This is a genomic window from Mycobacterium sp. E2699, from assembly GCF_001666745.1.
Classification (GTDB): domain Bacteria; phylum Actinomycetota; class Actinomycetes; order Mycobacteriales; family Mycobacteriaceae; genus Mycobacterium.
In genome coordinates, this window is record NZ_LZJH01000108.1 from 1 (window position 1) to 57,671 (window position 57,671).

Here is a 57,671-nt window from a genome sequence, read left to right on the forward strand (position 1 = left end):
GGTGGTGGCGCTCAGCAGGGTGGCGGTCAGCAGCAGGGTGGTGGCGCTCAGCAGGGTGGCGGTCAGCAGCAGGGTGGTGGCGCTCAGCAGGGTGGCGGTCAGCAGCAGGGTGGCGGCGCTCACGGCCCGATCCCGTGCCTTGCATGCCAGCCGCATCCGATCCAGCAGCAGCCGGTCCAGCCGCATCCGATCCAGCAGCAGCCGGTCCACCCGCAACAGCCGGTCCACCCGCAACAGCCCATCCAGCAGCAGCCGATCCAGCAGCACCACTGAATTAGCGGAGCATTAGGCGAGGCCGGACTTCGAGCCGGCCTCGCCGCTATTGGTTCGCGAGCGTAACCCCACTGCGAGAGTCAGGACGAGATTTCGCAGTGGGGTTACGCTCGCGGTCCCCGAGAGCCGGGCGTTACACGCCCGAGCGCAGCGCGCGGCGCGCGTGCGGCCAAAACGGCATGCCCGCCACGACGGTCGCGCCGGTGGCGATGACGCCGACCGCCACGTCGACGCTCTCACGGCCGTCCTGCGCCCAGTAGACGTCCTTGAGGTCCAGCAGCAGGGCCAGCTCGTCGACGATCATCGCGTTCGCGGCACCGAAGGCGACCGCCGCCGCGGGGTGCCGGCGCTGCCTCTCCGATCCGCGCAGCCCCACGCCCGCGACGGTGGCCAGCATCCCGATGCCGATGTTGTAGTGATGAAAGTGCCTGCCGCCCAACGATATACCGCCACCCGATGGTCCGTGGCCGGCGCGGATCCAGTGGGTGAGCCCGCGCAGCCCGGCGAACGTGAGCGTGAACGACGCCCAGGCCAGCACGGTGGCCTGCTCACCGGGTTGCAGGCGCTGCTCCCACTGGTGGCGCAACCGCCCCCAGCGGGACACCGGTTCGGCCTGCGCGTCCATACCCCTGGACGTTAGACCAATAGCATCTGCAGTTGTGGAGTCCCGCTGGGTGCTGCACCTGGACATGGACGCGTTCTTCGCCTCCGTCGAGCAGCTCACCCGACCGACCCTGCGGGGACGGCCGGTGCTGGTCGGCGGGCTGGGCGGCCGCGGCGTGGTGGCCGGCGCCAGCTACGAAGCCCGGGTGTTCGGCGCCCGCTCGGCCATGCCGATGCATCAGGCCCGCCGGCTGATCGGCGTCACCGCGGTGGTGTTGCCGCCCCGCGGCGTGGTCTACGGGGTGGCCAGCCGCCGGGTGTTCGACGCGGTGCGCAGCCTGGTGCCCGTCGTCGAGCAGCTGTCCGTCGACGAGGGCTTCGGCGAGCCGCCGCAGCTGGCCGGGGCGCCGGCCGAGGAGGTCGAGGCGTTCTGCGAGGGTTTGCGGCGGCGCATTCGCGACCAGACCGGCCTGATCGCCTCCGTCGGCGCGGGCTCGGGCAAGCAGATCGCCAAGATCGCCTCGGGGCTGGCGAAACCCGATGGCGTGCGGGTGGTTCGGCGCGCCGAAGAACGACCGCTGCTCGGCGGGTTGCCGGTGCGGCGGCTGTGGGGCATCGGCCCCGTCGCCGAGGAGAAGCTCAACCGGCTCGGCATCGAGACGATCGGCCAGCTGGCCGCGCTGAGCGACGCCGAGGTGGCCAACATCCTGGGCGCGACGGTCGGGCCGGCGTTGCACCGCCTGGCCCGCGGCATCGACGACCGCCCGGTCGCCGAGCGCGCCGAGGCCAAGCAGATCAGCGCCGAGTCGACCTTCGCCGTCGACCTGACCAGCCTCGAGCAGCTGCGCGACGCGATCGACCCGATCGCCGAGCACGCGCACCGGCGCCTGCTGCGCGACGGCCGCGGCGCCCGCACCGTCACGGTGAAGCTGAAGAAGTCCGACATGAGCACGCTGACCCGCTCGGCGACGTTGCCCTACGCGACGGCCGAGGCGGGCGCGCTGGTCGCGGTGGCCCGGCGGTTGCTGCTCGATCCGCGCGAAATCGGGCCGATTCGCCTACTGGGCGTGGGGTTTTCGGGGTTGAGCGACGTCCGGCAGGAGTCGTTGTTCCCGGACCTGGAGCTGGCGGGGGAGACGCCAGAGGAGCAAACCGCGGTGACCGCGACCGAGGCGATGTTCGCCCCGGCCCCCGAGGAGGCGTCGCCGTGGCGGGTGGGAGATGACGCGGGGTGGCGGGTGGGAGATGACATCGCCCACCGCGAACTCGGTCACGGCTGGGTGCAGGGCGCCGGCCACGGAGTGGTGACGGTGCGGTTCGAGACCCGCGGTTCCGGCCCGGGCCAGGCGCGCACGTTTCCGGCCGACACGGGCGACCTGCGCGCCGCCAACCCCGTCGACTCCCTGGACTGGCCGGACTATCTCGGTGGTCTGCAGGCCGACGCGCTGCTAACCCCAGCGGTCGATGACGTCGGCGACGGGTAGCCGCGCGGCCAACGCGGCCATCAGCAGCACCCGGGCCTGCGGCGGGCGTAGCCGCGGCACCATCACCGCGCCGGCGGCCGCCATGTCGTGGCCGGGGCCGTAACTCGCGCCGACCCGCCCGCCGGGGACGCGGGTGGACACCGCGATGACCACGCCGGCGCCGCAGTGCCGGCGCACCCCCTCGACGACCGCGGTCCCGGCGTTGCCGGACCCCAGCGCCTCCAGCACGACCCCTCGCGCGCCGGCGGCCACGCAGGCGTCCAGCGCCACCGAGTCACTGCCGAGGTAGGCCGCGACGATGTCGACCCGCGGCGCGCCGGCGGCGCCGAGCTCGCCGAGGTACGGCCGGGTCTTGGCGCCCGTCAGCGTCACCCCGCCGCGCACCGTGCCGATCAGTTCGCCGGCGAAGCCGCTCAGGTCGTCGGTGGCCACCTTGTGCATGCCCAGCGGCTGCAGCACCCGGCCGGCGAAGCACACCAGCACGCCCAGGCCGCGGGCGGCCGGGCTGGCCGCGACCGCCAGCGCATCGCGCAGGTTGCCCGGACCGTCGGCGTCGGGGGCGTCGGCGCTGCGCATGGCCCCCGTGAGGACGACCGAGACGTCGCCCGCGTGGGTGAGGTCGAGCCACAGCGCGCTCTCCTCCATGGTGTCGGTGCCGTGGGTGATGACCACCCCGTCGGCGCCGTCGTCGATCGCGGCGCGCACGGCGCCACGGATGCGGTCCCAGTCGGCCGGCGTCAGCTCCGAACTGTCGAGGGACAGCAGGTCGACGACGCTGACGTCGAACGTTCCGCTGAGGGGCGCCGTGAGGTCCGCGCCGGTGTAGGCCGGTCGGCGCACCCCGTCGGCGCCTGTGCCGGTCGATATCGTGCCCCCGGTGGCGATGACGGTGAGGCGGGCCCTCGAATTGGGCTCCTTCGAATTGGGCACAGTGGCATCATCGCGCACGTTCGGGTTGGGGGATGATGGTGACGTGCCCGACGAATTGACCGGACCGGCCCCGGAGGTGGCCGAACCCGAACCCGCACCGGCCAGGGCGCCGCGGCGGCTGCGCCTGCTGCTGTCCGTCGCCGCGGTGGTGCTGACGCTGGACATCGTCACGAAGGTGCTCGCCGTCAAGCTGCTGCCACCGGGCCAGCCGGTGTCGATCATCGGCGACACGGTGACCTGGACGCTCGTGCGCAACTCGGGCGCGGCGTTCTCGATGGCCACCGGCTACACCTGGGTCCTGACCCTGATTGCGACGGGCGTGGTGGTCGGCATCTTCTGGATGGGACGACGGCTGGTGTCGCCGTGGTGGGCGGTCGGGCTCGGGATGATCCTCGGCGGCGCCATGGGCAACCTCGTCGATCGCTTCTTCCGGTCGCCCGGCCCGCTGCGCGGCCACGTCGTGGACTTCTTGTCGGTCGGCTGGTGGCCGGTGTTCAATGTCGCCGACCCGTCCGTGGTCGGCGGGGCGATTCTGCTGGTGGTTCTGTCGATCTTCGGCTACGACTTCGACACCGTGGGCCGGCGTAAACCCGACTCCGATAACCCCCGCAAGGCCGACCAGCGTTGACCGAACGTTCGATGCCCGTCCCGGAGGGACTGGCGGGCATGCGTGTCGACGCCGGGTTGGCGCGCCTGCTGGGGCTGTCGCGCAGCGCCGCGGCGGCGCTGGCCGAAGGCGGCGGCGTCGAACTCGACGGGGTGCGGGCGGGCAAGTCCGACCGCCTGGCCGGCGGCGCCTTCCTGCACGTGCGCCTGCCCGAGGCGCCTGCCCCGCCGGAGAACACGCCCGTCGACATCGAGGGCATGACGATCCTGTATTCCGACGACGACATCGTCGCGGTGGACAAGCCCGCCGCGGTGGCCGCCCACGCGTCGGTGGGCTGGACCGGTCCGACGGTGCTCGGCGGTTTGGCCGCCGCTGGTTACCGGATCACCACCTCCGGCGTGCCCGAGCGGCAGGGGATCGTGCACCGCCTCGACGTCGGCACCTCCGGGGTGATGGTGGTGGCGTTGTCCGAGCGCGCCTACACCGTGCTCAAGCGGGCGTTCAAACAGCGCACCGTCGACAAGCGCTATCACGCGCTGGTGCAGGGACATCCGGATCCGTCCAGCGGGACGATCGACGCCCCGATCGGGCGGCACCGCGGCGGTGAGTGGAAGTTCGCCGTCACCAGGGAGGGGCGGCACAGCCTCACCCATTACGACACCATCGAAGCCTTCGCCGCCGCCAGCCTGCTCGACGTGCACCTGGAAACCGGTCGCACCCACCAGATCCGGGTGCACTTCTCCGCGCTGCATCACCCGTGCTGCGGCGACCTCGTCTACGGGGCGGATCCGGTGCTGGCGAAAAGGCTTGGGCTGGAACGGCAATGGCTGCACGCGCGCTCGTTGTCCTTCACCCACCCGGCCGACGGCAGGCGGATGGAGATCGTCAGCCCCTATCCGCCCGACCTGCAGCACGCGCTGGACGTGCTGCGCGCGGAGGGCTGATTCACCCGGCCTTGCGCGCCTCGACCAGGACCCGCGTCGGGTGCGCGACGAACATGCCGTCTTTTTGGATGTGCTCGTGCAGTTCCCGCAGCCGGTCCCGGTAGCCCTCGACGGTGAAGTCCGGCACCGTCCACACCACCTTGCGCAGGAAGTAGACGACGGCGCCGATGTCGAAGAACTCTGCCCGCAGCCGCTCCGCACGCAAATCCACCACCTGCAGGCCCGCGCCTTCCACCTGCGCGCGCACGGCGTCCGGATGAAACTCGGCCCACTTCTCCGGCTGCGGACCGATGAAGTACTCGACCAGCTCGCCCATCGTGGCGGGCCCGATGTGCTGGGCGAAGTAGGTGCCGCCGGGCCGCAGCACGCGACGGATCTCGTTCCACCACACGGAGATCGGATGACGGGTGGTCACCAGGTCGAACGCCTCATCGGCGAACGGCAGCGGCGGCTCGTCCCGGATCGCCACCAGCACCACGCCGAGCGGATGCAGGCGCTTCGTCGCCAGGGCCGCGTTCGGGGGCCACGTCTCGATGGCCGCCATGGTGGGTGGGAAGGGACCCGCGCCCGACAGCACCTCGCCGCCCCCGGTGTGGATGTCCAGCGCGGCGGACGCCTTCGCCAATCGGCTGCTCAGCTGCCGCTGGAAACCCCAGGACGGCCGTTCCTCGGTCGCGCGGCCGTCGAGCCAGGAGAAGTCCCAGCCGTCGACGGATACGGAATCGGCTTCGGCGACCAGATCTTCGAATGTGCGGGACATGCATTGCATTGTCACCGAAGCGCCGAGATTGCCGCCATGGCCGCGGTCGGGGGCTGTTAAACCTTGGTGGTTTCCGGCGACGCGATCTCGGGAGCCAGCGGCGCGATGGCACTGAGTATGTCGGTGACCGTTGCCGAGGGCACCCCGGCGGCGGCAAGCGCGTCGGCCAGGTGGCCCGCCACCAGGTTGAAGTGATGCATGGTGATGCCGCGGCCCTGGTGCACCTGCTTCATCGGCGCGCCGGTGTAGGGCTCGGGCCCGCCGAGCGCGGCCGCGAAGAACTCGACCTGCCTGCCCTTGAGGCGGTTCATGTTGGTGCCGCTGAAGAAGCCCGACAGTTGCTCATCGGCAAGCACGCGGGCGTAGAAGTCCTCGACGACGACCTCGATGGCCTCCTGTCCGCCGATCCGGTCGTAGATCGTGGTCGGCTCGGGTTTGCGGAAACGTGCCAGAATTTTCATAAATTCGATTGGAACATCGCGGGGTTGCCCACCAGTAAGTGCGCGATCACGCCCGGATTACCCGCTGTAACAAGGGGATTGCTCCTCGATGGCCGCGCCTTGGGTCCCTGTGTGAGCGGTGGCGTCGCGGTGCGCAGGGCGGCAATCCGGCATCCGCCGGCCTGTCGATGCCCTAGGTTGGTGCTATGACCCACGTCACACCGCCCGTCAGGAGCGAATGCCGATGAATCTCCTCGGTGACTTGACGCATCTGGTGGAAAAGCCGTTCGCGGCGGTTTCCAACATCATCAACACCCCCAACTCGGCCGGGCGATATCGACCGTTCTATGTGCGCAATCTGCTGGATGTGGTGCAGGGCCGCACGCTTCGCGACGCGGTGAAGGGTAAGACCGTGCTCATCACCGGCGGGTCGTCGGGCATCGGGGAGGCCGCCGCCAAGCAGATCGCGGAAGCGGGCGGGGTGGTGGTGCTGGTCGCCCGCACCCGGGAGAACCTCGAGAAGGTCGCCGCAGAGATCGAAGGCAACGGCGGAACCGCCCACGTCTACCCGTGCGACCTGTCCGACGTGGACGCTATCGCCGCGATGGCAGATCAGGTGATTGACGACCTCGGGGGAGTCGACATCCTGATCAACAACGCCGGACGGTCGATCCGGCGCTCACTGGAGCTGTCCTACGACCGCATCCACGACTACCAGCGGACGATGCAACTGAACTACCTCGGCGCGGTCCAGCTGATCCTCAAGTTCATCCCCGGGATGCGGGAACGCGGCTTCGGGCAGATCATCAACGTCTCCTCGGTCGGCGTGCAGACCCGTGCGCCGCGCTTCGGCGCCTACATCGCCAGCAAGGCCGCCCTCGACAGCCTGTGCGACGCGCTGCAGGCCGAGGTGGTGAACGACGACGTCAAGTTCACCACCGTGCACATGGCGCTGGTGCGCACCCCGATGATCAGCCCCACCACGATGTACGACAAGTTCCCGGCGCTGACGCCGGAGCAGGCGGCCGGCGTGATCGCGGATGCGATCGTGCACCGGCCCAGGCGCGCCAGCTCGCCGTTCGGGCAATTCGCCGCCGTCGCCGACGCCGTCAACCCTGCGGTGATGGACCGGGTGCGCAACCGCGCCTTCGCCATGTTCAAAGACTCCGATGCCGCCAAGGGCGGCGAATCAGCCGGGGATGCAGAGCATTTCGACAAACGCAGCGAAACGTTTGTCCGCGCGACCCGCGGGATACATTGGTGACATCATGAGCCTTCCGAAACCCGACACCGACACCACCGTCGTCATCACCGGCGCCTCCTCCGGCATCGGCGCCGAACTGGCCCGCGGCCTGGCCCGCCGCGGGTTCCCGCTGCTGCTGGTCGCCCGGCGCCGCGACCGCCTCGACGAACTCGCCAACGAGGTGGGCCAGGAATACTCGGTGGCGGTGGAGGTGCTGCCGCTGGATCTCAGCGATCCCAAGGGCCGCGCCAAGCTGGCGGACCGGCTGCGCACCGAACCCATCGCGGGGCTGTGCAACAGCGCGGGTTTCGGCACCAGCGGTGTCTTCTACGAGTTGCCGCTGGAGCGGGAAAGCGAAGAGGTCACCCTCAACGCGCTAGCCCTGATGGAGCTCACCCACGCGGTCCTGCCCGGCATGGTCGAGCGCGGCTCCGGTGCCGTGATGAACATCGCCTCGATCGCCGGTTTTCAACCGTTGCCCTACATGGCGGTGTATTCGGCCACCAAGGCGTTCGTGCAGACGTTCTCCGAGGCGATCCACGAGGAGCTGCACGGAACGGGCGTGTCGGTCACGGTGCTGTGTCCGGGCCCGGTGCCCACGGAGTGGGCCGAGATCGCCCACGCCGAACGGTTCAGCATCCCCGTCGCGCAGGTCTCGCCGCAGGACGTGGCCGAAGCGGCCATCGGCGGGATGCTGGTCGGCAAGCGCAGCGTGGTGCCGGGCATCGTGCCCAAGGTGGTCAGCACCGGCGGCCGGTTCGTGCCGCGCACCCTGCTGCTGCCGGGGCTGCGGATCGGCAACCGATTCCGCGGCGGGCCCAGCCGCTGATGCTGTCGGCTTCCCCCACTGCGGCCGCGCTGACGGGTGTGAGTCCTGGGCGTTGCGTGTGAATCCACGGCGGAAAAATCCCTGTTTCAGCGCCCTGAGCTCACGCGCAAAGCCCTGTGCTCACACACAAAGCCCTGTGCTCACACGCAACGCCCTGAGCTCACGCGCAAAGCCCTGTGCTCACACGCAACGCCCTCAGTTCACACGCCCAAGTCGTGGGCTCACACCGGCAGCTAGGCTCGGGCGATGGCCGCCGTTGACATGACCGCCGACATGCCGATGACCCCGCAGGACATGTGGGATCACGTGTCGGACCTGTCGGATCTGGGCGAATGGCTGGTGATGCACGAGGGCTGGCGCAGCGAGCTGCCCGACGAGATCACCGAGGGCACCGAGATCGTCGGCGTGGCGCGGTCCAAGGGCCTGCGCAACCGGGTGACGTGGACGGTGACGACCTGGGACCCGCCGCACCAGGTGGCGATGAAGGGATCAGGCAAGGGCGGCACGAAATACGCCGTCACCCTGAGCGTGCGGGCCACCGAAGACGGGTCCACCCTCGGCCTGCGGCTGGAGCTGGGCGGGCGCCCGCTGTTCGGCCCGGTCGGCTCGGCCGCGGCCCGCGCCGTCAGGGGAGACGTCGAGAAGTCGCTGCAGCAGTTTGTGGAGCGGTACGGCTAGGAATCTCATCGCCGTCAACCTCGTTGGAGTTGTCCCCGCAGACGGCGTTTCAAGGTTGCAATCCTGAGTAGCTGAATGGTCAGGTTTATGGCTCCCAACATAGGGAACAACCCGATATAGATCCGAAGGGATCTGATTCCGTGCAATTCAATAGTGCTGAATACGATGAAGCACCCGATGGTAAAAACCGCGGCCGGAATCGAGAAGGCCATCAAGGATCCACGGTCAGCGATCGCTTGGGCCGCGCAATCTAATTCGTCCTTCGTCATCGGTTCGCCCTGGCGCAATTTACCTAACACTCTTTTGACGCCACCGATCTCCTCGCCGACCGGTGTGGGCGCGCGGTCCAGCAGCCGCTTCACGAAAGCAAAGACAAAAGCGGCGAATACCAATTCGGCCACGCCTGCTAGCACCGCCAGATAACCAAATAGGCCCAAATTTATTCACTCCTTTGTCGAACACGATCCTGTTGGGCAGCCGAGGAACCGGGCGCGAGCGACCGCGAAGACGATGGCCGCCGCCGGGCCGGGGTTCGGTCAGGCTCTCGTTGAGGCGCGGGATTGCGTTGCATCTGAAGGTGATTGGTACGTCACGGCCGGGTCTCCGTCTTCCCACAGCAGAAGTTGACGAACCGCGGGACGCGGTCCGTACGGACGAAGCATCGTGCTGGCTGGGCGGGGGCGCACGCGTTGGGGCCACCAGAACCAGCGCCCGAGCAGCGCAGCCACGGACGGTGTCATGAATGACCGCACGATCAAAGTGTCGAACAGCAGACCCAAGGCGATCGTCGTCCCAATTTGACCCAGCACCAACAAGGAGGCGGAAACAAATGACGCCATGGTGAAGGCGAACACCAGGCCGGCAGACGTCACCACCGCCCCGCTGCCTGCCATGGCGCGGATGATGCCCGTATTCAACCCGGCGTGAATTTCTTCCCTGAACCGCGAGATCAGTAGCAGGTTGTAGTCGGATCCCACCGCCAGCAGGATGATGACTGACAGTGCCAGGCAGATCCAATAGAGCTTGATACCCAGGATGTCCTGCCAGACCAGGACGGAAAGCCCGAAAGATGCGCCCAACGAGAGCGCCACGGTGCCCACGATGACGATGGCTGCGACCAGACTTCGGGTAATGATCACCATGATGAGCAGAATCAGGCTCAGCGCGGCTATTCCGGCGATCAGGAGGTCGTATTTGGCGCCGTCTGCGATGTCTTTGTACGTGGCGGCCGTGCCGGCGAGATAAATGTTGGAGTCTCCCAACGGGGTATTCTTCACGGCCTGTTTGGCCGCCTCCCTGATCGGGTCGATATGCGAGATGCCTTCGGGCGTTGCGGGATCACCTTCATGGGAGATGATCATGCGGGCGGCCTTGCCGTCCGGCGAGAGGAATAGTTTTAGACCCCTTTTGAACTCCGGGTTGCCGAAAGCCTCGGGCGGCAGGTAGAAGGAATCATCGTTCTTGGCGGCGTCATAAGCCTGCCCCAGGGCGGTCGCAGTGTCGGTATTCGCCCGCGTCTGAGCATTGATCCCCAAGTTCGTGGCGTAGTTCGACAGCGTCAGGCCGAGGTTCTTCTCCTGATCGGCGATCTGAGGCGGCAACAAAGTCACCAACTTCTGCTGGCCCGCATCCAACTTGTCCAAGCTGCCGGTGAGCTTTTCGAACTGCGCACTCAGCTGATCAATCCCGTCGAGTGCGTCGAAAACGGATCGCAGGGCAAAGCAGGCGGGAATGTCGTAGCAGTGCCTTTCCCAATAGAAATAACTGCGAATGGGCCGGAAGAAGTCGTCGAAATTCGCGATCTTATCCCGCAGCTCGTTGATGGTGGCGATCGTCTCGTGAAAGCTTTGGGTCTCGTCGTGCGTGGAAGCGGCGAGCTGTTTCTGCAGGCCGTACTGTTGGTTCAAGATGCTGATTGTGTCTCTGAGATTGTCGGCCTGCTTGAGCAGATCCTCCGCACGCTCTTTCTGATACTGCAGGTTCTCGATGCTGCCGATGCTGCCCGCGCTGATCTGGAAAGCCAGCGAGGTGTGTTCGATCGGGGTTCCCAACGGCCTGGTCATGGACTGCACCTGGGCGATTCCGGGAAGGTGCGCGATCGCTTTCGCGACCCGCTCCAGGTTGATCATGTCGGCAGGATTGCGCATGTCGTGATCGGTTTCGATCATCAGCAGTTCGGGATTGAGCCGGGCTTGAGAAAAGTGCCGCTCCGCGGCCGCGTAACCGACATTCGCCGGGGCGCTGGCCGGCATGTAGGGGCGCGCGTCGTAGTTCGTTTTGTATCCGGGCAAAGCGAGCAGACCGATCAGGGCGACACCGGTCGCCACGACCAGGATGGGGCCGGGCCAGCGCACGATCGCGGTGCCGATGCGCCGCCAGCCGCGAGTCGCCAGCCGGCGCTTTGGGTCGAACAATCCGAAAAGGCTGCCCACGGTGATCACCGCCGGGGCCAGGCTGAGCGCGGCCACCAGTGCGACCCCGATACCTATCGCGGCGGGAATGCCCAGGCTCTGAAAGTAATTCAGCCTGGTGAAGCGCAAACAGAGCACAGCACCGGCGACAGTCAGACCGGAGCCCAAGACCACATGGGTGGTCCCACGGTACATGGTGTAGAAGGCGGTTTCACGGTTCTGCCCGTCGTGCCGCGCCTCGTGGTAGCGGCCGACAAAAAAGATCGCGTAGTCGGTGCCGGCGGCGATGACGAGCAGCGTGAGCAGATTCGTCGCATACGTCGAGAGCCCGATCAACCCGACGCTGCCGAGAAAGGCGACAATGCCCCTGGCGGCGGCCATTTCAACGATGACAGTGACCAGCACGAAGATTGCCGTGACAGAGCGGTAAACCCAAAACAACATGGCCAGGATCACCAGTACCGTGATCACGGTGACCTTGAAGATGCCCTTGCTGCCGACTTCGAACTGGTCCGTGACCAGCGGCGCCGCGCCGGTCACATACGCCTTGACCCCAGGCGGTGCGGGCGTATGCGCCACGATTTCGCGGATAGCGTCGACGGACTCGTTGGCCATCGCATCGCCCTGGTTGCCGGCAAGGTAGACCTGTACGTAGGCGGCCTTGCCGTCTTTGCTTTGCGAGCCCGCCGCCGTCAGCGGATCTCCCCAGAAATCCTGGACGTGCTCCACATGCTTGGGGTCGTGCTCGAGCTTGCGGACCAGAGCGTCGTAAAACCGGTGGGCATCGTCGCCCAGCGGCTTGTCGCCTTCCAGGACGATCATGGCCGCACTGTCGGAATCGAATTCGTGAAACACTTTGCCGATGTGTTGCATCGCCTGAAACGACGGCGCGCTCGGGGTATTCAGGGATACGTTGTGGGCTCTGGCCACATCCTCCAGATTCGGGACGGCAATATTCGAGATGGCGGCCACGGCCACCCAGAGCAGCAGGATCGGCACCGAAAGACGACGAATCGCTTGCGCCAGAGCGGGTTTCGGAGCGGGATCCTCGCTCATGCGGACTTCACCAGGCAAAAGGTATAGGCGTTCACTTGGTTGACGATCCTTTCGTCCTTGACCTCACCGTCCACCGTGATGCGACAGCCAAGCGAATCGCTGTTGCCCTGCGCCACGAGGTTGCTGAAGGCTCCGGGCTGTGTCGTCACCATGGTCAACGACCAGGGCAGGGCCGCGTTCAACACCTGCTTCGGCTGTACGTTGATGTCCACGTAGTTGATAGTCGCCACCGCGCCGGAGTCGCCGAAGACCTCGAGGGTGATGTGCTTGGGACTGAAGGGTTCGGTCTGTTCTGAGATGCCACCGGCCGCCGACGTGTTGTTGTGAGATCCGAAGATCCCGTGCAGTCGATAGACGCAGAATCCCGCGACGGCCACGACCACGACGACGACGAGCACCATCCACCCCCGCCTGACGAGGGACGTAACCCGAATCCCCATCACCCGTTGGCCTTCCGATGCTCGGGCGACACGGTCACGCTGACGCTGTGACCGTGGCCGTTGCTATGACCCTACGGTACTGATTAGTACTGCACAAGAGACGGAATCGTACACTTTACGAAGTCGGGTGCCGGGTTCCGTTATCCATGGGGCCGGGTGAGTCCGGGAAGGATGAAGTCGTCGACGAGGGCGCGCACGGTGCGACGGGTGGGCGCCCGGCCCGGGATGATGGAGCGGAAGATCAGGTATCCGGGCAACAAATCCCAGAGCTCGTCGGCGACCGCGGCCTCGTCGATCTCGCCCCGTTCGACGGCCTGCCGCAGGATGTGCTGGATCATGGCCTTGCGCTGGTCGAGGAACTGGTGCTGCATGGCTTCCCTGAGGGCGCGGTGGCGCGACACCTCGACGAGCACCGCGCGGATGGTGCCGGCGTTCTGCTGGCCCTGCTGGCAGATCTTCTCGCCGACCTGCAGCAGATCGCCCCTCAGCGTGCCCGTTTCCGGCGGGACCGCCACCTGTCGGATGCCCTCGATGAAGGCGGCCAGCACCAATTCGGCTTTGGAGGGCCAGCTCCGGTACACGGTGGCCTTGCTGGCGCGGGCCTCGCTGGCCACGGCGTCGACCGTCAACCCGTCGTACCCGTGCTCCTGCAGCAGCCGCAACGTCACCGCGAGCAGCTCGGCCTCGCGCGGCGACCACGGTGTCGGCCCCGCGAACCGGTCGGCAGTCTGGGTCATCCGCCCACTTTAGATCCGCGGCGCGCGAGTGTGTGAGTTGAAGACACACTCGCGACACGCCGGGGATGCGTCGGTGGTCGGTCATAGACTGGCGTCCCTATGACGGGTTCGACTGCTCCGAGCGCGAGCGCTCCTCGCGGGTCCTCCTTCGTGCACCTGCACAACCACACCGAGTACTCGATGCTGGACGGTGCCGCGAAGATCACGCCGATGCTCGACGAGGTGGCGCGGCTGGGCATGCCGGCGGTCGGAATGACCGACCACGGGAACATGTTCGGCGCCAGCGAGTTCTACAACGCGGCGACGAAGGTCGGGATCAAGCCGATCATCGGGGTGGAGGCCTACATCGCCCCGGGGTCGCGCTTCGACACCCGGCGCGTCACCTGGGGCGATCCCAGCCAGAAGGCCGACGACGTCTCCGGCAGCGGCTCCTACACGCACCTGACGATGGTGGCCGAGAACGCCGCCGGGCTGCGCAACCTGTTCAAGCTGTCCTCGCTGGCCTCCTTCGAGGGCCAGCTGAGCAAGTGGTCGCGGATGGACGCCGAGCTCATCGCCGAGCACGCCGAGGGCATCATCATCACCACCGGCTGCCCGTCCGGTGAGGTGCAGACCCGGCTGCGGCTGGGTCACGACCGGGAGGCGCTGGAATCGGCCGCCAAGTGGCGCGAGATCGTCGGGCCGGACAACTACTTCCTCGAGTTGATGGACCACGGGCTGTCCATCGAGCGACGGGTCCGCGAGGGCCTGCTCGAGATCGGCCGCAAGCTCGGGATCCCGCCGCTGGCCACCAACGACTGCCACTACGTCACCCGCGACGCCGCCCACAACCACGAGGCGCTGCTGTGCGTGCAGACCGGCAAGACGCTCTCGGACCCCAACCGGTTCAAGTTCGACGGCGACGGCTACTACCTCAAGTCGGCCGCCGAGATGCGCCAGATCTGGGACGGCGAGGTCCCCGGCGCCTGCGACTCCACGCTGCTGATCGCCGAGCGGGTCCAGCCCTACGACGAGGTGTGGGCGCCGCGCGACCGGATGCCGGTGTTCCCGGTGCCCGAGGGGCACGACCAGGCGTCCTGGCTGCGGCACGAGGTGGACGCCGGGCTGCGCCGGCGGTTCCCGGACGGGGCGCCGGACGGCTACGCCGCGCGGGCGGCCTACGAGATCGACGTCATCTGCGCCAAGGGCTTCCCGTCGTACTTCCTCATCGTCGCCGACCTGATCAATTACGCGCGCTCGGTGGGCATCCGGGTGGGCCCCGGCCGCGGATCGGCCGCCGGGTCGCTGGTCGCCTACGCCCTGGGCATCACCGACATCGACCCGATCCCGCACGGCCTGCTGTTCGAGCGGTTCCTCAACCCCGAGCGCACCTCGATGCCCGACATCGACATCGACTTCGACGACCGGCGCCGCGGTGAGATGGTGCGGTATGCCGCCGACAAGTGGGGCCACGACCGGGTGGCCCAGGTGATCACCTTCGGCACGATCAAAACCAAGGCGGCGCTGAAGGATTCGGCGCGGATCCACTACGGCCAGCCGGGCTTCGCCATCGCGGACCGGATCACCAAGGCGCTGCCGCCGCCGATCATGGCCAAGGACATCCCGCTGTCGGGCATCACCGACCCGAATCACGAGCGCTACAAGGAAGCCGCCGAGGTCCGCGGCCTGATCGAGACCGACCCGGACGTGCGCACCATCTACCAGACGGCGCGCGGCCTGGAGGGCCTGATCCGCAACGCCGGCGTGCACGCCTGCGCGGTGATCATGAGCAGCGAGCCGCTGACCGAGGCGATCCCGCTGTGGAAGCGCCCGCAGGACGGCGCCATCATCACCGGTTGGGACTACCCGTCGTGCGAGGCCATCGGCCTGCTGAAGATGGACTTCCTGGGCCTGCGCAACCTCACGATCATCGGCGACGCGATCGAGAACATCAAGGCCAACAGGGGAATTGACCTCGACCTCGAGTCTGTGCCGCTGGACGACAAGGCCACCTATGAACTGCTCGGCCGCGGCGACACGCTCGGGGTGTTCCAGCTCGACGGCGGCCCCATGCGGGACCTGCTGCGCCGCATGCAGCCGACCGGCTTCGAGGACATCGTCGCGGTGCTCGCGCTGTACCGGCCCGGCCCGATGGGCATGAACGCCCACAACGACTACGCCGACCGCAAGAACAACCGGCAGGCGATCAAACCGATCCACCCCGAGCTCGCCGAGCCGCTGCGCGAGATCCTCGCCGAGACATACGGTTTGATCGTCTACCAAGAGCAGATCATGCGCATCGCGCAGAAGGTGGCCAGCTACTCGCTGGCCCGAGCAGACATTCTGCGCAAGGCGATGGGCAAGAAGAAGCGCGAGGTCCTGGAGAAGGAATTCGAGGGCTTCTCCGAGGGGATGAAGGCCAACGGGTTTTCGGCCGGCGCGATCAAGGCGTTGTGGGACACCATCCTTCCGTTCGCCGACTACGCGTTCAACAAGTCGCACGCCGCGGGCTACGGCCTGGTGTCGTACTGGACCGCCTACCTCAAGGCGAACTACGCCAGCGAGTACATGGCCGGCCTGCTGACGTCGGTCGGCGACGACAAGGACAAGGCCGCGGTGTACCTGGCCGACTGCCGCAAGCTGGGCATCACGGTCCTGCCGCCCGACGTCAACGAGTCCGGCCTGAACTTCGCGTCGGTGGGCGCCGACATCCGCTACGGGCTGGGCGCGGTGCGCAACGTCGGCGCCAACGTCGTCGGGTCCCTGATCCAAACCCGCAGCGACAAGGGCAAATTCACCGATTTCTCGGACTACCTGAACAAGATCGACATCTCGGCCTGCAACAAGAAGGTCACCGAGTCGCTGATCAAGGCGGGCGCCTTCGATTCGCTCGGGCACGCCCGCAAGGGCCTCTTCCTGGTCCACACCGACGCCGTCGACTCGGTGCTGGGCACCAAGAAGGCCGAGGCGATGGGGCAGTTCGACCTGTTCGGCGGGGGAGACGCCGGCACCACCGACGCGGTGTTCACCATCAAGGTGCCCGACGACGAGTGGGAGGACAAGCACAAGCTCGCCCTGGAACGAGAGATGCTGGGCCTGTACGTGTCCGGGCATCCGCTCAACCGGGTGGCCCACCTGCTGACCGCCCAGGTCGACACCGCGATCCCGGCAATCCTGGACGGCGACGTCCCCAATGACACCCAGGTGCGGGTGGGTGGCATCCTGGCCTCGGTCAACCGGCGCGTGAACAAGAACGGGATGCCATGGGCCTCGGCACAATTGGAGGATCTCACCGGCGGCATCGAGGTGATGTTCTTCCCGCACGCGTACTCGACGTTCGGCGCCGACATCGTCGACGACGCGGTGGTGCTGATCAACGCCAAGGTGGCGATCCGCGACGACCGGATCACGCTGATCGCCAACGAGCTTGTGGTGCCGGACTTTTCCAGCGCCCAGGCCGACCGGCCGCTGGCGGTCAGCCTGCCGACGCGGCAGTGCACCTTCGACAAGGTCAGCGCGCTCAAGCAGGTGCTGGCGCGGCACCCCGGCACGTCGCAGGTGCACCTGCGGCTGATCAGCGGTGATCGGATCACCACCCTCGAACTGGACGCCTCGCTGCGGGTGACGCCTTCGCCCGCGCTGATGGGCGACCTCAAGGAGCTGCTCGGCCCCGGCTGCCTCGGCGTCTAGCTCACCCCGACCGTGCGGTCAGCCGCACAGTCGCGGTGCGGTCGCCGCCAACTGGAGCGCGGCCCGATGGTCGTGGGTGGGGACGACCGTCACCGCGTGCCGCGCCAGGTGCAATCGGTGCAGTGTCCTGAACGCTTCGTCCCGGTCCTCGTCCACCAAAGCCCCGGGGTAGCTTGACTTTTGCCGGATCTTTTCGATTTGCAGCGCGTGCCAGGCCGCGTCGCCGGCGATCAGGAGCCGGCCCCTCGACGTGTGCAGCAGCACGCCGACGCTGCCGGGCGTGTGCCCGGCCAGGTCCAGCAGGATGACGGAGCCGTCGCCGAAGAGGTCGTGGCTCCTGGTGAAGGTCAGCACCGGCGGGCCGTCCAGGTCGTATTCGACGACGGGCCGGCCGCGCAGCGAATCGCGAACGCCGCCGACCGGCGCGACTGCCCCGGACCCGATCCACTCGTTCTCGGTGCGGTGCAGGCGAACCGGAAGTTCGGGCAGGTCCAGCAGCCCGGACACGTGATCCCAGTGCGCGTGGGTGGGCAGCGCGAAATCCAACCGCGGCGGCTCGGGCAGCCGGGCCAGTGCCGTGATCGTCGGGATGGTCTCGGCGGGCGGGCGGACCGCGGGGCGCAGCACCGCGGGCAGCTGGGCGATCGCGCGCTCCTCGACGCCGGTACACACCGCGGGATCGACGATGAACGTGGCCTCCGGATGCGTGACCACGAACGACGTCAGCGAGTTCTCGATGCGCGCGGGCGCGAACGCGCCCTCGACGATCGCGGCGGTCGGCACCGGGCGCGGCACCTGGGGCAGCGCCGTCACCGCGACGGTGCGGCCGGAATCGGGCAATCCGGCGTCGACGATGGTGCGGAGGAACCGTCGATCGGGCCGCCTCGGCAGCACCAGGCCCCGGACGAGTCCCGCTGCGGCGGTGCAGCATTGGCGGAGGGAGGGCGAGCGGACGGGATCGGGCTTCGGATCGGGCTTCGTGGTCCGGGTCATGGCAGGTCCACCCGCACGATCACGCTGTCGGACCAGACGTGACGGTCGCGCGCGCGCCGCAGCTTCTCGCGGACGCACAGGTCCCGGTGGACATTGGTCACGCCCGGGACCTTGATCAGGGGCACGACGTTCCACTGCCAGCCGTAGCGCCGGTGCAGCACGCGGTTGGCCCGCTCGGCGTCGGCGCCGGACAGGATCGTGGCCCGGCCCGCCACGGTCGCGGCCCCCGCGCGAACCCGGCCCCGATAGTCACAGGCGGCGAGCTCGACGTCGCGGCGCATGACCAGCCGCTTGGTCTTCGGGCCGACCTTGGTCCGGAACAGCAACGCGTCGCCGTCCAGGCCGAACCAGATCGGCGTGTCGACGGGGGTGCCGTCGCGGCGGAAGGAGCGGAGTCGGGCGTATCGCGCGCGGCTCAGTTCGTCCAGAGGGTGATTGTGCATGGACAGAGTCAACGCCTTAGAGTTAGCTCTAAGTCAAGCATCGAATCCTGGGAGGCCCCATGGCTGCGCGGCTGACGATCGGGGAGGTGGCGCGCCAGGCCGGGGTCGCGGCCACGACACTGCGCTACTACGAACAGATCGGGCTGGTGTCCCCGCCGGCGCGCCTCGGCGGCCAGCGCCGCTACGACGATTCGGTGCTCGCCCGGCTGGAGGTCATCCGGCTGTGCAAATCCGCCGGCTTCGCGCTGGAGGAGATCCAGGTGCTGTTCGCCGACGACGCGCCGGGGCGGCCCACCAGTCGCGCCCTGGCCGAGGCCAAACTCGCCGAGATCGACGCCCAGATGGAGGCGCTGGCCCGGGCGCGGGCCGTCATCGAGTGGGGGATGCGCTGCACGTGTCCCTCGATTGACGCCTGCACGTGTGGGATTCATGCCGCGGTGCCCGCCTGACCGAAGGAGCAGCAATGGCCCAGCCGGATTCGATTGCGGTGCAGAACTTTTCGCACGTCTGCATCGGCGTCTCCGACATCGAGGCGTCGCGCGCGTTCTACACCGGGGTGCTGGGCATGGACGTCGTGTTCGACGTCGAGCTCGAAGGTGCCGGCCTGCGGTCCGTGACCGGCGGGGCGGCGCGACAGGGCCGCATGATCGGCGGGCTGATCGGCGCGGCGATGGTGGAGCTGCTGTCGCTGGGCGCGGTGCCCGAATGCCCGAGCGGGCCGCACCTGGGCTACACCAACATCTCGTTCCGGGTCGACGATCTCGACGCCACCTACGACACCGTTCGGCGCCATCACCCCGACGTCCGGGCCGACCCGCCGGTCGACATCGGCGGGGTGCGGATGTTTTTCATCTACGACCCCGACGGCACCCCCATCGAACTTCTGGAGTTGCCCGGCGGCGCGTCCACCACCGTGCAGCTCTGGCGCCCCCAGGGCTGAACGAGCCGGGTGATGTGTTCCGCGCCCCCGGTCACGGACGTACGCTCACGAGGGGCAATGCTGACCCGGCGTCGAGGAGGACGTAAATGACGACACCCGACCGTCCGGCCACCTTGTGCGAGGCGTTCCAGCGCACGGCGGCGATCGAGCCGGACGCCGTCGCGCTCCGTACTCCCGGCGGCACCCAGACGGTGACGTGGCGAGAGCTCGCCGAGCAGGTGCGCAAGGCCGCCGCGGGCCTCGCGGGGCTAGGCGTGGGGCGGGGCGACACGGTGTCGCTGATGATGGCCAACCGGATCGAGTTCTACCCGTTCGAGATCGGCGCCCAACACCTCGGCGCCACTTCGTTTTCGGTCTACAACACCCTGCCCGCCGAGCAGCTGACCTACCTCTTCGACAACGCCGGCACCAAGGTGGCGATCTGCGAGGAGCAGTACGTGGACCGCATCCGCGCCAGCGGTGCGCCGATCGAGCACATCGTCTGCATCGACGGCTCGCCGCCCGGAACCATCTCGGTGGACGACCTGTACGCCGCCGCGCCAGCCGATTTCGACTTCGAGTCCACGTGGCGGGCGGTGCGGCCCGACGACGTCGTCACGCTCATCTACACCTCTGGGACCACCGGCAACCCCAAGGGGGTGGAGATGACGCATGCCAACCTGCTGTTCGAGGCGTTCGCCCTCGACGCCGTCCTACCGATGCAGTTCGGTGACCGCGTGACGTCCTTCCTGCCGACGGCACACATCGCCGACCGGGTGATGGGCTTGTACGGCCTGGAGGTGTTCGGCACCCAGGTCACGGTCGTCTCCGACGCGCGTGCCATCGCCGCCGCGCTGCCGGACGTGCGGCCCACGGTGTGGGGTGCGGTGCCTCGGGTGTGGGAGAAGCTCAAGGCCGCAATCGAATTCGCCGTCGGCCACGAGCCGGACGAGGTCAAGCGGCAGGCGTTGCAGTGGGCGATGTCGGTGGCCGGCAAGAAAGCCGCCGCCCTGGTGGCCGGTGAGCCGATGCCCGACGACCTGGCCGCCGAATGGGCGCAGGCCGACGAGTTGGTGTTGTCCAAGCTGCGCGAGCGGCTGGGGTTCGGCGAACTGCGCTGGGCGGTGTCCGGTGCGGCCCCGATCCCCCGGGAGACGCTGGCGTTTTTCCTCGGGATCGGCATTCCGATCGCCGAGGTGTGGGGGATGTCGGAGCTGAGTTGCGTGGCCAGCGTGAGCCATCCCCGCGACGCGCGGCTGGGCACCGTCGGGAAATTGCTGCCCGGGTTGGAGGGCAAGGTCGCCGAGGACGGCGAGTTCCTGGTGCGCGGTCCGCTGGTGATGAAGGGCTACCGCAGGGAACCGGCCAAGACCGCGGAGGCGATCGATGCCGACGGCTGGTTGCACACCGGCGACACCCTCGAGGTCGACGCCGACGGCTACCTGAAGGTGGTCGACCGCAAGAAGGAGCTGATCATCAACGCGGCCGGAAAGAACATGTCGCCCGCCAACATCGAGAACACCATCCTGGCCGCCTGCCCGATGGTCGGCGTCATGATGACGATCGGCGACGGGCGGCCGTACAACGCGGCGCTGATGGTCTTCGACGCCGAATCGGTCGGCCCGTACGCGGCCCAGCACGGCCTGTCCGAGGCGTCCCCCGCGGCGCTGGCGAACCACCCCGAGGTGATCGCCAAGATCGCCGCCGGGGTTGCCGAGGGCAACGCGAAACTGTCGCGGGTGGAACAGATCAAGCGGTTCCGGGTGCTACCGACGGTATGGGAACCCGGTGGGGACGAGATCACGCTGACGATGAAGCTGAAGCGCAAGCCGATCATGGCGAAGTACGCCGGCGAGATCGAGGAACTCTATTCCGGCGATCGCCATCCCGAGGTGCACGAGCCGTCCGCGGCCGCAACGGTGCAGCCGGCATGAGCGGGGGACCGGGGGGAGCGGCGCGCGAAATCGGTCGCGCCGGAGTGCGAAAGTTGCTGCAGCGCACGGGAATCGTCGACGAAGCCAGGACGCCGTTGCCGACCGACCCGGACGAGGTCGTCGAGCTCTTGGCGGCTCCGTGGTACGACGAGCGGCTGGCCACGTTGGCCCACGAGCTCGGCCGCGACCCCGACGACGTGCGCGCCGAGGCCGCGGGCTACCTGCGGGAGATGGCGCCGTCGCTCGACGAGCGGGCGGTCAAGGCGTGGCGCAGCTTTTCGTGTTGGCTGATGCGGGCCTACGACATCCTCGTCGACGAGGACCAGATCGCCCAGCTGCGTCGGCTGGATCGCAAAGCCACGCTGGCGTTTGCCTTCTCACACCGCTCCTACCTGGACGGGCTGCTGCTGCCCGAGGCCATTCAGGCCAATCGGCTCTCGCCGGCGCTCACGTTCGGCGGCGCCAACCTGAACTTCTTCCCGATGGGCGCCTGGGCCAAGCGCACCGGGACCATCTTCATCCGGCGCCAGACCAAGGACATTCCCGTCTACCGCTTCGTGCTGCGCGCCTACGCCGCCCAGCTGGTGCAAAACCACGCCAACCTCACCTGGTCGATCGAGGGAGGCCGGACCCGCACCGGCAAGCTGCGCCCCCCGGTGTACGGGATCCTGCGCTACATCAGCGACGCGGTCGACGAAATCGACGGTCCCGAGGTCTATTTGGTGCCGACCTCCATCGTGTACGACCAGCTGCACGAGGTGGAGGCGATGACCACCGAGGCCTACGGCGCCGCCAAGCGGCCCGAGGACTTCCGGTTCCTGATCCGGCTGGCGCGACAACAGGGCGAGCGGCTGGGCCGCGCCTACCTGGACTTCGGCGAACCGCTGCCGCTGCGCAAGCGCCTCGAGGAACTGCGCACCTCGGATACATCGGCGCCCGGAACCGGCACCGAGATCGAACGCATCGCGCTGGACGTCGAGCACCGGATCAACCGCGCAACGCCCGTCACCCCGACCGCGGTGGTGAGCCTCGCGCTGCTGGGCGCCGACCGCTCGCTCTCGATCAGCGAGGTGCTGGCCACGGTGCGTCCGCTGGCGAGCTACATCGCGGCGCGCAACTGGACCGTGGCCGGCGCCGCCGACCTGACGAACCGCTCGACGATCCGCTGGACGCTGCATCAGCTCGTCGCGTCGGGCGTGGTCAACGTCTATGACGCCGGCACCGAACCGGTTTGGGGGATCGGCGTCGACCAGCACCTGGTCGCGGCGTTCTACCGCAACACCGCGATCCACATCCTGGTGGATCGCGCCATCGCCGAGACCGCGCTGCTGGCCGCCATCGAAGACGCCGAAAATTCCGTGGACCGCCTGGTGTTACCGACGACCGTGCGCGACGAGGCGCTGAGCCTGCGCGAGCTGCTGAAGTTCGAGTTCTTGTTCTCGGCGCGCGCGCAGTTCGAGAAGGAACTCGCCGACGAGGTGCGCCTGATCGGGCGGGTGGAAGACACCACCCGGGCCGTCCCGGCGGCCGATGTGCGCGGGCTGCTGGAAAAGACCGACCTGCTGCTGGCGCACCTCGTGTTGCGGCCGTTCCTGGACGCCTACCACGTCGTCGCCGACCGGCTGGCCGCCCTCGAGGACGAATCGTTCGACGAGGACGAGTTTCTCGCCGAGTGCCTCGAGGTGGGCAAGCAATGGGAGCTGCAGCGCCGGATCGCCAACGCCGAGTCGAGGTCGTTGGAACTGTTCAAAACCGCGCTGCGCCTGGCGCGGCACCGCGAGCTGGTGGACGCGTTCGAGCGTCCGGACGTCGCCCAGCGGCGACGCGACTTTGCCGACGAGATCGCCACCGCCATCAGGCGCGTCAACACCATCGCGGAGCTCGCCCGGCGGGTCGTGCTGTCCAGCTGCGACCCGTCCGCGGCCCGCCGCGGCACGCCTTAAGGTGGGAAGCATGCCGCTGACAGGTGAATACGCGCCCAGCCCCTGGGAATTTTCCCGCGAACAGGCCGACAAGTACGCCGAGTCCGGGGGAACCGAGGCCGCCGACATGAAGGGGAAGCCCATCATCGTGCTGACCACCGTCGGCGCCAAGACCGGAAAGCTCCGCAAAACCCCGCTCATGCGCGTCGAGCACAACGGCGAATACGCGATCGTCGCGTCGCTCGGCGGCGCCCCGAAGCACCCGGTCTGGTACCACAACGTCAAGAAGAACCCGCGCGTCGAGCTGCAGGACGGGAGCGTCACCCGCGAATACGATGCCCGCGAGGTGTTCGGCGACGAGAAGGCCGCCTGGTGGGAGCGCGCCGTCGAGGCCTTTCCCGACTACGCCGACTACCAGACGAAGACCGACCGTCAGATCCCGGTGTTCGTCCTGACGCCGGTCGGCTGACTTTTCCAGCCGGCCGGCATGGGACCATTGATCGGTGTCCGCTGAACTGAGCCAGAGCCCGAGCCGGTCGCCGCTGTCCGCGGCCGACATCGAAGCCGCGGCGCAGCGGATCGCCCCGGTGGTCGCGCCCACCCCGCTGCAGCCGAGCGATCGGCTGTCGGCGATCACCGGCGCGCAGGTCTACCTCAAGCGCGAAGACCTGCAGGTGGTGCGCTCCTACAAGCTGCGCGGCGCCTACAACCTGCTGGTGCAGCTGTCCGGCGACGAGCTGGCCGCCGGCGTGGTGTGCTCGTCGGCCGGCAACCACGCGCAGGGCTTCGCGTTCGCCTGCCGGGCGCTGGGAGTGCACGGCCGGGTCTACGTGCCGGCCAAGACGCCCAAGCAGAAGCGCGACCGGATCCGCTACCACGGCGGGGAGTTCATCGAGCTGATCGTGGGAGGGTCGACCTACGACCTCGCCGCCGAGGCCGCGCTCGCCGACGTCGAACGCACCGGCGCCACGCTGGTCCCGCCGTACGACGACCTGCGCACCATGGCCGGCCAGGGCACCATCGCCGTCGAGCTGCTCGACCAGCTCGAGGCCGAGCCGGACCTGGTCGTCGTCCCGGTGGGCGGCGGCGGTTGCATCGCCGGCATCACCACCTACCTGGCCGAGCGCACGACCGGCACCGCCGTGCTGGGCATCGAGCCGGCCGGCGCGGCGGCGATGATGGCGGCGCTGGCGGCCGGCGAGCCGGTCACGCTGGACTACGTCGACCAGTTCGTCGACGGCGCCGCAGTGCGCCGGGCGGGAACCCTGACCTACGCCGCGCTCGCCGCCGCCGGCGACATGGTGTCGATCACCACGGTCGACGAGGGGGCGGTGTGCACCGCGATGCTCGACCTGTACCAGAACGAGGGCATCATCGCCGAGCCGGCGGGGGCGCTGTCGGTCGCGGGCCTGCTGGAGGCCAACGTCGAGCCCGGATCGACCGTGGTGTGCCTGATCTCGGGCGGGAACAACGACGTGTCGCGCTACGGCGAGGTGCTGGAGCGCTCGCTCGTGCACCTCGGGCTCAAGCACTACTTCCTGGTGGACTTCCCGCAGGAGCCGGGCGCGCTGCGCCGCTTCCTCGACGAGGTGCTCGGGCCCAACGACGACATCACCCTGTTCGAGTACGTCAAGCGCAACAACCGCGAGACCGGCGAGGCGCTGGTCGGCATCGAGCTGGGCTCGGCGGCGGGCCTGGACGGGCTGATGGCGCGGATGCGGGCGACGGAGATCCACGTCGAGGCCCTCGAGCCGGGTTCGCCGGCCTACCGCTACCTGCTCTAGGCGCGGCGTTTGGCCCGCGAGGGTGCGCAGTTGTACAGGTTTTACGGCGTGTCGCCGTACCGACACGCACGCTCGCGGCTACTGCAGGTAGGCGGGCAGCGGGGTGGCGGACTCCAGGTCGTCGGCCGGCACCGGCGTCCCGGCCGTCAGGCTCAGTGGCACCACGCCGGCCCAGTGCGGCAATGCGGTGTCCTCCGGATCGTCGACGGGGCCGCCGGTGCGCAGCTTGGCCGAGGCCTCGACGAGGTCGACGGCGAGCACCCCGGTCGCGGCCAGTTCGCGGGCGTCGGGCGCCCGGCAGTCGTCGGCTCGGCCGGGCCTGATGTGGTCGAGCAGGCCACGCAGCGCGGTGAGCTTCTCGGCGGGATCGTCGACCACGCGCGCGTCGCCCAGCACGACCACCGAGCGGAAGTTCACCGAGTGATGCATGGCCGAGCGGGCCAGCACCAGCCCGTCGACGAGGGTCGCGGTGACGCAGACCGACAGGCCCTCCGGCGCGGCCCGGGCGGCAAGCATCGGGCCGCCCCCGGTCGATCCGTGCAGATAGAGTGTCTCGCCGAGGCGGACGTGCGTGGTGGGCAACACGACGGGTCGGCCGTCGCTCAGGTAGCCCAGGTGGCAGATCAGGGCCTCGTCCAGGATGCCGTGCACCGTGTCGCGGTCGTAGCGCGCACGCTCCCGGTAGCGGGTCGGCGTCGTGCGATGTGTGGGTTGGTATCCGGTGTCCACTCGATTGCCTCTAGCCGGTTGGTGTCGGGGCGGGGTCACCGCGATCACTCCGGATTTTACAACTGAGACCGCTCACCACGAGCCGAGCGGGGGCCGGCATACGGGGAGAGCGTTAGGCTGCCCGTGGCCAGAACACTCATCCATCTCGACGCGCGAACGCCTTCACACGACGGGGAAATCCATGAGCGGATTTAATCCTTGGCTCCTGCTGTGTTCGATCGTCGCCGTCGCAATTGCCCTGGCGCTCAGCTGCGGGTCGATAACGGACCGCCTCATGCCGGGAATCGGCGCGGAACACAACTCGACGATCTCGCCGTATCTCTCGGTCATCGGGCTTGTGTACGGCGCTTTGCTCGGCTTCACCGTCGTGGTTTCCTGGCAGCAGTACTCCGCCGCCAGGGCCGTCGTCGTCGCCGAAGCAACTTCGCTCACCACGCTCTACCGGCAGACCGCCGCCATGCCCGAGCCGCAGCAGCGGCAGCTGAGGGCGTTGCTGCGCACCTACACGACGGACGAAGGCGCGGAGTGGGACCAGCAGCCCCGCAACGCCGCCCACACCACGCTCGTCCAGATATACCGCGTGGTGGGCGATCAGCCACCGGGCGTCGCGTCGAACCCCGTCAACGGCGCATTTCTCAGCGAGCTGACCGAGCTGGCATCGCACCGCACCATGCGCCGCATCGAAACCCAGCCCCACATACCGGCGCCGCTATGGGCAGGATTGATCGCGGGCGCGATCGTCCTCACCACCCTGACCGCGATTCTGCGCATCGGCAGCAGGGCCGCTCACGCGGCCCTGATGAGTACCATCGCGACCCTGCTCGGCCTGCTGCTCTGGATCGTCTTCACCCTCGACCACCCGTCCGGTGGCGACGTCACGTCCGCGTCGTTTCGACACGCGCTCAAGGTGTTCGACGTCATCGACCACGCCACCTGATCGATGAGATCAGAAATCGAAGATCGTCGTTCCGACACCGTTGGGGCTGTTGGAGATGTAGATCGGGCCCAAGGAGAACGGATAATTGCCGCTGTTGAACGAGCTGGTGGGCTCCCCGACTTCGGGGGTGTAGGCCCCACCAACCGTTTCCGTGTACAGCTCCTGACCGGTGCTGGTGTAGACCGTGAGGGTGGTTCCCGCCGGCAGGGTGTCGCCGGCCTGGAGGTTCGGCACCAAAGATTGCGGGACGGAGCCGCCCTTGCCGCCGGAGTCGATGAACGAGAGGGACATCGCTTGCGGTTGCCCGTTGCCGATTTGTACCTGGAGGCCGGCGGTCCCCGGCGCTCCGGAAAGCGTAACGACGGGCGGCAGCGGGTTGGCGCCGAACTCCACCAGGCCTGCCGGTTGGTTGATGAGCTCGCCCTGACTGAGGTTGCCCGGCAGCGCCTCGGTGACAGGTTGGGGGAAGGGAAAGCCATTGTTCGGCCCGACGCCCAGCACGCCAGGCAGGGACGAGAGCGGGAGGGATGTCGTCATGCCGTTCGTCGTCTGGGTGGCGGAAGTCATCACGCCGATGGTGATCGGCGAGGTCGCGATGCCATTGCCGAAGTCCACCGTTGCTTGATATTTGTTGAAGTAGACCGTCTTGAAGTCAGTGTGGTTGTCGCCGTATGTCATGTAACCTGGCGGCCCCGTGATCGGGCCGAGTTTCGATAAGTCGACGTCTTGAGGCGGTAGCAGCAGACCGGTCGATCCGGCATCGAACACCACCGGCGCCGTCGGTCCACCGTTGACGGAGACATTCACCAGCGGGCGCCCCAGTGAATCTACCTGCAGCACAATATCGTTCGGCGGTAACGGGGTGCTTGCACCGCCAGTGCCGGGGGTGCCCGACAGCCACCCGCCGCGTCCTCCCGCCCCGCCCACCCCGCCGGGTCCGCTGGTGCCGCCGTTGCCGCCGTTGCCGACCAGACCCGCGGGGCCGCCGGCACCGCCGGCCGCGCCGCCGAAGGTGCTGTTGCCGCCGTTGCCGCCGTTGCCGGACAACCACCCGCCGGGGCCGCCGGGCGTCCCCACACCGTTCGAGTTGGTGTACCCGTTTGCGCCGTTGCCGGTCAGCGGACGCCCGGTGAGCGCCTGGCTGGTTCCGTTGAGCGCGTTGAGAAGATCTTGCTCGATGGTCTGCAACGACGAGGCGTTCGCGGCCTCCGCGCCGCCATACGACTCCGCGGCCCCGGTCAACGCCTGGACAAACTTCTGGTTAATATCCGCCGCCCGCGCGCTGAGGGCCTGAAACCACTGTCCATGCGCGGAAAATCGCGCCGCGATCGCCGCCGACACCTCGTCCTCGGCCGCGGCCACCACGCCCGTCGTGCGTGCCGCCGCGGCCGCGTTCGCCGCGCCCACCGCCGAACCCACCTGGTCCACATCGGCTGCGGCCAGCGCCAACTCCGCCGGCGCCACGATCGCTAACGACATCAGACCTCCCAACCGTCATGACCTTCGTCATGCCGATTCGGGAGCCCCTCGTCACATCGACGAATCGGCAAGGCCAACTCTAGCCGGGTCACGGCCACACGGCCAATAGGTTTTCGCCTCTGCCACAAGGGCTTCGACAGCATCGTGCGACTCGCCGATCTGGGACCGGCGGGTGACCGCTCGTCAAACGCCGAGTAACCGCTCGACGAACTCGCGGTACTGCATCGGCGCCGCGCTGGCTACCGGCCGTCCAAGCGGGTAGGGATGCCGGCGGCGCGGGCGACTTCGCCGTAGACGGCGGCGAGGCCGGACAACGAAGCGTGGGCGTTGCGGCCGCTCGGGTTGGGAACCACCCACAGCTCCGTTGCGGGATAGGGCGATACCTGTTTGCCCGAGTTTGCCCGGCGCTCGCCGAAGGCGTCGCGAAAGGCGGTGATCCCCAGGACGGCCACCACCTTCGGCGAGTACTTCCGGACCGTCCGGTCCAGCTTCCGTCGGCCCTCGACCAATTCGGCGACCGTGAGTTCGTCGGCACCCGCGCTCGCCCGCTCGACCAGGTTTGTGATGCCGATTCCACGACGCAGCAGGTAATCCCGGTCGGCCGGAACAAAGCCGGACGAGGCGTCGATCAGATGATCGGTGATGCCGGCGCGGTAGAGCGCCGGCCAGAACCGATTGCCGCGGGGAGCGAAATGCGCCTGCACCGCAACGGTTCTCAGCCCGGGATTGATCCCCACGAACAGCAGCCTGACCCCATCGGATATCAAATCCGGCAGCGTGTTGCCGGCGAAACGTTTCAGCCCGTCGCGGGTGAATCGAACTTCGTCCGGTGCGGCGTTGTCCACAACGCAGTATTGCAAATGCGCGTCACCGCTACCGATTGAGCGGGCCCGAGATCGATCCGCTCAATCGGTGATCGCCGACGCGATCAGTACCAGTGCCTGCGGCCCGCGACGGCGCGCCCGGTGGAGCCGAGGATCCACAGGATGGCACCGATGACTAGCAGGATGATCCCGATGGTCCACAGGATGGAGATCTTGAGCAGGAATCCCGCGACCAGCAGGATGATGCCGAGAATGATCATGATGAGCCTCCCTATCAGTGCTGACTGACCTACCAAGTCGAACACCCTTAAGGGGGGTAGCAATACACCCCTAGGTAGGTAATCTGGCCGACATGCCGCCGCCAACTTCTCGCGCGCCGATCACGGTCGCGCTGGTCGACGACTACGACGTCGTCGTGAAGGGTGTGGCCAACATGCTCGATCCCTACCGCGACCGCATCGTGATCGCGGAACTCGACTCCACAATGCCCGTCGAGGACACCGTCGACATCGTCCTGTACGACTCGTTCGCGCAACCCGAATCCGACCATGAGGAGATCGCGGTCTTGGTTGCCAATCCCCGAGCGCACCGAGTTGTGGTCTATACCTGGAACTTTCATCCCGACCTCGTCGACAGCGCGCGGCGCCAGGGCGCTCACGGGTACCTGTCCAAGACCTTGCCCGCGCGCGAGCTGGTCGCCGCGCTGGAGGCCGTGCACTCGGGGCAGCAGGTCATCAGTGACGTCGCCGCCCGCGCCCGCAGCGCGCCCGGACTGGACTGGCCCGGACGCGGCGAGGGGCTCAGCGACCGCGAGGCCGAGATCCTGGCGTTGATCACCCAGGGCAAGAGCAACGCCGACGTGGCGCGGCTGACGTACCTGAGCCCCAACACGGTGAAGTCCTACATCCGCACGATCTATCGCAAGCTGGGCGTCGCCAGCCGCACCCAGGCCGTGTTGTGGGGCGTGAACCACGGGTTCACTCCGGACCATCACCGCATCGAACACTGGCGCGGCGGGCCCTAGCCGGCCTTAGTCCAGGGTCGCCGTCAGGTAGCCGGAGTCGCCACCGAAGGCGGCCAGCTCGTCGTCGGGCAACTGGAATCCGTTGGCGGCGTAGGCCTGCTCGGTGGTGCGGATGTCCACCCGCCAGCCGTGCCCGATGAGGTACTCGGCGGCGGTGTTGCGCTCGCCGGTGTAGAACAACTCGGCGAGGTTGATGTTGGAGCCGATGCGGCGGGACCGCTCGGTCAGCCGTTGCGCCCAGTCCGACGGGACGTTGCGCAGGTCCAGGTGTTCGGTCGCGATCCTGCTGCCGGGCGCCGAGAGTGCGGCGATGTTGTCGAACAGGCGGTCCTGCGCCTCGGGCGGCAGATACGGGAGGAGGCCCTCGGCGCTCCACGCCGTCGGTTGTCCGGTGTCGAACCCGGCCGCCACCAACGCCGATTGCCAGTCGTCGCGCAGGTCGATCGCGACCGTTCGGCGCTGCGCGGTCGGCTCCGCGCCCAGGCCCGCCAGCGTCCGCGTCTTGAAGTCGATGACCGCCGGTTGATCGATCTCGTACACCACCGTGCCGGCCGGCCACGCCAGCCGGTAGGCCCGCGTGTCCAGCCCGGACGCCACGATGACGGCCTGCCTGATGCCCGAGCCGGTCGCCTGCGTGAAGAAATCGTCGAAGAAGCGGGTGCGCACGGTGATCTGCTCGTTCATGGTCCGGCGGTTCAGCACCGGATCGTCGTCGCCGGGCCCGATCTCGCCGTCGATCAGCTTGACGAACGTGTCGATGCCCACCGCCCGCACGAGCGGATCCGCCCAGGGGTCGTCAAGCAGGGGATCGGGGCCCTGGGAGGCCATCGCGCGCGACGAGGCGACGGCCGTGGCGGTCGCGCCGACGCTGGACGCCAGGTCCCAGGTGTCGTTCTCGGTGCGGGTCATCCGCGAGTTCCTTTCGACGCAACGGTGTACTAGTTAGCGCATTTAAGTGATGGCTCCACTGTACGCGCGCCCTCGGCCGGGCCCCTCTCGAACGGGCCCCTCTCGAACGGCGCCCTCTCGAACGGCGAGCAGACGCAAAAGCCCCCGAAATAGGCGGTTTTTGGGGGCTTTTATGTCTGCTCGCGCACCGAGAGGACGGCGAACGAATGCCCTTCCAGCACGGTGCTGTCGGCCGCGACCTTCGGCTCCCCCCAGGCGACGACGACGTCGCCCGCGACGGGCACCGTCACCGGCTCCGCCGCCAGGTTGCACGCGATCCGCAACGCCCCGCGGTGCAGGACGATCCAGCGCTGCTCTTCGTCGTAGTCGACGGCGAGGTGCTCCAGCCACGGGTCGGCCAGGTCGGCGTCGTTGTGCCGCAGGGCGATCAGCTCCCGATACACGCGCAGCAGTCGGGCGTGCTCGCCGGAGTCGACCTCGTCCCAGTTCAGTTTGGACCGCAGAAACGTCTGTGCATCCTGGGGATCGGGGATCTCGTCGGCGTCCCAGCCGTGTTCGGCGAATTCTGCCTTGCGCCCCTCCGCGGTGGCCCGCGCCAGCTCCGGTTCGGGATGCGAGCTGAAGAATTGGAACGGGGTCGACGCGCCCCACTCCTCGCCCATGAAAAGCATTGCGGTGTAGGGCGACCCGAGCGCGAGGGCGGCCTTGACCGCGAGCTGGCCGCCGGTCAGGTTCTGCGACGGCCGATCCCCGAGCGCCCGGTTGCCCACCTGGTCGTGAGTGCAGGTGTAGGCGACCAGCCGGGTGGCCGGAATCGTCGACACGTCCAGCGGTCGCCCGTGGCGGCGGCGCCGGAACGACGAATAGGTGGCGGCGTGAAGGTAGCCGCGCCGCAGCGTCTGCGCCAGCGCCGACAGCGAGCCGAAGTCGGCGTAGTAGCCCTGGCGTTCGCCGGACACCGCGGTGTGGATGGAGTGGTGGATGTCGTCCGACCACTGCGCGGTCAGCCCGTAACCGTTGCGCTCGCGCGCGGTGATCAGCCGCGGGTCGTTGAGGTCGCTCTCGGCGACCAGCGACAGCGGGCGGCCGAGGCGGCTTGCGAGCGAGTCGGTTTCACCGGCGAGTTCCTCGAGGACGTGGATGGCCGTGGTGTCCACCAGCGCGTGCACGGCGTCCAGCCGCAGGCCGTCGGCGTGGAAGTCGCGCATCCAGCGCAGCGCGCAGCCGATGATGTAGCGCCGCACCTCGTCGGAGTCGGCGTCGGCGATGTTGATGCCCTCGCCCCAGGGGTTGCTCGCCGACGACAGGTAGGGACCGAACCGCGGCAGGTAGTTGCCCGACGGCCCGAGGTGGTTGAACACCGCGTCGATCAACACGCCCAGGCCGCGCGCGTGGCAGGCGTCGACGAGCCGGACCAGGCCGTCGGGGCCGCCGTAGGGTTCGTGCACGCTGAACCACAGCACTCCGTCGTAGCCCCAGCCGTGCGTGCCGGCGAAGGAATTGACCGGCATCAGCTCGACGAAGTCGACGCCGAGGTCAACCAGGTAGTCCAGCTTCTCGATGGTGGCATCGAAAGTGCCTGCGGGCGTGAAGGTTCCGACGTGCAACTCGTAGATCACCGCGCCCTCCACCGACCGGCCCGGCCAGCCGCCGTCGGTCCAGCTCGCGGCGGCAGGATCCCACAGCTGCGAGCGGGCGTGCACGCCGTCGGGCTGGCGGGGCGAGCGGGGGTCGGGCAGCACGGTGGGATCGTCGTCGAGCAGGTAGCCGTACCGGGCGTCCGGGGCGGTCTCGACGTCGGTGTGCCACCAGCCGTCGTCGGAGCGGGTCATCGGGTGCACGGTGCCGTTGACGTCGAGCCGCACCCGCGCGGGCTTGGGCGCCCACACCCGGAACTCAGTCATGCCGGCGTTCCAGCAGCACCACGGGCAGGTCCGAGAACAGCTGGGCGGCCGACGTCGCCCCGCTGGCCACGGCGCCGTTGAGCGCGTCGGTCCAGGTGCCCTCGGGCAGCGGCAGCACGGTGTTGCCCCAACCCCGTTCGGCCAGCCGCACGGTCCAGCGGGTCACCGCGACCAGGACGTCGTCGCCGCGGCGAAACGCCACGACGTGGTCACCGGCCTCGCCGTCGGCGAGCACCGGAATGTGGTCGCCGCGCAGGAACGTCTCGGGCCGGGACCGCCGCACCCGCAGCGCCGTGGTGACGACGCGGATCTTGGGATGGTGCAAATCCTTCAGCGCGGCCCGGCGGGCGGCGTAGTCGACGGCGCGGCGGTTGTCGGGGTCGACGAGGCTGTCGTCCCACAGCTCGGTGCCCTGATAGATGTCCGGGATGCCCGGCACCGTCAGCGCGAGCAGCTTCTGGCCCAGCGCGTCGCTCGCCGCGTGGGAATTGAGTTGGCCCACCAGCTCGGTCAGCTGGCCGGCCACCGGGCCGTCCAGCACGTTGTCCAGCCAGCGGTGCACGGCGTCCTCGAAGGCGGCGTCGGGGTCGTTCCACGAGGTGTGCCAGGCCGCCTCGCGGATGGCCTTCTCGGCGTACGCGTGCAGCCGCCCCCGCAGCTCGTCGGTGATCTGGCCGCTCACCGGCCAGACGCCGAAGATGTTCTGCCACAGGAACTGTCCGGTTGCGGGATCGGGCGAGGGGGCCGCGACCTCCCAGCGGGCGAGGAACTCGGTCCACAGCGACGGCACCTGCGACAGCACGCCGATCCGGGCCCGCACGTCCTCGCCGCGTTTGGTGTCGTGGGTGGTCAGCGCCGTCATCGTGTGCGGCCACAACCCGGCACGAGTGGCGGCACTGTGGTGAAATTCGGCCAGGCCGACGCCGAAACGATGCGGCTCGCCGCCCACCTCGTTGAGCGACACCAGGCGGGCGTCACGGTAGAACAGGCAGTCCTCGACGGCCTTGGCCGTGACCGCGCCGCAGAGCTGTTGCAGCCGGGTGGCCGGTTCGCCGCCGCGGGCCAGTGCGGCCGCGAGCACCTGCAGCGCGGGCCCCAATTCCGGTGACTCCGCTTGTGTTTCGGCCATAGCGGTGGGCAGCAGCGCGACCAGGCCCGGGTAGTCGCTGCGGTACACGCCGATGTGGGTGAGCAGGGCGGTGACCGCCTCGGGCAGCAGCGGGTGATCGGTGCCGGCGGCGGCCGCGATTGATCGGCGCAGCCTGGCCAGCTCGCTGGCCAGCGTCACCGTGGCGGTGCGGGTCTTGAGCTCGGCGAGCAACTGCGGCATGGCGCCGTAGTCGAGCCCCGCCGAGTCGACGAGCTCGGTCAGGGCCTCCTCGCCGGCCGGGTCGACGAAAACGCCGCCGACCTGGCGGAGCACGTCGTAGCCGGTGGTGCCGCCCACCGGCAGCGTCGGTTCGAGCGCCTCGTCGACGGCCAGGATCTTCTCGATGACGATCCAGGCTTCCGGCCCGACCAACTCCCGCAAGCGGGTCAAATAGCCGCAGGGATCGGACAATCCGTCGGGGTGGTCGATGCGCACGCCGTCGACGAGCCCCTCGGCGAACCAGCGCGCGACCTCGGCGTGGCTGGCGACGAACACCGCGGGATCTTCCTGCCGCAGGCCGGCCAGCGAGGTGATCGAGAAGAAGCGCCGATAGCCGCATACCCCGTTTCGCCAGCCCACCATCCGGTAGTGCTGACGGTCGTGCACTTCCGGGCCGGTGCCCTCGCCGGTGCCGGGCGCGACGGGCAGCGCCAGGTCACCCAGTCGCAGCAGGTCCCCGTCGACCTTCAGGTCGGCCGCGTCGTCGTCAGAACCCAAGATCGGCAACACGATTCGGCCGTCCTCGTCGAGGTCCCAGTCGATGTCGAAGAACGACGCGTACCGCGAGCCCCGGCCGTGCCTCAGCACGTCCCACCACCACGCGTTCTGCCGCGGGTCGTCGATGCCGACGTGGTTGGGGACGATGTCGATGATCAGGCCCATGCCGCGCTCGCGGGCCGCCGCGGACAACCGCGCCAGACCGTCGGGGCCGCCCAGCTCTTCCGAGACCGTGGTGGGGTCGGTGACGTCGTAGCCGTGATTGGACCCGCGCGCCGCCGTCAGGACCGGGGACAGGTACAGGTGGCTCACCCCGAGGTCGTCGAGGTAGTCGAGCAGGTTTTCGGCGTCGGCGAAGGTGAACGCGAATCCGCTGGACTCACCACGCAGCTGGAGCCGGTAGGTGGAGAGGACTGGTAAGGCCATGCGTCACAAGGTCTTACGAAGTACCAGCAGCGCGCGCGAGGGCAGCGAGACCTTCTCCTCGGCCTTCACCACCGCCTCGGCGTCACCGACGGGGTCAATGGTGTCGAGCTCCACGGTCCACTCCTGGGCATAGTCGGCTTTGGGCATCACAAACTGGATCGGCTCTTCGCCGGCGTTGAAGCACAACAGGAATGAGTCGTCGACGACCCGCTCCCCGCGGGCGTTCGGCGCGGTGATGGCGTCGCCGTTGAGAAACACCGCCACGCACTTGTGGATGCTTTCACCCCAGTCCTCATGCGTCATCTCGCGGCTACTGGGGTTCAGCCAGGCGATGTCGCGGACCTCGTCGCCGCTGCGGATCGGTTCGCCCTCGAAGAAGCGGCGTCGGCGAAACACCGGGTGGTTCTTGCGCAGGGCGGTCACCTTTCGCGCGAACGCCAGCAGGTCCGCGTTCTTGTCGACCAAAGACCAGTCCATCCAGGACAATTCGGAGTCCTGGCAGTAGACGTTGTTGTTGCCGTTCTGGGTGCGCCCGAACTCGTCGCCGTGGGCGATCATCGGCGTGCCCTGGCTGAGCATCAGGGTGGCCCAGAAGTTGCGCATCTGGCGCCGACGCAGTTCCAGGATCTCGGGGTCGTCGGTCGGCCCCTCGACGCCGCAGTTCCACGACCGGTTGTGGCTTTCCCCGTCCCGGTTGTCCTCGCCGTTGGCCAGGTTGTGTTTCTCGTTGTACGAGACCAGGTCGCCCAGCGTGAACCCGTCGTGGGCGGTGACGAAGTTGATGCTGGCGCTGGGTCGCCGGCCCGTCGCCTCATAAAGGTCCGACGACCCGGTCAGCCGGGACGCGAACTCGCCCAGGGTTGCGGGCTCCCCCCGCCAGTAGTCACGCACAGTATCGCGATACTTCCCGTTCCACTCGGTCCACAAACCCGGGAAATTTCCGACCTGGTAGCCGCCCTCGCCGACGTCCCACGGCTCGGCGATCAATTTCACCTGGCTGATCACCGGATCCTGCTGCACCAGATCGAAGAACGCGCTCAGCCGGTCGACGTCGTGCAGCTCGCGGGCCAGCGTTGCCGCCAGGTCGAAGCGGAACCCGTCCACATGCATCTCGATCACCCAGTAGCGCAGCGAGTCCATGATCAGCTGCAGCACGTGGGGATGGCGGGCGTTGAGGCTGTTGCCGGTGCCGGTGTAATCCTTGTACAGGCGCAGATCGTCGTCGACGAGCCGGTAGTAGGCGGCGTTGTCGATGCCGCGGAAGTTGATCGTCGGGCCGAGGTGGTTGCCCTCGGCGGTGTGGTTGTAGACCACGTCGAGGATGACCTCGATGCCGGCCTCGTGAAAGGTGCGGACCATCCATTTGAACTCGGCGACGCTGGAATTGCGGTTGGCCGCGTACTGGTTGTGCGGCGCGAAGAAGCCAAAGGTGTTGTAGCCCCAGTAGTTTCGCAGCCCCAGGTCCAGCAGGCGCGAGTCGTGCAGGAACTGGTGGACGGGCATGAGCTCGATGGCGGTGACGTTGAGCGACTTGAGGTGGTCGATGATCAGCGGGTGGGCCAGCCCGGCGTAGGTGCCCCGCAGCTCCTCGGGGATGCCGGGGTGGGTCTGCGTCATGCCCTTGACGTGCGCCTCGTAGATGACGGTCTCGTGGTACGGGGTGAGCGGTGCGCGGTCGGACCCCCAGTCGAAGAACGGGTTGCTCACCACGCTGGTCATGGTGTGCCCGAGCGAGTCCACCATCGGGGGAATGCCCGGGTCGGCCCCGTCGGCGTTGGGGCCGTCCGGATCGACCGCAGTCAGGTCGTAGGAATACAGCGCCTGGCCGAAGGTGAAGTCGCCGTGGAACGCCTTGCCATACGGATCCAGCAGCAGCTTGCTCGGATCGCACCGGTGACCCGCCGCGGGGTCGAAGGGGCCGTGCACCCGAAAGCCGTAGCGCTGACCCGGGGTGATGTTCGGCAGGTACGCGTGCCAGACGTAGCTGTCCACCTCGTCAAGCGGGATCCGCGATTCGCTGCCGTTGTCGTCGATCAGGCACAGTTCGACACGTTCGGCGATCTCGGAGAACACCGAAAAGTTGGTTCCCGCGCCGTCGTAGGAGGCGCCGAGCGGATAAGGGGTGCCCGGCCACACGGTCGCGAGCCTGGGCTGGGGCCTGTTGGCGTCGTGCGCCGCCGTGCCAGTTCGCGAGCCTGGATTGTTCGTCGGCATCACATGACCTTATCCGCGCGTCCGGCGTGGCGACCGGTTACCACCAACCGGTGCTGAGCCCGATCTGGCGGCCCAGTTCTGCCGTCATGGTCCGCACGTAGGTGGGCGACAGGTGGTGGGCGCCGTGGTAGATCAGGACGTTTCCCTCGACCGGCCGGCAGACGTCGGCGCGGCAGATCGCGTCCGACATGTCGAGCACCTTGAGCAGCGGGAACTGGGCGACGAAGTCGAGGGTCTGGTTGCGATCGGACAGCACGTCGGAGCGTTTGACCGCGCAGGTCTGCGGGGTGCCGCCCTTCTTGGCCAGGCAGTCAGCGGGGTCGAAAGGCTTGCCGTCTTTGACCAGCCAGGGCGTGTCGCGCATACCGAGGATCGGAATGTTGTTGTCGGACAACGTTTGCCAGATCCCGATGTAGGTCGCCGGCATCACGTCGCCGGCCTTGATGTTCCAGGGGCGGGTCGTGGTGGTGAACACGTAGTCGGGCCGGTCGTCGACCAGCTTGTTCATCGTCCGCTGCACCCATTCACGGCACTGCATGTACGGGGCGTTGTTGCCCATGATCAGCGGCACTTCCTCGGTGGACAGCGGGCAGCCCATCTTGAGATAGGTGACCACTTTGAAGTGATGCATGTGGCCGAGCAGGTCGAGCGCGGGCAGCCAGTGCTCCGCGTGCGACCCGCCGGCCAGGGCGATGGTGCGAGTCGCGGCCACATCGCCGTAGGCGCAGTTGACGACGGTCGGGTTGACGAAGTCGCTGATGCAGCCGTCCCGGGTCGAGACCGGAAGGTCGTCCTTGATCTCCAGGACGGTGGGCCGCATCGGCAGCGCCGGCACCCGCGCGTGTTCGGTCAGGGCGCGCGCGCCGGGGTAGTCCTGCGGGTTGAGCACGCTGAGTTCCTTGCCCGCCGCCCGCAGGACCGTGACGTGCTGACGCCAGCTGAACGACGTCGCGGTGAGCGTGACGCCGAGCAGCACCACCAGCGATCCCAGCGCCATCGTCGGGCGGCGCAGGCGCACCCACAGGGGGATGGTCGCCGGCGAGGCGGCGGCCGGTGCCCGGTACCGCAGCGGGTCCTCGACGAGCCGCGTGGTCAGGTAGGCCAGCACTCCGGATACCAGCAGCACCACAGTGCCGTCGACGAAGCCGGCGTGCCGGTGGCCGCTGTAGGACAGCCAGAAGATGAGCAGCGGCCAGTGCCACAGGTACAGCGAGTAGGCCATCGCGCCCAGCGCCACCAGAGGGCCGGCCGCCAGCATCCGGTTGGGCAGCGGCATGCGATCGTCGGCGCCGGCCCGCAGGTTGGCCCCGGCAAGGATCATCAGCATGGTGGCCCCGACGGGGACCAGCGCCCAGGGGCCCGGGAATTCCTTGACGCCGTCGATCAGGGCCCCGCACGAGACGATCGCGGCCAGCGCGACCGTCGCGGCGACGGTGCGCAGCCACATCGGCCACCGCACGTGAGGCACGAGGGCGCCGACGAGCGCGCCGATGAGAAGCTCCCAGGCCCGGGCGAAGCTGTCGTAATAAGCGATCGCCTGGTTGTCCCGGTGCGCGACGATCGCGTAGACGAACGAAGCCACCGTGAGCGCGCTGAGCAGGACGAGGAAGAGGGTCCGCAGCCTGGTGCCCAACCTGCGCCCGAACAGGTAGGCGCAGCCTGCGACCAGCAACAGGAAGGCGATGTAGAACTGCCCCTGCACCGACATGGACCAGATGTGCTGCAGGGGAGTGACCGCTTCGCCGGCCCGCAGGTAGTCGGACTCGGTGTTGGCCAGCTCCCAGTTCTGGTAATAGCCCAGGCTGGCCAGGCTCTGATCGGCGAACGTTTCCCAGCGGGTCTCCGGTTGCACCAGGACGGTCAGGAGGCCGCAGCCGGCCAAGACCACGACCAGGGCGGGAAGCAGGCGGCGCACCAACCGCACCACCTCGGCGACCGGTGACAGCGAGAGGTCCGGGTTGAGTGCGGCGCGCAGGATCTTCCCACCGAAGAAGAACCCGGACAGCGCCAGGAACACGTCCACCCCGCCGGAAACGCGGCCGAACCAGATGTGGAACATGGCGACGAGCGCGATGGCGACGCCGCGCAACCCGTCGAGGTCGTAGCGGTAGAAGTCCCCGGCGCGCGCCGGCGCCGGTTCCGCGGCGGCAACCGGTGGGCGGCTCGGTGACAGGGTCGGCATGGTTGACCGCCAATTTACCGAAAACCGCCACCCGCTCCCGACGGGAGCGAGTGGCGGGTGTCCGGCGCGTCAGGGAGTGCCGCGCGCGGGTTTACCGCGTGATGCCGTACGGGGCCGGCTGCGCCGGCGCCTGCTGCGTCGGCGGCTGCAGCAGGGGGAGTTGCTGCAGCGGCGCCTGCTGCGTCGGAACCTGCTGGGCCGGGGCCTGCTGAACCGGGGCCTGCTGGACGGGCGCCTGCTGCAGCGGGGCCTGTTGCGTCGGCACTTGCTGCAGCGGGGCTTGCTGCGCCGGCGCCTGCTGGACCGGGGCCTGCTGGGCGGGGAGCTGCTGCGCCGGCGCCTGCTGGAACGGCGTCTGCTGGGTCCCCAGGACACGGACCAGGTAGGGCGTCATGCCGTTGGCGCGCACCGGCGACACCTGGACGACGTCACCCACCTCCAGCATCTGGTTGTTGCCGAGGTACATCGCGACGCTCTGCGTGCCACCAGGTCCGTAGAAGATCAGGTCGCCGCGTTGTGCTTGCTGGGGCAGGACCTTCTGCCCGAGCCGGTACATCTCGCCGGAGGAGCGCGGCAGCTTGATGCCCGCGCCGGCGTAGGCGTACTGCATCAGGCCCGAGGCGTCAAAACCGACGGTCATGGCGCCGGTGCCCTTGCCGCGGGTTGGGCCGGTGACACCGCCGCCGGCCCAGGAGAACGGCACGCCGCGCTGCGAAAGGCCGCGCATGACGACGACGTCGGTGGCCTGTTGGTAGTCCATCGATCGGGTGCCCGGGTCGGCGGCCGCGATGCTGGCGGTGACCACCGGGGCCACCAGCATCGCGACACCGATCGCGAAAGCGTAGATGCGTTTCATTGGGATCCCACCTTCTTGGGTCCTGGGCCTCCGTCGCGGTGACTTCGCGCGTCGGCCGCTAGTGCAGGCGGCTTCGAGGTTGAGGGCCTTCCCCCCTCAGGGCCCGACGCCGCTGCATGACGCTTGGCATGAAGCCGGTCGGCTCAGCCGTCCAGATTCACACCAGTCACTACAGACACTTCTACAACACAATTCGCGGGCGGAAAATACCTGGTGAGGTCCACAGGGGATTTTTTGTCGGAACGTGACCGGACGGTGACTGGCGGGCCGAATCGGGCCCGCGCAGTTGTGATTTGGGTCTCAGCCCGCTCAGAGCCAGTAGCGCGCGCTGAAGGCGGTCAGGATCGAGCCGGCCACGGAGGCGACCACCAGGAGGGCTAGCGACAGCACGGGCCAGAACGACATGTACCAGCCCTTCAAGAGGGAAACGAACGGGCCGATCGCGGCCGCGGCGATCGCGGCGCCGATGCCACCCCACACCAGCGGGCGGATGTAGTAGTCGACCCCGAAGGGGACCGGTCCGCATTCTTCCCCTACGCAGACGTTCGCGAGGAAGCCGAAAAGCCGCGCCGGCCACGTCGTCGCCGTCGCCAGGACCACCAGCAGCACCAAAAGCGAGACGGTGCAGATGACGTCCCAGGGGACTATCCGCAGGCGCAGCACCCGAGGTGGCTCGTGGCTTGGCTGCTCGGGCTGGTCGGGCGCGTCGCGCGTGTCGGGCGTCGGCGGGACGGCGATGCGGTCACCCGGATTGGGGTCCATGGCCCTAGATGGTCCCCGATGGCCGCGAATTGTGCGAGCCGGCTGCTTTACGCTCGGTCTCTATGCCTGCGACCAGGGCGCGGTTGACGCCCGAGGAAATCAGCGCGATCGACGCGGCGCACCTCTGGCACCCCTACAGCACCATCGGCGCGGAGGCGGTGGCGCCCGTGGTGGCCGTCGCGGCCAGCGGCACCCGGCTGACGCTGATCCGGGACGGCCGTGAGATCGAGGCGCTCGACGCGATGAGCTCCTGGTGGACCGCAATCCACGGGCACGGCCATCCCGAGCTGGACGCGGCGCTGACCGCGCAGCTGGGCGTGATGAACCACGTCATGTTCGGGGGGCTGACCCACGAACCGGCCGCCCGGCTGGCACAGCTGCTGGTGGACATCACCCCGGCGGGGCTGGACACGGTTTTCTTCAGCGACTCCGGGTCGGTGTCGGTCGAGGTCGCGGTGAAGATGGCCCTGCAGTACTGGCGCAGCCTGGGCCGCCCCGGCAAGCACCGCCTGATGACCTGGCGGGGCGGCTACCACGGGGACACCTTCACGCCGATGAGCATCTGCGACCCCGACGGCGGCATGCACGCGCTGTGGACCGACATCCTGGCCCGGCAGGTGTTCGCCCCGCAGGTGCCGCGCGAGTACGACCCCGCCTACGTCGCGACGTTCGAGGCGCAACTGAGCCAGCACGCCGCCGAACTGGCGGCCGTCGTCGTCGAGCCCGTCGTGCAGGGGGCTGGCGGGATGCGCTTTCACGACCCCCGCTACCTGCGCGACCTGCGCGAGCTGTGCCGCCGGCACGACGTGCTGCTCGTCTTCGACGAGATCGCGACCGGGTTCGGCCGCACCGGCGAGCTGTTCGCCGCCGACCACGCCGGAGTGAGCCCGGACATCATGTGCGTCGGCAAGGCCATGACCGGCGGGTACCTCAGCATGGCCGCCACGCTGTGCACGACCGACATCGCCCGCACGATCAGCTCGGGGGAGGCCGGCGCACTGATGCACGGCCCCACCTTCATGGCCAATCCGCTGGCCTGCGCGGTGTCGGTGGCCAGCGTCGAACTGCTGCTCGGCCAGGACTGGCGCGCGCGGGTGGCCGAGATCGGGGCCGGGCTGGCCTCTGGGCTCGAACCGGCGCGGGCGCTCCCCGGTGTCCGCGACGTGCGGGTGTGTGGCGCCATGGGCGTGATCGAATGCGCCGGGCCGGTGGACCTGGCCGTCGCCACTCCGGCGGCGCTGGACCGCGGCGTCTGGCTGCGCCCGTTCCGCAACCTGGTCTACGCGATGCCCCCGTATATCTGCTCGGGCGAGGAGATCGGGCAGATCAGTTCCGCGATGCTCGAGGTCGCCCGGCTCGTCGGCTGAGCCGTCCTGGTGACTCAGTGAACTCTCAGGAGATTCTTCGATGCCGGCTAGCTTGGCTCAAAGGGTCCTCAAAGTCGCCGGCCCCACACTGATCCCCATGACACGTGAGTCGCTCTGCGCGGACCTGATCGAACGCTACCTGTCCACGTGCGACGTCCGCTTCCTGCAGGACGAGCGCGGCGGCGCATATTTCTTCGTGCCCAGTGCCGATCACCAGCGGCTGCGTGTCCACCTGGAGATCTCCCCCTCGTTTGGGGACGTGCTGACCGTCCAGGTGACTCCCGCGAACGCCTTTCCGGTCGCCGACCGTCGGCGGCTGACGCACATGGCCGATGCGTGGAACCGGCGGAATCGCGACGTCACCGCCGTCGTGCAGGGCTGCTCGGATCCACAGCGCATCGCCGTTGTGGCCCGTCGATCCCAGTGGATCCGCGAAGGCATCTCTTTCGACCGGTTCGGCTCTTTCGTCGACCGCACCCTCGCGGCGGCCATCGATCTCTTCGCCGAGTTGGCGCCGGTTGTCGAGGTCCCGTCGACGACGCATCCGCTCCTGCGCGACGCCGGCTGACGTTCCGGTTCAGGTGGCCTACGGCCTGTCCGCTGCACCGCGCCGAGGCCAGACACCTCGGTATGGCATCGCGTCGGCGAGCTCGCTAGGTGTGGCAAGCCGCCCGTCTCGGCGCAAAGCTGTCCAGTCGCGGCCAGTTTGCAGTGCCGGCAGTTTGGTGTCCGTCGGGATCAGGAACTCCCAGCAGCGTTCTACTTGTGTGCAAGAAGCGCCACGCGCGATTCAATTTGTATGTAAGGTCCCTACCGAGCGTGACCGCGGGCATGCTTCGCGCTTTGCCGCCGGGTTTGGTGAATGACCAGGTGGGAGGATAGATATGTCGTATATTTTGGCGACGCCGCAGTTGATGGCGGCGGCCGCAGCGGATGTTGCGGCTGTTGGTTCGGCGGTCAGCGCTGCCCACCTGGCGGCGGCCGCCCCGACCATCGCGGTGATACCGGCGGCCGCCGATGAGGTGTCGGCGAGCGTCGCGCAGGTGTTCTCGCGGGCGGCCCAGGAGTTCCACACGCTGGCCGGAAAGGCCGTGGCGTTTGGAGAGCAGTTTGTCCAGCACTTGACTGCCGGTGCGGGCTCGTACCTGGCCGCTGAGACGGCCAACGCCGCGTCGTTGCTGCACATCACTGCGAGCGCCGGCTCGGCTGCCAGTGTCATACCCAACGTGCCGGGCCTGTCCGGCGCGCTCAACGGTCTCGCGCTGCTGGGACACACCGCATTGTTCCTGGGGCAGGCCGTAGTATTTTTATTGGAGACCATTCCATTTTTCTTGGAGGCCATTCCGTTCGTCACAATTCTCACGACATATCTCACGCTGGGTGCGACGTTTCTGACGCTGGCTTTTGCGGATCTATTTTTAAAGGCGGCATTGCTCTTCGGGCTCGGGATATCGGTCCCGTTCTGATTGGCTTAGTCGATCGCAATTAAATTTTCATAATGACCGGGTCGGAGGACAAAGATGTCGTATGTGTTGGCGGCGCCGGGGATGATGGCGGCGGCGGCAGCGGACGTGGCGGCTGTTGGTTCGGCGGTCAGCGCTGCCCACCTGGCGGCGGCGGTGCCGACCGTCTCGGTGATTCCCGCGGCCGCCGATGAGGTGTCGGCGAGCGTCGCGCAGGTGTTCTCGGGGGCGGCCCAGGAGTTTCACGCGCTGGCCGCAAAGGCGGCGGCGTTTGGGGAGCAGTTTGTTCAGCACTTGACCACCGCCGCGGGCTCGTATGTGGCCGCTGAGGCGGCCAGCACCGCGTCGTTGCTGCAGTCAACCGCGAGTGCCGGCTCGGCCGCCAGCGTCATACCCAACTTGCCGAGCCAGTTATTCAGTGCTGTAACGGGTCCGCTGACTTTGTTATCGACTTTTGTCGCCGAGTTCCGCGCATTGGCATCTCTGGCATACTTTGATTCATATCTCGGGTTGGTTGTGGCTTACGAGTTGTCCGTTTTGGTGGAGCAGCTGTTGAAGTCCGTTCTGCCTTCTTTCGGCGTGCCTATCCCGTTTTAATTGCCGTCCGCTGATTGCTCTGCGTCGTGTGAAGCCGGTGCCGCCGCGAACCGTTCGGGGCGACGCCGACCAGAGTGCGGGGGAAGCGCTCGGCCACATCGCTCGCGGCCTTGAAGTCAGCCCGCGTGCCGGATGGCTCACCGTCACGTCGGATTCATGTTCCGTGAAAAGCCGTAGGCGACGACTTCAGTCCGCCTAGAATCCTTGTGGTCTGACGGTGGAGGACCGCCCGGGCCTAGCGACAATCGGGGGCTTGCTAGTAGGTGGACCGACATGTCGTATGTGATCGCGGCGCCGGAGATGATGACATCGGCGGCAACGGAGTTGGCAACTGTCGGCGCGAACCTCGGCGCGGCCCACGCGGCTGCTGGGGGCGCGACCCTTACCGTGACGCCCGCCGCTGCCGATGAGGTGTCGGCGGCCGTCGCGGGGCTGTTCTCCCGTGCCGCCCAGGAGTATCAGGCCCTGGCCGGGCAGGCGGCGGCGTTTCATGAGCAGTTTGTGCAGCACTTGGCTGCCGGCGCGGGCTCGTACCTGGCCGGTGAGGCCGCCAACACCGCGGTACTGCAACCCTTGGTTGGGGGGGCGGCCTCGTCCACCAGCGCAGCCGCGTTTCCCAGCTCGATACTCGGTTTGTTCAACGGTGCACTGAGCCAATTGCTCAACGTGTTACCACCGGGCTTTTTGAATTCACTAGAACATTACGTTATTCAACAACTTCTTCTGCTCCTCTACGCATTCGCCTATGTGTCGGCGGAGGTATTGAAAATGATCATCCCGATTCTGGCGCTGGGGATGCCGATTTTTGGGTAGCGGCACAGTGTCACAGCCGGCTCATCCGCCGGTGTCGAGTGCTCGCTTAATGGAAATACCGGATCCCTGGTGAGTGGCGAGCGCCGGCCTAGACCGAGAGCCTCGGGAGCTCGGTTGTGACCGCGTCGTCGGCGACGTCGTCGTGCAGCAACAATTCTCGTACCAGCGGACGCGGTCCCTCGGATCGAAGCATGAAACTGGCCGGGCGCGGACGGACTACCTGAGGCCACCAGAACCAACGCCCGAGCAGCGCGGCGATTGACGGTGTCATGAACGAGCGCACGACCAACGTGTCGAACAACAGCCCCAGGCCGATGGTGGTACCGACCTGACCGATAATCCGCAAATCGCTGAAAATCATCGAGGCCATGGTGAAGGCGAACACAAGTCCCGCGTTCGTCACGACCTTGCCCGTGCCCCCCATGGCGCGGATAATTCCGGTGTTGATGCCTGCGGCTATTTCCTCTTTCATCCGGGATACCAGCAGCAGGTTATAGTCAGAACCCACCGCCAACAGGACGATCAAGGACATCGGAAGCACCATCCAGTGCAATTTGATGCCGAGAAGATACTGCCAAACAAGTACCGAAAGCCCAAATGAGGCGCCCAGCGAAAGCACGACCGTACCCACGATAACCAGCGCGGCCACGAAGCTGCGCGTCAGTACGAGCATGATGACGAAAATCAGGCAGAGTGCACCGACGAACGCAATCCGCAGGTCATATTTCGAGCCGTCCTGGAAGTCCTTGAAGGTCGACGCGGTGCCGGCGAGATAAATCTGGGCGTCCTTCAGGGGCGTCGTCTTGAGCGCCTCCTCGGCCGCGGCCCTTAGTTGATCGATGCGCGCTATGCCCTCGGGAGTCCCGGGATCGCCCCGATGCAGGATGATGAATCGGGCCGCTTTGCCGTCCGGGGACACGAAAGAACTTTCTGCGCGCTGGAAGTCCGGATTCGCGAAAACTTCCGGGGGCAGATAGAAGGAGTCGTCGTCCCTGGCCGCGTCGAACGCCTGCCCCATGGCGGTGGCATCCCGGCCAGAATCGTCCATCTGGCCGAAAGTCCCGGACATGGTGCTGTGCATCGTCAGGAGCATCGCCCGCGCATCTTCCTCTATCGCGATCAGCCGCGGCATCGGTTTGGTTAATTCTGGCAACAGCAGGTCCAGCTTGTTGAGATCGTGCACGATATCGGTGAGTTTGTCGCTCAACTCGTAGACACCGTCGACGAGGTCAAATATCGATCGCAACGACACGCATATTGGTATATCGTAGCAGTGCTTTTCCCAATAAAAGTAGCTACGAATCGGTCTCCAAGTATCCTCAAAATCTGCAATGCTATCTCTCAACTCATAAACAAGTTGAGCCATCTCATTCGTTTTGACGATCGTGTGGTGAGTAAGTTCATTCATCCGCAACTGAATGGCGTATAGACGTTTCGTGATAACGATTTGCTGCGCCAGCATATCGGCCTCTTTGAGGATATCGTTGAGAGTGCCTTCTGTGGTTTTCATGCTTTGCAGCATGGCCGCATTTTGCATGCTGATGATAAAGGGTATCGAAGTGTGTTCGATCGGTGTCCCTTCGGGTCGCGTTATGCCTTGCACGCGTGAAACGCCCGGAACGCGAAAAATTCGCTTTGCAAGCTTGTGCAGCACTAGAAAGTCCGCTGGATTGCGCATGTCATGATCAGTTTCGATCATCAAAATCTCGGGCATCATTCGCGATTGCGAGAAATGACGGTCAGCGGCCGTATAGCCCAAATTCGCCGGAATGTCTTTCGGCAGATAGAGCCGGTCGTTATAGCTCGTTTTGTAGCCGGGCAGCGTCACCAAACCGATCAGTGCGACTGCCAACGTCGTGACCAGAATCGGTGCCGGCCAGCGGACGATCGCCGTGCCGACCCCGCGCCACCGGCGCTGGGCGATTCGCCGTTTGGGGTCGCACATACCGAAGCGACTGGCGACCGCCAGCACTGCCGGCACCAGCGTGAGTGCCACCGCGACCGCGACGAGCATGCCGACGGCGCACGGCACGCCTATCGTCTGGAAGATCGGCAACCGGGTAAAGCTCAGGCACAACATTGCCCCGGCGATCGTCAAACCGGAACCCAAGACGACGGGAGTGACCCCGCGGTAGGTGGTGTAGTAAGCCGTCTCGGGGTCCTCGCCGGCCTGACGCGCCTCCTGGTACCGGCCGAAGAAGAATATGCCGTAGTCGGTTCCGGCGGCCATCGCGAGCGCCACCAGCAGATTGATGGCGAACGTGGAGAGTACGACGATGCTGTTGTCGGCCAGAAATGCGATGATTCCCCGGGCCGAAAGCACTTCGATCCCGACTCCGATCAACAACAGCACCACCGTGGTCACCGAACGGTAGACCAGAAGCAGCACCACAAAGATGATCACGGCGCCGATCAGCGTCATTTTCAGAATGGATTGGTTGCCGCTGCGCACCATGTCCGGAACCAGCGCTGCCGGGCCGGTGACATGGACCTCGATACCGGGTGGTGGCGGAGTCTGCTTCACGATATTCCGGACCGCCGCCACGGATTCCTGTCCCAAGGTGGTGCCCTGGTTGCCGGCGAGATTCAATTGCACATATGCGGCCTTGCCATCGGGGCTTTGCACACCCCCCGCCGTGAGGCGGTCTCCCCACAAATCCTGTACGAATTCAACATGCCGCGGGTCGGTTCTCAACTTGCGTATTAATTCGCGGTAGTAGGTGCGGGCCTCGTCGCCGAGCGGTTGCTGTCCCTCCAGCACGATCATCGCGAAGCTGTCCGAATCGGATTCTTTGAAGAGCTTGCCCATCCGTGTCATGGCGTGCACCGAGGGCGCGTCTTGAGCGACCAATGGCACCGAATGCTCTTCGCCGACCCGTTCGAGCGGTGGAACCCCGAAAGTCACGGTGAGCGTCACCGCCACCCACGCCAGGATGATGAAGGGCGAGAGCTTGCGGATCGTCCGCGCTGTGAAAGGGGGCCGAGGGCTTTCGGTGCTCATGTGGCCGTCAACCGGGAGAAGCTAACCGCGCCCGCTTCGTGCGAAGTCGTCTCGGTCTTGACCACACCGGGCACCTCGATACGGCAGCCCCTGCTGTCGCTATCGCTGTGTACCACGATGCTCCCACGGGTCGCCGACTTTGCGCTGAGCTGGAAATCTGCCACTGGGGTGCCGCTATCTCAGCAATAGGGCGCGAACCAACGGACGGGGGCCGGTCGGGCGAAGTAATGCACTGGCCGGGCGCGGGCGCACCTGTTGCGGCCACCAGAACCAACGGCCCAGCAGTGCGGCGATGGACGGGGTCATGAACGCGCGCACGATCAGAGTGTCGAAGAGCAGGCCGATCCCGATCGTGGTGCCCATCTGGCCGATGCTGAGCAAATCGCTAACCAGCATGGACGCCATCGTGAAGGCGAACACCAGGCCCGCATTCGTAACGACCTTGCCGGTACCACCCATTGCCCGAATTATGCCGGTGTTGATACCGGCGCCAATTTCCTCTTTCATCCGGGAGACAAGCAGCAAATTGTAGTCCGACCCGACAGCCAAAAGGAGGATCACTGACGTGGCGAGAATCGCCCAGTGGATCTGTATGCCGAGCAAGTCCTGCCAGACCAGCACGGACAGCCCGTAGGACGCCCCTAGCGACAGCAATACGGTGCCGACGATGACGAGGGCTGCGACAAAGCTCCGCGTCATCAGCAGCATGATGATGAAAATGAGGCAGAGCGCGGCGACGACCGCGATGATGAGGTCGATCGTGGAACCGACGACGAGGTCTTTGGTGATCGCTGCGGTGCCGGTGAGGTAGATCCTCGAGTCTTCCAGCGGTGTTCCCTTGAGTGCCTCCGCGGCGGCACTCTTTATCGCATCCACCCGCGAGATGCCCGCGGGCGAGGCGGGATCTCCCTTCTGTGAAATGAGCATGCGCATGTTCTTCCCGTCCGGCGACAAGAACACGTCGATGATTCGTTTGTAGTCCTTATTCTTGAACGCGTCTGGCGGCAGATAGAAAGAATCGTCATTTTCCGCCTTGTCGAACGCCTTCCCCATGGCAGTTGCGTTATTGCCGTTCTCGTCCATCTGGCCGATGGTTCCCGACATCGTGCTATGCATGGTCAGCATCATGGCTCGCATGCTTTTCATGATCGCGATCATCGGCGGGAATTCGGCGGCGAGTTGCGGCATGAGCACATCAAGCTGATCGAGGTCTACCAGCACTTCCTGAAGCTTATCGGTAAGGGCGTCGACACCGTCGATTGCATCAAACAGCGAGCGCAATGAGTAGCAGACCGGGATATCGTAGCAGTGCTTTTCCCAGTAAAAATAGCTGCGAATCGGCCTGAAGAAATCCTCGAAATCGGAGACATGATCCCGCAATTCGTTCGTGATCGCCTGCATTTCGTGAGTTTCCTGGATCATGTGATGGGTCGTGGCAACGAGGCTACGAATTAGGTCATACATGTGCTCCATGATCCTGATAGTTTCTGCTAACTGGTCGGCCTGCTTGAGCATGTCATTCATACGCGCTTGCTGGAAGCCCATGCTTTGTGACATGGCGGCCTGTTGCAAACTCAACATGAAAGGTATCGACGTGTGTGCCAGCGGGGTTCCCTGAGGCCTAGTGACGGCCTGCACCTGAGAGATGCCCGGAACATTGAGGATGGCCTTTGCCAGTTTATTCAGCACTAAGAAATCTGCCGGATTGCGCAGATCGTGGTCAGACTCGACCAATAGGATTTCGGGCGTCATCATCGCCGATGGGGGAAAATGTCGCGCTGCAGCAGCAATTCCCAAATTGGCTGGAATATCTTTGGGGATGAACTTCTGGTCATTGTAGCTAGGTTTGTATCCCGGGAGCGTCAAGAGTCCGACAAGCGCCACTGCCACCGTCGCGATGAGGATAGGGGCCGGCCACCGAACGATGGCCGTACCTACCCGCCGCCATCCGCGAACCCGAATCTTCCGTTTTGGCTCGAACAGGCCGAAACGGCTTCCTAGGGCCAAAACTGATGGAACCAGCGTGAGCGCGACCGCGACCGCGACCAATACTCCTACCGCGCAAGGGATGCCTAGGGCCTTGAAAAAGGGGAGTCGGGTAAAGGTGAGGCAGAATAGCGCGCCGGCGATCGTCACACCGGACGCCAAGACGACCTTGGCGACCCCTCGGTAGGTGGTGTAAAAGGCCGCTTCCCGGTCCTGGCCAGACTGACGAGCTTCATGATATCGCCCGATGAAAAATATCCCGTAATCGGTTCCGGCCGCGATGCCGATGGATACCAGGAGATTGACACCGAAGGTGGTCAGACCAAGAAGCCCATGATGGCCAAGGAAGGCGACAGTTTCACGGGCCGCCTGCAGTTCTAGCCCTACCACCAGCAATAAAAGAATTACTGTAGTGATCGAACGGTACACAAGAAGCAACATGATCAGGATCACCGCGACGCTGACCGCCGTCATCGTGATGATGGTCCTGTCGCCACTGTGGCCCATGTCGGCAGCGACCGCCGCGGGCCCGGTGACATACGCATTCACCCCAGGCGGCGCGGGCGTCCGCGCGACGATTCGCTGGACCGCTTCGATCGATTCGTTCCCCAGGGTCTGCCCTGGGTTGCCGGCGAGAACCAGCTGCACATATGCGGCTTTGCCATCGGCGCTCTGCACGGCGCCCCTGGTGAGTTCATCACCCCAGAAGTCTTGAATGTGCTGCACATGCTTCGGATCGTCTCGCAACTGACGAACCAGACGGTCGTAATACTGGTGAGCCTCGTCGCCGAGGGGCTGCTGACCCTCCAGGACAATCGTCACCATGCCGCCGCTGGAACCGGATTGCTTGAAGTCTTCATTCGCGCGCTGAGCCGCCTTGAACGACGGCGCGTCTGTTGGATTAAGGGATACCGAACGCTCTGCCTCTACCTGCTCCAAGGAGGGCACGCTGATACCCAAGACGGCGATGATCGCCAACCACGCCAAAATGATTGCCGCAGAGAAGCGATAGATCGTCCGCGCCACCAGTGGCCGAGCGTCGTGCGGCGCTTGGTCGCTCATGCGGCCTTCTGCGTGCAGGAAACGTAAGTGCTGACTTCGTGCTCCGCGGTCTTTTCGGCCTTGACCACGCCGTCCACCAGGATGCGGCAGCCGATACTGTCAGCATCGTCCTGCGCCGCGACGTCTACGACGGTCGTCGCAGAGCCGATCGGGAACTCCAATGACCATGGCAACGGGACCGCCTTGATTCGCTGCGGATTGCCATCGCCGTCGAAGTAGCTGATCTCGGCAACACTTCCCGACGGTCCGAACACCTCATATCTCACATGCTTGGGGTTGTAGGGTTTGGCCTCATCTTTTCTGGTGTCGGAATACGCGGGCAATTTATCCGAGCCGAAGATGCCGTGCAGCCGCGAGACGGTGAAGCCTCCCGCGCCGATCACCACCAGGATGACCAGCGGGACCCACAGCCGGCGCAGGATCTGGAACATCGCAAATCCCGGGCTACGACGCCTCTTTGCGGTTCCCCCGGACGCATGAGGCGCGGGCGAAGGTTCGCTCGCAGCCCGCCGGCGAAAAAGTCGTCGGCCGGGCCGTTGGCCAGGCTCTTGACCGCCTAGCGTGGCGACATCGGACTCAGCTCGCTCAGCGTTCCGCACGCTGCCTTCAACCACCGCACCACCTTAAGCCGACACGAGTCCAATAACGGATTCTTAACATAGTCCAGGCCAACACGGTCTACCTGAGTTTTTCCATAAAGTTCCAGGTGTCCGCCCTGCGAGCGGCGCGCGGGCGGCGAAATCCGGCACGCGGCTACGCTTCCCGGGCGTTGATCGCCACCTCGACTTCTTCTTCTTGCGCGTGCGCCACCTGCTGCGCGGTGTAGCGGATGAGGAGCGCCGCCGCGCCGATGAGGATGGCCATCCCGCTCAGCCACAGGAAAGCCGTAGGTGTAGCCGTGATCCAGCGCCGTGCAATTGGGCATCGTTCATGGACTTCACCGGCGCATGGACGCCGCCCAGGTGCAGCGTGCGCGACATGATGACGCCGTGGATGACGGCCAGCATGATCGGCGCGCCCAGGCTCGGCGGCACCGTCGAGATCGCCGACGCGGGCCCGAAGTTGTTCAGGGCCGATGCTGGCAATCGGCGCGGCTTCCAGGCCATCTAGTCAACATAAGTGCAATAGCGATTTCCGAACGAAATTAGAGGACTGGCCGGGGGCCGGTACGTGGCTCAGGTCTCGGCCGGCCGATTCGCTAGTCCGCCTCGCCCGTCAGGCCGAACTCGGCCAGCGTGCGCAAGGCGAGTTCACGCAAAGCAGGCTTGGTGTTATCGGCGCCCGGTTGGTAGGCCACGACGGTGATGTAAATCTTGCCGATCCCCGGCGTGCGGCAAGACACCACCTGCATGTGGCCGCCCGTCCGCTCGAGTTGCTGTCGGGTTTCGTTTTGCCTCGTGCCCCGCGCCCAGGCGTGCTCGCACTGGGTGCCGTCGGCACGGCTCACCACCATGCCGGCGTCGCCCAGGTTGGAATAAACCACCGGCAGATCGGGGTCGTTGAGCTGCGCGTCAATTCCTTGTCTCCACATCCGCTCGGGCGTGAACGGGGCGAGCGGAGCGAGTTGCAACGCCTCGTCCGGCGTTTCAAGTCGACCGTTTAGTGCCTCCTTGATAGCGACCCGTGCCTCGCTCAGATCCTTCGTTATCGACGTCGTGTCGAGGCTGATGCGGGCAAAGTTCACCGCGACCGCACGCGTGTCGTCCTCCGTGCGCTCGGCCATCACGATTCGCAGGGTGACGGCGCCGTCGGTGCTACGCCTACGACCCAGGTGCTCCGCGAGTTTCGCGGCGAATGCGGCGGCGAGCGTGGTCCCCGTGCCGCCGAGGGCCGCCGCCTGCGCATCCCAGTCGGCCTGGTCGACGAGGACCGCGACTCCGGGCAGAATCACCGGCTCGTCGCCGTCGTCTGTGCGGCGGACGACGGGCGGGGGTTGCGTTGGTGACGCGGCAACATCGAGTCGCTGGCGGCGGAACAATTTCGCGGCCGCGACCAGTGCCCGGCCGACCTCGGGTGCGTCTCGAACCACTTGACGGGCGTCCTGAAGCACCGCGGCCAACCGGGTGCGGGAGCGTCGCGGCGGGTAGCCGAGATCGCGATTGTTGCCCAGGACCGCATCGGCTACGGCTACGAGACCCCCGACGCCGTCAATTAAGTAGTGGGAGAGCACCAAGGTGACTGCGGTCGAGCCGTCCGTCAGAGGGAGCACGCTGAGATGCCAGGCGGGTCCCGATTCGGGGTCAACCGGTACTTGCGAGCGTTCGTCGGCCCAGTCGCTGAGTTCAGCGCGCGGACGGGCGCACTCGGCAAAATTGATATCCGACGGCCCCCGATCCAAGACCCACCTGTGCCGCCCGAACGGCAGCGGTGAAGGTTCGATGAGCCGTCCGGACAACCCGTAGCCGAGATTGTGGTGAAAACGTCTCAAGCCATCGAAGTCGATTGGGTGCTCGTAAACCCATACGACCTGCATGACTTCCGTTTGGCCAATGGCGCGTTGTCCGCAGTAGAAGGCTTGGTCCGTCAACGCGAGCAGGTTGTCCGGCCGCTTATCGCCGCCGGGTGCTCGACGGCGTAAGGACTTGCGCGCGGGGCGGGTCCGGGTTGTCACTGACTGCCTCCGATATCACAGCGTGGGGCCGCGCCGCCGCGGGGCGTCGACCCGGTCATGGCGGCCCACACCGCGCAGGACGGCGTGGGCCTCGATGGGGTGGAACCAAACGAATCGAATCAGGTTAGCCCCGAGGACTTCGGCGCGGCCCAGGATTTGACGAAGACAGCGCCAGCCCATGATTTACCTGCGAGATGTTGAGACCCGCCGCCACCGCGTTGGCCGTAGGCGCCCGAATACGGAGCGACACTCCCGATATTGCAGAAATCGCACGGCCGTCCGGTAGGGCACTTACGGTGTTGTGGTGATTAAGGGTCGACTAACCGTCTCGGAGTGCGTTGCGAGAACTTCCTCCATCGGTTCAGGGGGTCGCGTGCCGAGCGTGGCGTCTAGCGGCGAGCTTTGCCGGTGAGTGACATCCCGCCGTCGGGGCCTGCGGTCCGTCCGGTCGCCCTATTCGTCCTGGGCTTTGCCCGGTCCGGCACATCGGCGCTGACGCGCGTTCTCTCGCTGTGCGGTGCGACGCTCCCGCCCAGGCTGCTGGGTGCCACCGCGCGTTACCCCGCTGGCTTTTGGGAGCCGCGTCCAGCCGTCCACCTCAACGGGGCAATCCTGCGCCGCCACGGCAGCGCTGGGTTCGACCCGACGCTGCGCCTGCAGGAGGAGGGCGCGCTCGACGCCGATGCGAAGGCCGCCTACATCGCCAAGATTCGGGCGTACCTCAGCACGTTGCCGGCAGCGCCGCTTGTGGTCATCAAGGACCCGAAGATAACGGCACTTTCCGACATGTGGTTCGAAGCGGCGCGCCAGGCCGGATTCGATCCCGCGGCCGTGATTGCAGTGCGCCACCCGGTCGAGGCCAGTAAGTCAATTGCGGCGGCCGCTCGAACCTCACCGGAGTTCGGCGGCGCCTTGTGGTTGAAATACAGTCTGCTGGCCGAGAAGACGACGCGCGATTTGCCCCGCGTGTTCGTCGAGTACGACAACCTCATGGACGATTGGCGTCGGGAGGTAAAGCGAATTTCCGCGGCGATCGCAACCGAACTGGATACCCGCGATGGGAGCGCCGTCGAGGAGTTTCTCGCGCCCGCGCTACGCCACCACCGACACTTCGGTCCGGTGACCGAGTTTTTCGGCACGGACTGGATGTCCGCGGCCTACGAAGCGCTGAGTGCGGCCGCCCGCGACGAGCCAGAGGATCAATCCGCGCTTGATCGCGTCTACGAGTCGTATCGCGCAAGCGGCCAAGGCTTCCGGAATGCACTTGACGACTACTACCACCTCCGCAAGCTTTACCGGCTCGTCCCGATATCGCTCGTGAACCTGTTCCTCGAGGCCAACGCTATCGTTCGCAGGCGCAGCGGAACCTGGGCCTAGGCGTTGAGCGGAGTGCTCGGCACGAGTGTCCGGTCCTGGGTTATGCTGCCCGTCGGCTGAGCCGGGAGTGTGAGTCTGCCCCCGTCGCCGCGCACAAGGCGCACGGAAAGTGGAGGGCCAAGACCGGGCCATGAAATTCGTGCTGACGTTCTATGGAACCCGCGGCGATGTCGAGCCCGGCATCGCAGTCGGTCGTGAGCTGCTGCGCCGGGGCCACGAGGTGCGCATGGCTGTGCCGCCCGACCTGGTTGGGTTCGCCGAGTCGGTTGGACTCGAGGCGACCGCCTACGGCCCGGATATGGAGGCTTGGCTGGAGGTAACGCGCAACTTCTGGACGCGACTGTTCCGCAACTTCTGGAAGATCCAAGATGTCAAGAGATTGTTGCGGGAAGCTCGGGAGCCCGGTATCCGATGCTGGGCCGAGATGAGCGCGACGCTGACCTCGCTGGCAGACGGGGCAGACGTCCTTCTCACCGGCATGAGTTACCAGGAGTTGGCCGCAAACGTGGCCGAGCACCGCGATATCCGGTTGGCGACGTTGCTTTGGTTTCCGACACGGGTCAACGGCCACCTTGTTCCCAACCTGCCGGCGCCGTTGGTCCGATCGGCGATGACGGTGTACGAGTGGCTGGTTTGGCGCGGGGTGAAGAAGGCCCAGGACGCACAGCGTCGCGAGCTGGGCCTGCCGAAGGTGACAGGCCCGGCGCCCAAACGGATCGCAGAACGCGGAGCGCTGGAAATCCAGGCGTACGACGCGGTGTGCTTTCCCGGCCTGGCCGTCGAATGGGCGAAATGGGGAGACCGGCGACCCTTCGTCGGCACACTGACGCTGCAGTTGGCGACCGATGCCGATGAGGAAGTGGCGTCGTGGATTGCCGAGGGCAGGCCGCCGATCTTCTTCGGGTTCGGCAGCATCCCGGTTGAATCTCCGGCCGATGCGATCGCGATGATCGGCGCGGCATGCGCGGAATTGGGGGAGCGGGCGTTGGTCAGCGCCGGCTGGTCGGACTTCAGCGATGTTCCCGACATCGAGCATGTCAAGGTTGTCGGCGCGGTGAACTATGCGGCCATCTTTCCGGCCTGCCGCGCCGTCGTTCACCACGGCGGTGCGGGCACGACGGCCGCGGGCCTGCGCGCCGGCGTCCCCACGTTGATCCTCTGGATGGCGGACGTTCAGTTCATGTGGGGCGCTGCGGTCAAGCGGCTGAAAGTGGGCACGGCGCGGCGCTTTTCGAGCACTACCGAGAAATCGCTGGTCTCGGACCTGCGCACCATTATGGCCCCGCAGTACGCCGCCCGGGCCCGCGAGATTGCCACCCGTATGACCGAATCCGACAAAAGCGTCGCGGCTGCCGCGGACCTTGTAGAAGAGTTCGCCGGCCTCAAGGGTATAGGTTGATTTGCTCTAAGCCTTCCGCTCAGACGCCGCCGATGCCTACGGCGAACATGGCGACCCCCGCCAACGCGACCACGCCGATTACCACCTGGCGGCGGTTCGCCGACACCCAGTCGTGCAGAAGTTGCAGTGCCGCTTGGGTTTTCGCTGGCGCGGCCAGATAGCTCAGAAGGGGGATCTCGACGACCGCGAATATCACGAACACCCATGCGAAGGCGAGGGCGACCTGCGTACCGATCGCGGCTCCCGAGGCCACGATGGTGGTGAGCACCAACAGCACGCTCAGAGGAGGAGGTCCCATTGCGAGGCCGATCACCAACGGGACCCTCAAAGATCCGCCCTCCCACGTGGTGATGGCCCGACCCTGAAACCGCCGAATAACGGATGCGTCCTGCGCCGGCGCATCCCGCTGCAAGGGTGGGATCGGCGTATTCGAGTCAGGCGCCAACGTCGACGCGCCGCCATTCGGCGCCGTCAGGAGCGCCCGGCGGCGTGCCCAGAAGCGGGCTGCCAGCAGCGCGGCGACCGTTATTGCTAGCACGCCGACACCGATTTGAATGTGATGGACGGCGGGGCTGGCGAAGGTGCGCGCGGTGCGCTGGGCAAAAGACCTGAAGGAGGGTACGAGGTGCAGCACTATCAAGGGAATCACCACGTAAGGCACACTCACCGTCATTGCACCAATCCAGTAAACGAGCAGGTTTGACACGGGCCGTGGCCGGGAGATCAAAAGAAGAACGACGCCCAGACGCACCGGATCAAACGTCAGCAGAAGCGTCAGCACCA

Annotated in this window: 51 protein-coding genes; 22 read left to right on the forward strand and 29 right to left on the reverse strand. The window is 66.8% G+C overall.

Translation table 11 applies throughout. The features are described 5' to 3' along the window. A partial coding sequence (locus A5696_RS27740; RefSeq protein ID WP_156738491.1) for a hypothetical protein occupies positions 1-270 on the reverse strand: 270 nt, incomplete at its 3' end. A gap of 136 nt (positions 271-406) precedes the next feature. Further along, positions 407-898 carry a hypothetical protein gene (locus A5696_RS19630; RefSeq protein WP_067882679.1) on the reverse strand — a complete coding sequence of 164 codons (492 nt, stop codon included), beginning with the start codon at positions 896-898 and terminating at the stop codon, positions 407-409. A 49-nt stretch (positions 899-947) separates the two neighbouring features. Between A5696_RS19630 and A5696_RS19635 the strand changes: the two genes are divergently transcribed. Next, positions 948-2,360 (forward strand): DNA polymerase IV, encoded by a 1,413-nt coding sequence (locus tag A5696_RS19635; RefSeq protein WP_197517027.1) that lies wholly within the window; start codon positions 948-950, stop codon positions 2,358-2,360. Here A5696_RS19635 and A5696_RS19640 read toward each other — a convergent pair. Beyond that, positions 2,325-3,290: an asparaginase gene (locus A5696_RS19640; RefSeq protein WP_067882743.1), complete on the reverse strand. Its 966-nt coding sequence runs from the start codon at positions 3,288-3,290 to the stop codon at positions 2,325-2,327. The two genes, A5696_RS19635 and A5696_RS19640, sit on opposite strands and share 36 nt — an antisense overlap. A 43-nt stretch (positions 3,291-3,333) precedes the next feature. Here A5696_RS19640 and lspA point away from each other — a divergent pair, with 43 nt between their 5' ends. Together lspA and A5696_RS19650 are read left to right on the forward strand one after the other, a co-directional pair. Beyond that, positions 3,334-3,918, forward strand: a complete 585-nt coding sequence (lspA, locus tag A5696_RS19645) for a signal peptidase II (protein WP_067882681.1) — start codon at positions 3,334-3,336, stop codon at positions 3,916-3,918. After that, entirely contained in the window at positions 3,915-4,841 is a 927-nt protein-coding gene (locus A5696_RS19650) for an RluA family pseudouridine synthase (RefSeq protein WP_082956621.1), read from the forward strand. The genes lspA and A5696_RS19650 overlap by 4 nt, the downstream gene beginning before the upstream one ends. A 1-nt stretch (position 4,842) precedes the next feature. Here the strand turns inward: A5696_RS19650 and A5696_RS19655 are convergent, their stop codons facing one another. Next, on the reverse strand, positions 4,843-5,601 hold the full coding sequence (locus A5696_RS19655) for a class I SAM-dependent methyltransferase (protein WP_067882682.1): 759 nt from the start codon (positions 5,599-5,601) through the stop codon (positions 4,843-4,845). A gap of 56 nt (positions 5,602-5,657) precedes the next feature. After that, complete coding sequence (locus tag A5696_RS19660) at positions 5,658-6,062, reverse strand: group 1 truncated hemoglobin (RefSeq protein WP_067882683.1); 405 nt, start codon at positions 6,060-6,062, stop codon at positions 5,658-5,660. 223 nt (positions 6,063-6,285) lie between these two features. On the opposite strand from A5696_RS19660, the gene A5696_RS19665 reads away from it, so the two are divergent. The 3 genes from A5696_RS19665 (at position 6,286) to A5696_RS19675 (ending at position 8,791) form a co-directional block, all read left to right on the forward strand. Continuing rightward, on the forward strand, positions 6,286-7,305 hold the full coding sequence (locus A5696_RS19665) for an SDR family NAD(P)-dependent oxidoreductase (RefSeq protein ID WP_067882745.1): 1,020 nt from the start codon (positions 6,286-6,288) through the stop codon (positions 7,303-7,305). 4 nt (positions 7,306-7,309) lie between these two features. Then, a complete protein-coding gene (locus A5696_RS19670) occupies positions 7,310-8,113 on the forward strand; it encodes an SDR family oxidoreductase (RefSeq protein ID WP_067882684.1) in 804 nt (267 codons plus the stop codon). Between the two features lie 246 nt (positions 8,114-8,359). Further along, positions 8,360-8,791, forward strand: coding sequence for an SRPBCC family protein (locus A5696_RS19675; protein ID WP_067882685.1), 432 nt, complete (start codon positions 8,360-8,362; stop codon positions 8,789-8,791). A gap of 14 nt (positions 8,792-8,805) precedes the next feature. On the opposite strand, the gene A5696_RS19680 is transcribed toward A5696_RS19675, so the two are convergent. The 4 genes from A5696_RS19680 to A5696_RS19695 all read right to left on the reverse strand — a co-directional run bounded on the left by A5696_RS19680 (position 8,806) and on the right by A5696_RS19695 (position 13,435). Then, positions 8,806-9,228, reverse strand: coding sequence for a hypothetical protein (locus A5696_RS19680; RefSeq protein ID WP_067882686.1), 423 nt, complete (start codon positions 9,226-9,228; stop codon positions 8,806-8,808). 99 nt (positions 9,229-9,327) lie between these two features. Further along, complete coding sequence (locus A5696_RS19685) at positions 9,328-12,258, reverse strand: RND family transporter (RefSeq protein WP_067882687.1); 2,931 nt, start codon at positions 12,256-12,258, stop codon at positions 9,328-9,330. Beyond that, a complete protein-coding gene (locus A5696_RS19690; protein ID WP_067882688.1) occupies positions 12,255-12,659 on the reverse strand; it encodes an MmpS family transport accessory protein in 405 nt (134 codons plus the stop codon). Before A5696_RS19690 ends, A5696_RS19685 begins: the two co-directional genes overlap by 4 nt. A 179-nt stretch (positions 12,660-12,838) precedes the next feature. Next, the gene (locus A5696_RS19695) at positions 12,839-13,435 is read right to left on the reverse strand and encodes a TetR/AcrR family transcriptional regulator (RefSeq protein ID WP_067882689.1); all 597 of its coding nucleotides are present in this window, start codon (positions 13,433-13,435) and stop codon (positions 12,839-12,841) included. A 99-nt stretch (positions 13,436-13,534) separates the two neighbouring features. Here A5696_RS19695 and dnaE point away from each other — a divergent pair, with 99 nt between their 5' ends. Then, positions 13,535-17,104 carry a DNA polymerase III subunit alpha gene (gene dnaE, locus A5696_RS19700; protein ID WP_067882690.1) on the forward strand — a complete coding sequence of 1,190 codons (3,570 nt, stop codon included), beginning with the start codon at positions 13,535-13,537 and terminating at the stop codon, positions 17,102-17,104. 18 nt (positions 17,105-17,122) lie between these two features. Here dnaE and A5696_RS19705 read toward each other — a convergent pair whose 3' ends face one another. Continuing rightward, on the reverse strand, positions 17,123-18,097 hold the full coding sequence (locus A5696_RS19705; RefSeq protein WP_067882691.1) for an MBL fold metallo-hydrolase: 975 nt from the start codon (positions 18,095-18,097) through the stop codon (positions 17,123-17,125). Beyond that, complete coding sequence (locus tag A5696_RS19710) at positions 18,094-18,540, reverse strand: PPOX class F420-dependent oxidoreductase (protein WP_067882692.1); 447 nt, start codon at positions 18,538-18,540, stop codon at positions 18,094-18,096. The genes A5696_RS19705 and A5696_RS19710 overlap by 4 nt, the downstream gene beginning before the upstream one ends. Before the next feature lie 59 nt (positions 18,541-18,599). Between A5696_RS19710 and A5696_RS19715 the strand changes: the two genes are divergently transcribed. From A5696_RS19715 to ilvA, 6 genes are all read left to right on the forward strand, one after another. After that, complete coding sequence (locus A5696_RS19715; RefSeq protein WP_067882693.1) at positions 18,600-18,989, forward strand: MerR family transcriptional regulator; 390 nt, start codon at positions 18,600-18,602, stop codon at positions 18,987-18,989. Between the two features lie 14 nt (positions 18,990-19,003). Further along, positions 19,004-19,480, forward strand: a complete 477-nt coding sequence (locus tag A5696_RS19720) for a VOC family protein (protein WP_067882694.1) — start codon at positions 19,004-19,006, stop codon at positions 19,478-19,480. Between the two features lie 86 nt (positions 19,481-19,566). Beyond that, on the forward strand, positions 19,567-21,393 hold the full coding sequence (fadD11, locus tag A5696_RS19725) for a fatty acid--CoA ligase FadD11 (RefSeq protein ID WP_067882695.1): 1,827 nt from the start codon (positions 19,567-19,569) through the stop codon (positions 21,391-21,393). Next, positions 21,390-23,336, forward strand: coding sequence for a lysophospholipid acyltransferase (locus A5696_RS19730; RefSeq protein ID WP_067882696.1), 1,947 nt, complete (start codon positions 21,390-21,392; stop codon positions 23,334-23,336). Before fadD11 ends, A5696_RS19730 begins: the two co-directional genes overlap by 4 nt. Positions 23,337-23,346: 10 nt before the next feature. Next, entirely contained in the window at positions 23,347-23,784 is a 438-nt protein-coding gene (locus A5696_RS19735) for a nitroreductase family deazaflavin-dependent oxidoreductase (RefSeq protein WP_067882746.1), read from the forward strand. Between the two features lie 34 nt (positions 23,785-23,818). Further along, positions 23,819-25,099, forward strand: a complete 1,281-nt coding sequence (gene ilvA / locus A5696_RS19740) for a threonine ammonia-lyase (RefSeq protein ID WP_067882697.1) — start codon at positions 23,819-23,821, stop codon at positions 25,097-25,099. A 78-nt stretch (positions 25,100-25,177) separates the two neighbouring features. On the opposite strand, the gene A5696_RS19745 is transcribed toward ilvA, so the two are convergent. Then, entirely contained in the window at positions 25,178-25,828 is a 651-nt protein-coding gene (locus A5696_RS19745; protein ID WP_067882698.1) for a pyridoxamine 5'-phosphate oxidase family protein, read from the reverse strand. A 181-nt stretch (positions 25,829-26,009) separates the two neighbouring features. Here A5696_RS19745 and A5696_RS19750 point away from each other — a divergent pair, with 181 nt between their 5' ends. After that, the gene (locus A5696_RS19750) at positions 26,010-26,765 is read left to right on the forward strand and encodes a DUF4239 domain-containing protein (protein ID WP_067882699.1); all 756 of its coding nucleotides are present in this window, start codon (positions 26,010-26,012) and stop codon (positions 26,763-26,765) included. A gap of 9 nt (positions 26,766-26,774) precedes the next feature. Here A5696_RS19750 and A5696_RS19755 read toward each other — a convergent pair whose 3' ends face one another. The 3 genes from A5696_RS19755 to A5696_RS28045 form a co-directional block, all read right to left on the reverse strand. Continuing rightward, positions 26,775-28,244, reverse strand: a complete 1,470-nt coding sequence (locus tag A5696_RS19755) for a PecA family PE domain-processing aspartic protease (RefSeq protein ID WP_067882700.1) — start codon at positions 28,242-28,244, stop codon at positions 26,775-26,777. Positions 28,245-28,483: 239 nt separating this feature from the next. Then, entirely contained in the window at positions 28,484-29,089 is a 606-nt protein-coding gene (locus A5696_RS19760) for a mismatch-specific DNA-glycosylase (RefSeq protein ID WP_082969065.1), read from the reverse strand. An 83-nt stretch (positions 29,090-29,172) separates the two neighbouring features. Then, positions 29,173-29,328 (reverse strand): DUF6131 family protein, encoded by a 156-nt coding sequence (locus A5696_RS28045; protein ID WP_169716619.1) that lies wholly within the window; start codon positions 29,326-29,328, stop codon positions 29,173-29,175. Positions 29,329-29,420: 92 nt separating this feature from the next. Between A5696_RS28045 and A5696_RS19765 the strand changes: the two genes are divergently transcribed. Then, complete coding sequence (locus A5696_RS19765) at positions 29,421-30,092, forward strand: response regulator transcription factor (RefSeq protein ID WP_067882701.1); 672 nt, start codon at positions 29,421-29,423, stop codon at positions 30,090-30,092. Between the two features lie 6 nt (positions 30,093-30,098). On the opposite strand, the gene A5696_RS19770 is transcribed toward A5696_RS19765, so the two are convergent. From A5696_RS19770 to A5696_RS19800, 7 genes are all read right to left on the reverse strand, one after another. Further along, positions 30,099-31,001 (reverse strand): class I SAM-dependent methyltransferase, encoded by a 903-nt coding sequence (locus tag A5696_RS19770; protein WP_067882702.1) that lies wholly within the window; start codon positions 30,999-31,001, stop codon positions 30,099-30,101. Between the two features lie 170 nt (positions 31,002-31,171). Then, complete coding sequence (treZ, locus tag A5696_RS19775; protein ID WP_067882703.1) at positions 31,172-32,905, reverse strand: malto-oligosyltrehalose trehalohydrolase; 1,734 nt, start codon at positions 32,903-32,905, stop codon at positions 31,172-31,174. After that, positions 32,898-35,198: a malto-oligosyltrehalose synthase gene (gene treY, locus A5696_RS19780; RefSeq protein ID WP_067882704.1), complete on the reverse strand. Its 2,301-nt coding sequence runs from the start codon at positions 35,196-35,198 to the stop codon at positions 32,898-32,900. The genes treZ and treY overlap by 8 nt, the downstream gene beginning before the upstream one ends. Positions 35,199-35,201: 3 nt before the next feature. Beyond that, positions 35,202-37,412 carry a glycogen debranching protein GlgX gene (gene glgX, locus A5696_RS19785; protein ID WP_067882705.1) on the reverse strand — a complete coding sequence of 737 codons (2,211 nt, stop codon included), beginning with the start codon at positions 37,410-37,412 and terminating at the stop codon, positions 35,202-35,204. A 37-nt stretch (positions 37,413-37,449) separates the two neighbouring features. Beyond that, complete coding sequence (locus A5696_RS19790; RefSeq protein WP_067882706.1) at positions 37,450-39,594, reverse strand: acyltransferase family protein; 2,145 nt, start codon at positions 39,592-39,594, stop codon at positions 37,450-37,452. A gap of 91 nt (positions 39,595-39,685) precedes the next feature. After that, positions 39,686-40,450: an NlpC/P60 family peptidoglycan-binding protein RipD gene (gene ripD, locus A5696_RS19795; protein WP_067882707.1), complete on the reverse strand. Its 765-nt coding sequence runs from the start codon at positions 40,448-40,450 to the stop codon at positions 39,686-39,688. 309 nt (positions 40,451-40,759) lie between these two features. After that, entirely contained in the window at positions 40,760-41,188 is a 429-nt protein-coding gene (locus A5696_RS19800; RefSeq protein ID WP_067882748.1) for a hypothetical protein, read from the reverse strand. Between the two features lie 86 nt (positions 41,189-41,274). Here A5696_RS19800 and A5696_RS19805 point away from each other — a divergent pair, with 86 nt between their 5' ends. The 5 genes from A5696_RS19805 to A5696_RS28935 all read left to right on the forward strand — a co-directional run bounded on the left by A5696_RS19805 (position 41,275) and on the right by A5696_RS28935 (position 45,452). Further along, positions 41,275-42,579 carry an adenosylmethionine--8-amino-7-oxononanoate transaminase gene (locus A5696_RS19805; protein WP_067882708.1) on the forward strand — a complete coding sequence of 435 codons (1,305 nt, stop codon included), beginning with the start codon at positions 41,275-41,277 and terminating at the stop codon, positions 42,577-42,579. 97 nt (positions 42,580-42,676) lie between these two features. Continuing rightward, positions 42,677-43,147: a YbjN domain-containing protein gene (locus A5696_RS19810; RefSeq protein WP_067882709.1), complete on the forward strand. Its 471-nt coding sequence runs from the start codon at positions 42,677-42,679 to the stop codon at positions 43,145-43,147. Between the two features lie 316 nt (positions 43,148-43,463). Continuing rightward, positions 43,464-44,045, forward strand: coding sequence for a PE family protein (locus tag A5696_RS19815; RefSeq protein WP_067882710.1), 582 nt, complete (start codon positions 43,464-43,466; stop codon positions 44,043-44,045). Positions 44,046-44,099: 54 nt separating this feature from the next. Then, positions 44,100-44,639: a PE family protein gene (locus A5696_RS19820; RefSeq protein WP_067882711.1), complete on the forward strand. Its 540-nt coding sequence runs from the start codon at positions 44,100-44,102 to the stop codon at positions 44,637-44,639. Between the two features lie 273 nt (positions 44,640-44,912). Then, the gene (locus A5696_RS28935; protein ID WP_067882712.1) at positions 44,913-45,452 is read left to right on the forward strand and encodes a PE family protein; all 540 of its coding nucleotides are present in this window, start codon (positions 44,913-44,915) and stop codon (positions 45,450-45,452) included. A gap of 88 nt (positions 45,453-45,540) precedes the next feature. Here the strand turns inward: A5696_RS28935 and A5696_RS19830 are convergent, their stop codons facing one another. The 6 genes from A5696_RS19830 to A5696_RS19850 all read right to left on the reverse strand — a co-directional run bounded on the left by A5696_RS19830 (position 45,541) and on the right by A5696_RS19850 (position 54,028). Further along, complete coding sequence (locus A5696_RS19830; protein WP_067882713.1) at positions 45,541-48,453, reverse strand: RND family transporter; 2,913 nt, start codon at positions 48,451-48,453, stop codon at positions 45,541-45,543. Next, a complete protein-coding gene (locus A5696_RS29225; RefSeq protein WP_082956623.1) occupies positions 48,450-48,617 on the reverse strand; it encodes an MmpS family transport accessory protein in 168 nt (55 codons plus the stop codon). The genes A5696_RS19830 and A5696_RS29225 overlap by 4 nt, the downstream gene beginning before the upstream one ends. A gap of 10 nt (positions 48,618-48,627) precedes the next feature. After that, complete coding sequence (locus A5696_RS19835) at positions 48,628-51,501, reverse strand: RND family transporter (RefSeq protein WP_067882714.1); 2,874 nt, start codon at positions 51,499-51,501, stop codon at positions 48,628-48,630. After that, the gene (locus A5696_RS19840) at positions 51,498-51,932 is read right to left on the reverse strand and encodes an MmpS family transport accessory protein (protein ID WP_156738492.1); all 435 of its coding nucleotides are present in this window, start codon (positions 51,930-51,932) and stop codon (positions 51,498-51,500) included. The genes A5696_RS19835 and A5696_RS19840 overlap by 4 nt, the downstream gene beginning before the upstream one ends. 438 nt (positions 51,933-52,370) lie before the next feature. After that, positions 52,371-52,607, reverse strand: coding sequence for a hypothetical protein (locus A5696_RS29230; protein WP_156763191.1), 237 nt, complete (start codon positions 52,605-52,607; stop codon positions 52,371-52,373). Positions 52,608-52,699: 92 nt separating this feature from the next. Beyond that, positions 52,700-54,028: a wax ester/triacylglycerol synthase family O-acyltransferase gene (locus tag A5696_RS19850; protein WP_231964525.1), complete on the reverse strand. Its 1,329-nt coding sequence runs from the start codon at positions 54,026-54,028 to the stop codon at positions 52,700-52,702. A 501-nt stretch (positions 54,029-54,529) separates the two neighbouring features. Between A5696_RS19850 and A5696_RS19855 the strand changes: the two genes are divergently transcribed. Both A5696_RS19855 and A5696_RS19860 read left to right on the forward strand, forming a co-directional pair. Then, positions 54,530-55,489, forward strand: coding sequence for a sulfotransferase family protein (locus A5696_RS19855; RefSeq protein ID WP_067882750.1), 960 nt, complete (start codon positions 54,530-54,532; stop codon positions 55,487-55,489). Between the two features lie 130 nt (positions 55,490-55,619). Then, positions 55,620-56,888 carry a glycosyltransferase gene (locus tag A5696_RS19860; protein WP_067882751.1) on the forward strand — a complete coding sequence of 423 codons (1,269 nt, stop codon included), beginning with the start codon at positions 55,620-55,622 and terminating at the stop codon, positions 56,886-56,888. A 19-nt stretch (positions 56,889-56,907) separates the two neighbouring features. Here the strand turns inward: A5696_RS19860 and A5696_RS19865 are convergent, their stop codons facing one another. Continuing rightward, entirely contained in the window at positions 56,908-57,669 is a 762-nt protein-coding gene (locus tag A5696_RS19865; RefSeq protein WP_197517023.1) for a GAP family protein, read from the reverse strand. Positions 57,670-57,671: the final 2 nt, after the last annotated feature.

Excerpts from the sequence above, each read along its gene's own strand:
- A5696_RS19670 (WP_067882684.1), top strand. The coding sequence starts at position 7,310 with ATGAGCCTTCCGAAACCCGACACCGACACCACCGTCGTCATCACCGGC.
- A5696_RS19860 (WP_067882751.1), top strand. The coding sequence starts at position 55,620 with ATGAAATTCGTGCTGACGTTCTATGGAACCCGCGGCGATGTCGAGCCC.
- A5696_RS19770 (WP_067882702.1), bottom strand. The coding sequence starts at position 31,001 with ATGACCCGCACCGAGAACGACACCTGGGACCTGGCGTCCAGCGTCGGC.
- ripD (WP_067882707.1), bottom strand. The coding sequence starts at position 40,450 with ATGAAACGCATCTACGCTTTCGCGATCGGTGTCGCGATGCTGGTGGCC.
- A5696_RS19710 (WP_067882692.1), bottom strand. The coding sequence starts at position 18,540 with ATGCACAATCACCCTCTGGACGAACTGAGCCGCGCGCGATACGCCCGA.
- treY (WP_067882704.1), bottom strand. The coding sequence starts at position 35,198 with ATGGCCTTACCAGTCCTCTCCACCTACCGGCTCCAGCTGCGTGGTGAG.
- A5696_RS19660 (WP_067882683.1), bottom strand. The coding sequence starts at position 6,062 with ATGAAAATTCTGGCACGTTTCCGCAAACCCGAGCCGACCACGATCTAC.
- A5696_RS19655 (WP_067882682.1), bottom strand. The coding sequence starts at position 5,601 with ATGTCCCGCACATTCGAAGATCTGGTCGCCGAAGCCGATTCCGTATCC.
- dnaE (WP_067882690.1), top strand. The coding sequence starts at position 13,535 with ATGACGGGTTCGACTGCTCCGAGCGCGAGCGCTCCTCGCGGGTCCTCC.
- A5696_RS19755 (WP_067882700.1), bottom strand. The coding sequence starts at position 28,244 with ATGTCGTTAGCGATCGTGGCGCCGGCGGAGTTGGCGCTGGCCGCAGCC.
- A5696_RS19735 (WP_067882746.1), top strand. The coding sequence starts at position 23,347 with ATGCCGCTGACAGGTGAATACGCGCCCAGCCCCTGGGAATTTTCCCGC.
- A5696_RS19815 (WP_067882710.1), top strand. The coding sequence starts at position 43,464 with ATGTCGTATATTTTGGCGACGCCGCAGTTGATGGCGGCGGCCGCAGCG.
- A5696_RS19685 (WP_067882687.1), bottom strand. The coding sequence starts at position 12,258 with ATGAGCGAGGATCCCGCTCCGAAACCCGCTCTGGCGCAAGCGATTCGT.
- A5696_RS19715 (WP_067882693.1), top strand. The coding sequence starts at position 18,600 with ATGGCTGCGCGGCTGACGATCGGGGAGGTGGCGCGCCAGGCCGGGGTC.
- A5696_RS19840 (WP_156738492.1), bottom strand. The coding sequence starts at position 51,932 with ATGTTCCAGATCCTGCGCCGGCTGTGGGTCCCGCTGGTCATCCTGGTG.
- A5696_RS19750 (WP_067882699.1), top strand. The coding sequence starts at position 26,010 with ATGAGCGGATTTAATCCTTGGCTCCTGCTGTGTTCGATCGTCGCCGTC.
- A5696_RS28045 (WP_169716619.1), bottom strand. The coding sequence starts at position 29,328 with ATGATCATTCTCGGCATCATCCTGCTGGTCGCGGGATTCCTGCTCAAG.
- A5696_RS28935 (WP_067882712.1), top strand. The coding sequence starts at position 44,913 with ATGTCGTATGTGATCGCGGCGCCGGAGATGATGACATCGGCGGCAACG.
- A5696_RS19810 (WP_067882709.1), top strand. The coding sequence starts at position 42,677 with ATGACACGTGAGTCGCTCTGCGCGGACCTGATCGAACGCTACCTGTCC.
- A5696_RS19705 (WP_067882691.1), bottom strand. The coding sequence starts at position 18,097 with ATGACCCGGACCACGAAGCCCGATCCGAAGCCCGATCCCGTCCGCTCG.
- glgX (WP_067882705.1), bottom strand. The coding sequence starts at position 37,412 with ATGCCGACGAACAATCCAGGCTCGCGAACTGGCACGGCGGCGCACGAC.
- A5696_RS19830 (WP_067882713.1), bottom strand. The coding sequence starts at position 48,453 with ATGAGCACCGAAAGCCCTCGGCCCCCTTTCACAGCGCGGACGATCCGC.
- A5696_RS19820 (WP_067882711.1), top strand. The coding sequence starts at position 44,100 with ATGTCGTATGTGTTGGCGGCGCCGGGGATGATGGCGGCGGCGGCAGCG.
- A5696_RS19730 (WP_067882696.1), top strand. The coding sequence starts at position 21,390 with ATGAGCGGGGGACCGGGGGGAGCGGCGCGCGAAATCGGTCGCGCCGGA.
- A5696_RS29230 (WP_156763191.1), bottom strand. The coding sequence starts at position 52,607 with ATGGCCTGGAAGCCGCGCCGATTGCCAGCATCGGCCCTGAACAACTTC.
- A5696_RS19675 (WP_067882685.1), top strand. The coding sequence starts at position 8,360 with ATGGCCGCCGTTGACATGACCGCCGACATGCCGATGACCCCGCAGGAC.
- A5696_RS19665 (WP_067882745.1), top strand. The coding sequence starts at position 6,286 with ATGAATCTCCTCGGTGACTTGACGCATCTGGTGGAAAAGCCGTTCGCG.
- A5696_RS19805 (WP_067882708.1), top strand. The coding sequence starts at position 41,275 with ATGCCTGCGACCAGGGCGCGGTTGACGCCCGAGGAAATCAGCGCGATC.
- A5696_RS19835 (WP_067882714.1), bottom strand. The coding sequence starts at position 51,501 with ATGAGCGACCAAGCGCCGCACGACGCTCGGCCACTGGTGGCGCGGACG.
- treZ (WP_067882703.1), bottom strand. The coding sequence starts at position 32,905 with ATGACTGAGTTCCGGGTGTGGGCGCCCAAGCCCGCGCGGGTGCGGCTC.
- A5696_RS19630 (WP_067882679.1), bottom strand. The coding sequence starts at position 898 with ATGGACGCGCAGGCCGAACCGGTGTCCCGCTGGGGGCGGTTGCGCCAC.
- fadD11 (WP_067882695.1), top strand. The coding sequence starts at position 19,567 with ATGACGACACCCGACCGTCCGGCCACCTTGTGCGAGGCGTTCCAGCGC.
- A5696_RS19720 (WP_067882694.1), top strand. The coding sequence starts at position 19,004 with ATGGCCCAGCCGGATTCGATTGCGGTGCAGAACTTTTCGCACGTCTGC.
- A5696_RS19690 (WP_067882688.1), bottom strand. The coding sequence starts at position 12,659 with ATGGTGCTCGTCGTCGTCGTGGTCGTGGCCGTCGCGGGATTCTGCGTC.
- A5696_RS19765 (WP_067882701.1), top strand. The coding sequence starts at position 29,421 with ATGCCGCCGCCAACTTCTCGCGCGCCGATCACGGTCGCGCTGGTCGAC.
- A5696_RS19695 (WP_067882689.1), bottom strand. The coding sequence starts at position 13,435 with ATGACCCAGACTGCCGACCGGTTCGCGGGGCCGACACCGTGGTCGCCG.
- A5696_RS19790 (WP_067882706.1), bottom strand. The coding sequence starts at position 39,594 with ATGCCGACCCTGTCACCGAGCCGCCCACCGGTTGCCGCCGCGGAACCG.